The 57,671-nt window shown below is 31.2% G+C and carries 49 protein-coding genes and 1 pseudogene (1 of these 50 only partly in view); 28 read left to right on the top strand and 22 right to left on the bottom strand.

Going from position 1 to position 57,671, the window contains the following annotated elements:
- Positions 1-227 precede the first annotated feature (227 nt).
- From BUA99_RS13900 to BUA99_RS13880, 5 genes are all read right to left on the bottom strand, one after another.
- Positions 228-1,181: a phosphoribosylaminoimidazolesuccinocarboxamide synthase gene (locus BUA99_RS13900; protein WP_072993643.1), complete on the bottom strand. Its 954-nt coding sequence runs from the start codon at positions 1,179-1,181 to the stop codon at positions 228-230.
- A gap of 257 nt (positions 1,182-1,438) precedes the next feature.
- Entirely contained in the window at positions 1,439-3,787 is a 2,349-nt protein-coding gene (locus tag BUA99_RS13895; RefSeq protein ID WP_072993640.1) for a S9 family peptidase, read from the bottom strand.
- A gap of 2 nt (positions 3,788-3,789) precedes the next feature.
- Positions 3,790-4,635 (bottom strand): Cof-type HAD-IIB family hydrolase, encoded by an 846-nt coding sequence (locus BUA99_RS13890; protein ID WP_072993637.1) that lies wholly within the window; start codon positions 4,633-4,635, stop codon positions 3,790-3,792.
- A 129-nt stretch (positions 4,636-4,764) separates the two neighbouring features.
- Positions 4,765-5,715 carry a PhoH family protein gene (locus tag BUA99_RS13885; RefSeq protein WP_072993634.1) on the bottom strand — a complete coding sequence of 317 codons (951 nt, stop codon included), beginning with the start codon at positions 5,713-5,715 and terminating at the stop codon, positions 4,765-4,767.
- A 21-nt stretch (positions 5,716-5,736) separates the two neighbouring features.
- Positions 5,737-6,054, bottom strand: coding sequence for a hypothetical protein (locus tag BUA99_RS13880; RefSeq protein ID WP_072993631.1), 318 nt, complete (start codon positions 6,052-6,054; stop codon positions 5,737-5,739).
- A gap of 330 nt (positions 6,055-6,384) precedes the next feature.
- Here BUA99_RS13880 and BUA99_RS13875 point away from each other — a divergent pair, with 330 nt between their 5' ends.
- The 5 genes from BUA99_RS13875 (at position 6,385) to dnaN (ending at position 11,256) form a co-directional block, all read left to right on the top strand.
- Positions 6,385-7,215, top strand: a complete 831-nt coding sequence (locus tag BUA99_RS13875; protein WP_072993628.1) for an SAM hydrolase/SAM-dependent halogenase family protein — start codon at positions 6,385-6,387, stop codon at positions 7,213-7,215.
- Between the two features lie 69 nt (positions 7,216-7,284).
- Complete coding sequence (locus tag BUA99_RS13870) at positions 7,285-7,581, top strand: putative quinol monooxygenase (protein ID WP_072993625.1); 297 nt, start codon at positions 7,285-7,287, stop codon at positions 7,579-7,581.
- A gap of 42 nt (positions 7,582-7,623) precedes the next feature.
- Positions 7,624-8,349, top strand: a complete 726-nt coding sequence (gene gldF / locus BUA99_RS13865; protein ID WP_072993623.1) for a gliding motility-associated ABC transporter permease subunit GldF — start codon at positions 7,624-7,626, stop codon at positions 8,347-8,349.
- Entirely contained in the window at positions 8,349-10,034 is a 1,686-nt protein-coding gene (gene gldG / locus BUA99_RS13860) for a gliding motility-associated ABC transporter substrate-binding protein GldG (RefSeq protein ID WP_072993620.1), read from the top strand. The genes gldF and gldG overlap by 1 nt, the downstream gene beginning before the upstream one ends.
- A gap of 103 nt (positions 10,035-10,137) precedes the next feature.
- Positions 10,138-11,256 (top strand): DNA polymerase III subunit beta, encoded by a 1,119-nt coding sequence (gene dnaN / locus BUA99_RS13855; protein WP_072993617.1) that lies wholly within the window; start codon positions 10,138-10,140, stop codon positions 11,254-11,256.
- 145 nt (positions 11,257-11,401) lie between these two features.
- Here the strand turns inward: dnaN and BUA99_RS13850 are convergent, their stop codons facing one another.
- From BUA99_RS13850 to BUA99_RS13835, 4 genes are all read right to left on the bottom strand, one after another.
- A complete protein-coding gene (locus BUA99_RS13850; protein ID WP_072993614.1) occupies positions 11,402-11,875 on the bottom strand; it encodes a GyrI-like domain-containing protein in 474 nt (157 codons plus the stop codon).
- Between the two features lie 64 nt (positions 11,876-11,939).
- Positions 11,940-13,712 (bottom strand): MutS-related protein, encoded by a 1,773-nt coding sequence (locus BUA99_RS13845; RefSeq protein WP_072993611.1) that lies wholly within the window; start codon positions 13,710-13,712, stop codon positions 11,940-11,942.
- 90 nt (positions 13,713-13,802) lie between these two features.
- Positions 13,803-14,636, bottom strand: a complete 834-nt coding sequence (locus tag BUA99_RS13840) for a universal stress protein (protein ID WP_072993605.1) — start codon at positions 14,634-14,636, stop codon at positions 13,803-13,805.
- Between the two features lie 74 nt (positions 14,637-14,710).
- The gene (locus BUA99_RS13835) at positions 14,711-15,538 is read right to left on the bottom strand and encodes a universal stress protein (protein WP_072993600.1); all 828 of its coding nucleotides are present in this window, start codon (positions 15,536-15,538) and stop codon (positions 14,711-14,713) included.
- 173 nt (positions 15,539-15,711) lie between these two features.
- Between BUA99_RS13835 and mnmE the strand changes: the two genes are divergently transcribed.
- The 23 genes and pseudogenes from mnmE (at position 15,712) to BUA99_RS13720 (ending at position 40,627) form a co-directional block, all read left to right on the top strand.
- On the top strand, positions 15,712-17,115 hold the full coding sequence (gene mnmE, locus BUA99_RS13830) for a tRNA uridine-5-carboxymethylaminomethyl(34) synthesis GTPase MnmE (RefSeq protein ID WP_072993597.1): 1,404 nt from the start codon (positions 15,712-15,714) through the stop codon (positions 17,113-17,115).
- A gap of 149 nt (positions 17,116-17,264) precedes the next feature.
- Positions 17,265-18,392, top strand: coding sequence for a site-specific integrase (locus BUA99_RS13825; protein ID WP_072993683.1), 1,128 nt, complete (start codon positions 17,265-17,267; stop codon positions 18,390-18,392).
- Between the two features lie 5 nt (positions 18,393-18,397).
- Complete coding sequence (locus tag BUA99_RS13820) at positions 18,398-19,381, top strand: hypothetical protein (RefSeq protein WP_072993594.1); 984 nt, start codon at positions 18,398-18,400, stop codon at positions 19,379-19,381.
- Positions 19,382-19,465: 84 nt separating this feature from the next.
- Positions 19,466-19,750: a helix-turn-helix transcriptional regulator gene (locus tag BUA99_RS13815; protein ID WP_072993589.1), complete on the top strand. Its 285-nt coding sequence runs from the start codon at positions 19,466-19,468 to the stop codon at positions 19,748-19,750.
- Positions 19,751-19,752: 2 nt separating this feature from the next.
- Positions 19,753-21,189 (top strand): annotated as a pseudogene (locus BUA99_RS13805) (DUF3987 domain-containing protein).
- A 224-nt stretch (positions 21,190-21,413) separates the two neighbouring features.
- On the top strand, positions 21,414-22,466 hold the full coding sequence (locus BUA99_RS13800; RefSeq protein ID WP_143151779.1) for a DUF6371 domain-containing protein: 1,053 nt from the start codon (positions 21,414-21,416) through the stop codon (positions 22,464-22,466).
- Between the two features lie 171 nt (positions 22,467-22,637).
- Complete coding sequence (locus BUA99_RS13795; RefSeq protein WP_072993577.1) at positions 22,638-23,156, top strand: BfmA/BtgA family mobilization protein; 519 nt, start codon at positions 22,638-22,640, stop codon at positions 23,154-23,156.
- Positions 23,156-24,061: a DUF5712 family protein gene (locus BUA99_RS13790; protein ID WP_072993574.1), complete on the top strand. Its 906-nt coding sequence runs from the start codon at positions 23,156-23,158 to the stop codon at positions 24,059-24,061. Before BUA99_RS13795 ends, BUA99_RS13790 begins: the two co-directional genes overlap by 1 nt.
- A gap of 3 nt (positions 24,062-24,064) precedes the next feature.
- A complete protein-coding gene (locus BUA99_RS13785) occupies positions 24,065-24,655 on the top strand; it encodes a ParA family protein (RefSeq protein ID WP_072993571.1) in 591 nt (196 codons plus the stop codon).
- Positions 24,656-24,681: 26 nt separating this feature from the next.
- The gene (locus tag BUA99_RS13780) at positions 24,682-24,909 is read left to right on the top strand and encodes a hypothetical protein (RefSeq protein WP_072993569.1); all 228 of its coding nucleotides are present in this window, start codon (positions 24,682-24,684) and stop codon (positions 24,907-24,909) included.
- A gap of 281 nt (positions 24,910-25,190) precedes the next feature.
- Positions 25,191-26,180 (top strand): hypothetical protein, encoded by a 990-nt coding sequence (locus BUA99_RS13775; RefSeq protein WP_072993566.1) that lies wholly within the window; start codon positions 25,191-25,193, stop codon positions 26,178-26,180.
- A 414-nt stretch (positions 26,181-26,594) separates the two neighbouring features.
- Entirely contained in the window at positions 26,595-29,294 is a 2,700-nt protein-coding gene (locus BUA99_RS13770; RefSeq protein ID WP_072993563.1) for a restriction endonuclease, read from the top strand.
- Positions 29,295-29,427: 133 nt separating this feature from the next.
- Complete coding sequence (locus BUA99_RS13765; RefSeq protein WP_072993560.1) at positions 29,428-31,353, top strand: site-specific DNA-methyltransferase; 1,926 nt, start codon at positions 29,428-29,430, stop codon at positions 31,351-31,353.
- Positions 31,354-31,368: 15 nt separating this feature from the next.
- Complete coding sequence (locus BUA99_RS13760; protein ID WP_072993557.1) at positions 31,369-32,655, top strand: ABC-three component system protein; 1,287 nt, start codon at positions 31,369-31,371, stop codon at positions 32,653-32,655.
- Positions 32,652-33,344, top strand: coding sequence for an ABC-three component system middle component 1 (locus BUA99_RS13755; RefSeq protein ID WP_072993554.1), 693 nt, complete (start codon positions 32,652-32,654; stop codon positions 33,342-33,344). The genes BUA99_RS13760 and BUA99_RS13755 overlap by 4 nt, the downstream gene beginning before the upstream one ends.
- Positions 33,334-35,661 carry an AAA family ATPase gene (locus BUA99_RS13750; RefSeq protein ID WP_072993551.1) on the top strand — a complete coding sequence of 776 codons (2,328 nt, stop codon included), beginning with the start codon at positions 33,334-33,336 and terminating at the stop codon, positions 35,659-35,661. Before BUA99_RS13755 ends, BUA99_RS13750 begins: the two co-directional genes overlap by 11 nt.
- 6 nt (positions 35,662-35,667) lie before the next feature.
- Positions 35,668-37,362: a DUF262 domain-containing protein gene (locus BUA99_RS13745; RefSeq protein WP_072993548.1), complete on the top strand. Its 1,695-nt coding sequence runs from the start codon at positions 35,668-35,670 to the stop codon at positions 37,360-37,362.
- A 46-nt stretch (positions 37,363-37,408) separates the two neighbouring features.
- The gene (locus BUA99_RS13740; RefSeq protein ID WP_072993546.1) at positions 37,409-38,317 is read left to right on the top strand and encodes a phospholipase D family protein; all 909 of its coding nucleotides are present in this window, start codon (positions 37,409-37,411) and stop codon (positions 38,315-38,317) included.
- A gap of 366 nt (positions 38,318-38,683) precedes the next feature.
- A complete protein-coding gene (locus BUA99_RS15495; RefSeq protein WP_262487710.1) occupies positions 38,684-38,854 on the top strand; it encodes a DUF6088 family protein in 171 nt (56 codons plus the stop codon).
- A 73-nt stretch (positions 38,855-38,927) separates the two neighbouring features.
- Positions 38,928-39,164, top strand: a complete 237-nt coding sequence (locus tag BUA99_RS15490; protein WP_317045046.1) for a DUF6088 family protein — start codon at positions 38,928-38,930, stop codon at positions 39,162-39,164.
- A 254-nt stretch (positions 39,165-39,418) separates the two neighbouring features.
- Positions 39,419-39,730, top strand: a complete 312-nt coding sequence (locus BUA99_RS13730; protein ID WP_072993544.1) for a type II toxin-antitoxin system HigB family toxin — start codon at positions 39,419-39,421, stop codon at positions 39,728-39,730.
- 17 nt (positions 39,731-39,747) lie between these two features.
- Positions 39,748-40,104, top strand: coding sequence for a helix-turn-helix domain-containing protein (locus BUA99_RS13725; RefSeq protein WP_072993543.1), 357 nt, complete (start codon positions 39,748-39,750; stop codon positions 40,102-40,104).
- A gap of 163 nt (positions 40,105-40,267) precedes the next feature.
- Entirely contained in the window at positions 40,268-40,627 is a 360-nt protein-coding gene (locus tag BUA99_RS13720; protein ID WP_072993540.1) for a hypothetical protein, read from the top strand.
- Positions 40,628-40,934: 307 nt separating this feature from the next.
- On the opposite strand, the gene BUA99_RS13715 is transcribed toward BUA99_RS13720, so the two are convergent.
- The 13 genes from BUA99_RS13715 to BUA99_RS13655 form a co-directional block, all read right to left on the bottom strand.
- Positions 40,935-41,828 carry a hypothetical protein gene (locus tag BUA99_RS13715; RefSeq protein WP_143151778.1) on the bottom strand — a complete coding sequence of 298 codons (894 nt, stop codon included), beginning with the start codon at positions 41,826-41,828 and terminating at the stop codon, positions 40,935-40,937.
- 110 nt (positions 41,829-41,938) lie between these two features.
- Complete coding sequence (locus tag BUA99_RS13710) at positions 41,939-43,183, bottom strand: McrC family protein (protein ID WP_072993532.1); 1,245 nt, start codon at positions 43,181-43,183, stop codon at positions 41,939-41,941.
- Positions 43,176-44,066, bottom strand: coding sequence for an McrB family protein (locus tag BUA99_RS13705; RefSeq protein WP_072993530.1), 891 nt, complete (start codon positions 44,064-44,066; stop codon positions 43,176-43,178). Before BUA99_RS13705 ends, BUA99_RS13710 begins: the two co-directional genes overlap by 8 nt.
- Positions 44,067-44,087: 21 nt before the next feature.
- Positions 44,088-44,666 carry a P-loop NTPase family protein gene (locus BUA99_RS13700; RefSeq protein ID WP_072993527.1) on the bottom strand — a complete coding sequence of 193 codons (579 nt, stop codon included), beginning with the start codon at positions 44,664-44,666 and terminating at the stop codon, positions 44,088-44,090.
- Positions 44,667-45,280: 614 nt separating this feature from the next.
- On the bottom strand, positions 45,281-46,108 hold the full coding sequence (locus BUA99_RS13695; protein WP_072993525.1) for a hypothetical protein: 828 nt from the start codon (positions 46,106-46,108) through the stop codon (positions 45,281-45,283).
- Between the two features lie 3 nt (positions 46,109-46,111).
- Positions 46,112-47,470 (bottom strand): restriction endonuclease subunit S, encoded by a 1,359-nt coding sequence (locus BUA99_RS13690; protein WP_072993522.1) that lies wholly within the window; start codon positions 47,468-47,470, stop codon positions 46,112-46,114.
- 41 nt (positions 47,471-47,511) lie between these two features.
- Positions 47,512-48,552, bottom strand: coding sequence for a virulence RhuM family protein (locus tag BUA99_RS13685; protein WP_072993519.1), 1,041 nt, complete (start codon positions 48,550-48,552; stop codon positions 47,512-47,514).
- 53 nt (positions 48,553-48,605) lie between these two features.
- Positions 48,606-49,619 carry a PDDEXK nuclease domain-containing protein gene (locus tag BUA99_RS13680; protein WP_072993516.1) on the bottom strand — a complete coding sequence of 338 codons (1,014 nt, stop codon included), beginning with the start codon at positions 49,617-49,619 and terminating at the stop codon, positions 48,606-48,608.
- Positions 49,612-51,234 (bottom strand): HsdM family class I SAM-dependent methyltransferase, encoded by a 1,623-nt coding sequence (locus BUA99_RS13675; protein WP_072993513.1) that lies wholly within the window; start codon positions 51,232-51,234, stop codon positions 49,612-49,614. Before BUA99_RS13675 ends, BUA99_RS13680 begins: the two co-directional genes overlap by 8 nt.
- Positions 51,234-52,082, bottom strand: coding sequence for a BRO-N domain-containing protein (locus BUA99_RS13670; protein ID WP_072993510.1), 849 nt, complete (start codon positions 52,080-52,082; stop codon positions 51,234-51,236). Before BUA99_RS13670 ends, BUA99_RS13675 begins: the two co-directional genes overlap by 1 nt.
- Positions 52,083-52,088: 6 nt before the next feature.
- Positions 52,089-55,160 carry a type I restriction endonuclease subunit R gene (locus tag BUA99_RS13665; RefSeq protein WP_072993507.1) on the bottom strand — a complete coding sequence of 1,024 codons (3,072 nt, stop codon included), beginning with the start codon at positions 55,158-55,160 and terminating at the stop codon, positions 52,089-52,091.
- A gap of 319 nt (positions 55,161-55,479) precedes the next feature.
- Positions 55,480-57,048, bottom strand: coding sequence for a GMC oxidoreductase (locus tag BUA99_RS13660; RefSeq protein WP_072993504.1), 1,569 nt, complete (start codon positions 57,046-57,048; stop codon positions 55,480-55,482).
- Between the two features lie 216 nt (positions 57,049-57,264).
- A protein-coding gene (locus BUA99_RS13655; protein WP_072993501.1) for a ketopantoate reductase family protein crosses the window boundary here: on the bottom strand, positions 57,265-57,671 show its 3' end. It continues 517 nt past the right edge of the window; only the last 407 of its 924 coding nucleotides appear in the window; the start codon falls outside the window, past its right edge — the gene reads right to left on this strand; it ends in the stop codon at positions 57,265-57,267.

Genomic DNA, 57,671 nt, shown 5'->3' with positions numbered 1-57,671 from the left:
TGAAAACAGAATATATTGAGTATTTATTAAAAAACTAATAAAAAATTAATTGTAGGTTGATAAAACGTGTCATTATTTGTTTAATGATGCCTTTTTGAATATAAAAAAAGGATTAAAACTGTGTTTAATAAAACATAGATTTTCTTATTCGGATACCAAAAAAACCGCAATTCTACTTTAGAATTGCGGTTTTTCTTTTCTGAATATTCTTTTCTCTTTTTTCTAAATTATCTCTTAGCTAAATACGCTACAACGTTCTTTTCAATCCGTTCACTGATATTAGAAATATCAGCTTTTACGAATTTCTCTCCAAGGATATTCTCGTATAATTCAATATATCTTTCTGAAACGGTTTGAATGTACTCGTCCGTCATATTAGGAATTTGTTGTCCTTCTAAACCTTGAAAACCATTTTCTATCAACCAACGACGAACAAACTCTTTTGACAATTGTTTTTGCTCTTCGCCTTTATGTTGTCTTTCTTGATAACCTTCTGCATAGAAATAACGGGAAGAATCTGGTGTATGAATTTCGTCAATCAAAACAATAACTCCGTCTTTCGTTTTTCCAAATTCATATTTGGTATCCACCAAAATCAAACCGCGACTTGCAGCAATTTCAGTTCCTCTTTGAAACAAAGCTCTAGTGTATTTTTCTAAAACTAAATAATCTTCTTCGGTAACAATTCCTTTTGATAAAATAGCTTGTCTAGAAATGTCAGCATCGTGCTCGCCATTATCCGCTTTTGTAGTAGGAGTAATAATGGGTTCTGGAAACTTGTCATTTTCTTTGAGACCTTCAATCATTTTCACTCCGCAAATTTCTCTTTTACCAAGAGCGTATTCTCGTGACGCATGACCAGATAAATAACCTCGAATAACCATTTCTACTTTAAACGGCGTACATAAATGACCTACGGCAACACTAGGATCTGGCGTAGCAATTAACCAGTTAGGAACAATATCCTGAGTCAGCTCCATGAACTTCGTAGCAATTTGGTTTAGAATTTGACCTTTGTACGGAATTCCTTTTGGTAAAACAACATCAAAAGCTGAAAGTCTATCAGTCGCAACCATTACTAAAAGATCATCATTTATATGGTAAACTTCTCTTACTTTACCTCGGTAAACTGATTTCTGATTTGGAAAATTAAAATCGGTTGTCGTTATTGTGTTATTCATTTTCAGTTGTTGTGTTGTTGTTTTTTTGCAAAAATAGGTTGTTTCGAATAGATACACAAAATTGTTGAAACTTTATTCAGAACAAACAAATTAAATGTTTTACCGCAGATTTGCTGATTTAATCTTCAACATTATAAGTATAGCTCGAGTTTATAATTACTAATCAGCAACAGATTTTATATAATAGAAAGGAATATAATTTTACTTAGATAAATCTGTGAATCTGCGATTAATCATTTTTTTTATCGAAAAAAATGCTACTTTTTCAAAAGCGTGCTATTGAACAAATCTAGGATTCGGCTGTATTCATCTACCCATGAGTACGTTTCTTTAAAACCATGCGCTTCCACAGGAAACGATGAAAGACTCCAGTTTTTCTTTCCTAATTCTATAAAACGCTGTGACATTCGAACAATATCTTTATACTCTACATTATCATCGACCATTCCATGAAGCATTAATAAATTCCCTTGCAGATTATCAGCAAAATAGATAGGTGAACTTTTTTTGTAAGCATCTGGATCTGTTTCTGGGAAATTCAAAATGTTTCCTGTGTATCCGTGATTGTAATGTGCCCAATCTGTAACTGAGCGTAATGCAGCGCCCGCAGCAAATTCTTTTGGTGTAGTTAACATTCCCATCAAGGTAATAAATCCTCCATAAGAACCGCCATAAATCCCTACTCTACTAGCATCAATTCCTAAATTTTTAACTAAATAGTTTTTTCCATCTATTTGATCCGTCAAATCTTTTCCACCCATAAAGCGGTAAATTCCTGTTCTAAAATCACGTCCATATCCATCACTGGCTCTATAATCAATATCAAGAACTGTATATCCTAAATCAGTCAATGCGTTATGAAACATGTATTCCCTATGGTAACTACTCCAATAATTATGAGCATTTTGCAAATAGCCCGCACCGTGGACAAAAATTATCGCTGCTTTATTGGCACTACTGTTTTCTGGTTTATATAATCGAGCATTTACATTTATTCCGTCTTGAGCTTTAAAACTAATTACTTCTGGCTCACGCCATCTATAGGACTTAAAAGCTTCGGTCGTAGAAGTCGTTATTTGATTAAGCGATGTGTTGTTTTTATTGGAAGCCGTAAACAATTCCCAAGGTTTGTTTTTATAAGAATAGCGAACCAGGAGTGTATTTTCATCAGGAGACAAAGTTACCTCGTGTGCTCCATCTTTTGCCAAAATTGGTTGTAAGATACCATTCGCAATTTCAACTTTATAGAAATTTCTGTTTCCAGGATGTGTTGTATTGGTGGATAAGTAAAATGATTTCTTATCTTTTGCCAAATTTACACCACGCACTTCCCAGTTTCCTGAAGTAAGTTGCACTCTCTTTTTTGACTTTAGATTGTAGGTATATAAATGAGAATATCCAGTAGCTTCTGACTGAAAATAAATAGTTTCATTATCACCTAGAAATCCTAGTGTTCCTTGTCCAAATGAGCTAGAAGGAATACCAGGCCCGCCTATCCACGCTTCGTCATGTTGATGTTCTATTTCCTGAAAAGTACTATTTTCTAAATTTAGAACAACGATCCAGCGCTCCTTGTTGTCTTGACTTCTAATTTCTGAAACAGCGTAAGAACCATTTGCATTATATATAGGTTCTTGAACAACAATTAATTTATCTTTTTTTTCTACTGTTTTTGATTTTTCATAAGATTCAAAATATTTAGGTATATCTTGAATATGGCTTAGCGTAGAAAAATTCACAAAAGAAACAGAGTCAGTAGCAATGTTGTAAATACCAAATTTAGTTGGAATTAAATTTGAGATAGAGACTTTGGATTTAGTATCTTCAATTTTATTGTAACCATCGACAGTGATAAAGCGCTCCATTTTTTCGTTTTTTCTTTCGGAATCTTCAGTCAAGCGGAAGGTTACAAATTTTCCCTTTGGATCAACTTTTAGGTTACTTAAATTATCCTTTCCATAAAAGTAAGGTTTCGGAAAATCAGATTTTGTTAATTTAGCTGCGGCTAAATTCCACTTTTTTAATGCCTCTTCATCTCTTACAAATTGAAATAATTCCTTTTGTTGTGTTTTTAGAAATGAATCTTTTTCCTTAGCAACTTCATCAGCTTTTCCTTTTCTAAAATTTGTAAGTTGAATAACTGAACCTTCATTTGTGTTAAACTCAAATGCATTGTCATTTTGTCTAAAGTGAAGTACGCCTACAGCAACACCTATTTGTAAGTTGGAAATAGGATTAGTCTGCTGATACAACTTTTTAGAAACTTGATTTTTTATTGAATAAGAAAATAATCTACCTTTATCTACATAATAAAATAAATCAGGATTTGACGTTTTTTTAAAATCTAATTTAGAAAAAGCAGCTTCAATAGGCGAGGTTAATTCTGGCTTTGACAATCCTTTTTTCCAATAATAAGTACTTGTTCCCAAATCATTATTTGGATTCCAGTCGAAATAAATTTTTTGACCATCTAAAGACCATCTTTCATTTTCTGGCTGTTCGCCGATGAAAGTATTGCCTTTCATTATTTCCTCTAATTTTAGGGATTGACCATGAATTATTACTGAAAATAAGACACATAACGATAAGAATAATTTATTACACATATTTAGTTTGTTGTTTTTTGATTAAGCTTTTTACATTTGAGAATTATATTTTCAGAAAGATATTTCGCAACTCCATCTTCATTATTTGATAAAATTATTTCGAGATGAGGCAATTGATTTTTCAAACTATGCGGAGCATTTGCCATAATCAACGACTTTCCCGTTGCTTTGAGCATCTTTTCGTCATTAAATCCATCACCGAAGGAAACAGACTGCTCAAAAGTAGTCTTTTCAATTTCTAAAATTTTAGCAATTGCATAACTTTTGTCCACTTCTTTGTCCATAAATTCTAAACAAAAAGGCAGACTAAAAGCGTGGTTGAATGTTCCAGCGTGCTTTTCTAAAATTTGATTTCTTAAAACCAATAATTTTTGGTGATCATGATGCGTAAAAAATACTTTTATTGCACTAAAATCAACCAAAGTTTTAAAATCTACTAATTCAGGATGGTAATTTACCTCAGGTTGGAACTCATTTAATTTTTCATTGTTTTTGTTAGTTTGCCAAACATTTTCTTTAAATAATACAGTTGTAATCTCATCATCAATTTCTAAAGATAAAATAGATTTAACAGTATCACTTTCCATGTCAAAAGAGAAAATAAGCTCATTTTCAGGATAATGTATACGTGCACCATTTGAAGTGACTAAATATAAAGGAACGTCCAAACCTGAAACAAGAGGTTTTGCATCTAAATGATGACGACCCGTGGCTACAATTATTATAAAATTTAAGCGGTGTAATTCTTGAAAAACAGTTTTAGTGTAGGATGAAATTTTATGATTAGAATTCAATAAAGTTCCATCGAGATCTGTAATTATTACTTTAAAATTATCTTTTAAAATCATTTATTTATGTACTTCTATTTAAAGGTGAATTTTTAGTGATGAAAAAATAATAATATTATACCATTTTTAAAAATTGAAATTTCGTAAAGTTATTTCAACAAAAAAGGCTTTTTACAAAGCCTTTTAACTTTAATCATTATTTTCGATTTGTTTGTAAGCGTCTATCACTTTTTTCACGAGTCGATGGCGCACGATATCTTTGTCATCAAGATATATAATTCCTATTCCGTCAACATCTTTTAAAACTAGTAGCGCTTCTTTGAGTCCAGAGATTGTTCTTCGTGGCAAATCAACTTGACCTGGATCGCCAGTAATCATAAATTTAGCGCTTTTTCCCATACGAGTTAGAAACATTTTCATTTGGGAATGGGTTGTATTTTGTGCCTCATCTAATATTACAAAAGCATGATCGAGTGTACGTCCTCGCATAAATGCTAGAGGAGCAATCTGTATAATTCCTTTAACAATATAATCTTCAAGTTTTTCATTGGGTAACATATCGCGCAAAGCGTCATATAACGGTTGCATATAAGGATCTAATTTTTCCTTCATATCACCTGGAAGGAAGCCAAGGTTCTCCCCTGCCTCTACTGCTGGACGAGTTAAAATAATACGCTTAACCTGTTTTTCTTTAAGTGCTTTGACAGCCATGGCGACTCCAGTATAAGTTTTACCTGTACCTGCCGGACCTACAGCAAAAACCATATCATTTTTTTCCATTGTATCAACAAGTAATTGCTGATTAGGCGTCATAGCTTTTATGATCTTACCGCCTACACCATGAACTAAAATTTTATCGTTACCCTGAAATTTCCTATCCTCTTGTGCGTCACCCATAATTACACGTTCAATCACATTACTATCAATATTATTGTAACGTGTAAAATGAAGCATTAAGCGTTGAAACCGTTTTTCGAACTCGTCTAAAACTTCTTTTTCACCAAAAGCTTTAAGCGTTGTTCCCCTAGCAACAATTTTAAGTTTAGGATAATATTTCTTTATTGATTCAAGATGAGTGTCTTGAGCACCCCAAAATTCTTTTGGCGCGATGTCTATTAGCTCGATTATTCTTTCGTTCAAATGAAGTAATTTTAAGTTATTTTAATTTAATGTCAATCGCAACCCAATTCCGCTTGAATTGGTGATAAAATCTAGTTTATTTTCGTTCGATCGATGAGATCCCGTAGCGGTCATATTGTTATAATCAGTAACCCTATTTTTTATTTTTTTAGAAAAACCAATTTTAATTGGAAAAGCAACCACAACTGCGACAACACCTAAGTACGATAAGGCCGTTGGAAAATTTCTTTCACTTTGAACAGAAAAAGGATTTTCATTTGTGGAAAATTCATTATCTCCATCAGTTGTCAATGCTACTAATAAATCTTCCGTTACTAAACCTAATCCCTCAATTAGCAATATATTACCAGCAGTTTTCTTAGATCTACCAGCGTTGTAATTTACTCGTAATTTTTCATTATTAGTTAATAATCCTCTTACTTGTTCTGGTGACTTTTTAAGCCTTTAAGAGTTTAGAATATTGCCGTTTGATTTATAAATTAGCTTTTGTGAAAATGATTGTAAAGTAGTGATTAAAAGAGAGAGTATAATTATTTATTTTACCATATAAAGTGGTTTAAATTCAATTAGAAAATTATCTATAAAAAAAACTTTAAATTCTTTAGCTTTGCACTTCTCAAATTTAATGAAATTTAAGATTACAATTATCGAATAGTTATAAACAAATTTATGTCAATAATTACGCTTACTACGGACTACGGCTTGAAAGACCACTTTGTAGGTGCGTTAAAAGGAAAAATTTTATCTGAATATTCTGAAGCGCAAATTATTGATATTTCACATTATATTGATCCATTTAACACTGTTGAAGCGAGTTACATTATCAGTGCTGCTTATTCCAGTTTTCCAAAAGGAACTGTTCATCTCATTGGAGTAGATATGGAATCCAATAAGGAGAATAAGCACGTTGTTATGCAATGGAATGACCACTATTTTATTGCTGCTGATAACGGTATTTTAACAATGCTCTCGCAGAAGATTGTTCCTCAAAAAATTGTAGCAATTAATATTCATGATCGTTTACCAAGTGGCTCTGTAGATCTTGATGTTTTTGTAAAAGTAGCGTGTCATCTTGCCAAAGGTGGATTAATGAATATTATTGGTAAAGAAATTTCATCCATTAAAGAAGTAAGTTCCTATCAACCCATTGTATCTCCTGATGGCAATTCATTAAAAGGAAATGTAATCTATATTGATCATTTTGGTAATATTGTCACAAATATTACGAAAGACCATTTTATTAACGTAGCAAAAGGTAGACCTTACGAAATTGAATTAAAATCAAAAAATATAAAAACGATATTGCCTAATTATTCAGCTATTGCAACCTCTGAAAAATATCCTATCAAATCGTATGAAGGAGAAAAATTAGCTGTATTCAATGAATCTGGTTTTCTAGAAATTGCCGTATTTAGGAGTAATCCCTCAACTGTAGGTTCAGCTTCTAGTTTGCTTGGTTTGAATTACCAATCAATTATTACAATTTTGTTTGGCACTTAACTCACTAAATTTAAAAACTATCAATCAAAGCATAATAAAAGAATCAACAATCCTAAATCCTAAATCATAATGTTTATACGCATAGTAAAAATGAGTTTTCATGAGGAAAAGATTCCTGCTTTTTTAGAAAACTTTGAATTAGTGAAAGACAAAATACGAAATGCGGCTGGAAACCGTTTTTTAGAATTATATCAAGATAAAAACAACAAAAGTATTTTCTTTACTTACAGTTATTGGGAAACCGAAAATGATTTGGAAAACTACAGAAATTCAGAACTTTTCAATGAAGTTTGGAATTTTACAAAAAAGTTGTTTAATGACAAGCCTGAAGCTTGGAGCGTGGATAAACTTGTAAGTATTAGCTAATAAAAATTCATCTCTTGCGCCTTTAAAGCAAAAAAATTATATATGAAATCAATAATATTACGAGAAATAAAGTCCTTTTTCGGTTTGCCAATAGGATATTTGGTCATCGCCATTTTTCTTATTATCAACGGCTTATTTTTATGGGTATTTGAAGGCGAATACAATATTTTGAACACGGGTTTTGCTGATCTCACTCCGTTCTTTACTCTTGCTCCTTGGATCCTTATTTTCTTGATTCCCGCCGTTACAATGCGAAGTTTTTCTGATGAAAAAAAACAAGGAACTCTCGAATTGTTATTGACAAAACCTTTAAGTATTTGGCAAATTGTTAGCGGAAAATTTCTAGGTGCTTTGCTTTTAATAATCATGGCAATTGTTCCCACATTCATTTATGTATACGTCATTTACGGTTTAGGTTTACCCGAGGGAAACATCGATATGGGAAGTACTATTGGTTCTTATTTTGGATTGTTATTTTTGATTTCGGGCTACTCCGCAATTGGCATTTTTACTTCCACACTATCCGAAAATCAAATTGTAGCTTTCATTGTTGCTGTGTTTTTATGTTTTTTACTCTATTTTGGTTTTGATGGTTTAGCAACTGTTATACCATCACTATCAACGATTATTTCGACTCTAGGAATGCAAGATCATTATAAAAGTATGAGCAGAGGAGTTTTAGATACGAGAGATATAATTTATTTTAGTAGTATTACTATAGCGTTTCTTTCGTTCACAGTTTATAACCTAAAATCATTTAAATCGTAATGAAGACAGCTAAAAAAAATAACATAAAATCAGTTATATTTATTATTGCTGTTTTATTGCTACTAAACTTAATTGGAAATTTCTTTTTTCATCGATTTGATTTGACGAAAGATAAAAGATATACTCTTTCAACAACATCGTTAAATATTATTAAACAAATTGAAAATCCTCTTTTCATAAAGGTTTACATGCAGGGAAACTTACCCGCTGAATTTAAAAGGTTACAACAAGAAACAAGGCAATTGCTGGAGGAATTTCAAGCGTACAACAAAAATATTATTTTCGAATTTGTGAATCCATTAGAAAACAAAGACGAAAGCATGGATCAAATAAAAGATTTGTATCGCAAAGGCTTAACTCCTATAAACATTACAGTTGATGATAAAGGAAAACAATCACAAGAGATGGTTTTCCCTTGGGCGATTGCAGTCTACAATAATAAAGAAGTCAATATTCCTCTGTTAAAAAACATTATGGGTGCTACTACTACTCAAAAAGTGGTTGGATCTGTGCAACATTTAGAATATTCGATTGCTGAAGGTTTAAATAAAATCACTAAAGCCAAGCAAAAGAAAATTGCAATAATCAAAGGAAATGGCGAGTTGCAAGATATTTTAATGGCAAAATTTTTATTGCAAGTTCGCGAAAGTTATTTTATTGGACCTTTTACTTTAGATTCAGTCTCTAATAATCCAATGGGTAGCTTACAAGCCTTAGCGAAATACGATCTTGCAGTTATTGCTAAGCCTACAGAAAGTTTTTCAGAGGAAGAAAAACAAGTTTTAGATCAATTTATCATCAATGGAGGAAAAACTCTCTGGTTAATTGATCAAGTTTCTGCAGAAATGGATAGTTTATACAATTCAGCTGGAAGCACTCTCGCTTACCCAAGAGATTTGAATTTGAATGATATGTTTTTTAAGTATGGTTTTAGAATTAATCCTGATATAGTAAAAGATGAACGAGGAAGTCCTATAAAATTAGCAACTGGAGAACAGGGAAGTGCAACACAATATCAACAATTTAACTGGAAATATGCGCCGCAAGTTTATCCAAATAGTAACCATCCCATTGTCAAAAATTTAGGCGGAATAAAATTCGACTTCGCAAATCCAATTGACACCTTAAAAAACGGAATAAAAAAAACAGTTTTATTACAATCTTCACCTTATTCAAAAAAAATAGGAACTCCAGCAGAAATAAATCTAAATAGTGTTTCAGAGGAAACAGATGCAAGTGAATATCAAACAAAAGGGAATTTTCCATTAGCTGTATTGCTCGAAGGATCTTTTAATTCTATGTTTGAAAACAGAGTTTTAGCATTTAAACAATCGGCTTTTAAGAGTTTTGGAAATGAAAATAAAATGATTGTTATTGCCGATGGAGATTTGATAAAAAATCAACTAGACAAGAACTTACAACCAGTAGAATTAGGTTACGATCAAAGATCAGGTAACCTTTACGACAATAAAGATTTTCTAATGAATTGTGTCAATTATTTGCTTGATGATAGCGGACTTATCAACATTAGAAGTAAAGATTTAGATTTGCCATTGCTAGACAAAGAAAAAGTTTATAAAAATTATACTCGTACTCAATTCATAACTATCGGGCTACCAATACTGATTTTATTGATTTTTGGAGCTATTTTTACATTTATTCGAAAAAGAAAATACAGCGCATAGATGTTAATAAAAAAGTTTCGAAACTAGAATAGTTTACAATATATTTGTAAAATGTATGAATTTTTGAAATAAAAAAAATACAGTAAAAAATAAAACAAAAAAAATGAAATTTATTATATCGAGTTCGTACTTGTTGAAGCAATTACAAGTTTTAGGAAACGTTATCAACAGCAGTAATACTTTGCCTATTTTAGATAACTTTTTATTTGATTTAAATCAAAATGTATTGACCGTTTCTGCTTCTGATTTAGAAACAACAATGTCGGCTACTTTAAATATTGATTCCGAATCAAAAGGTAGTGTCGCTGTTCCTGCTAAATTACTTCTGGAAATCCTTAAAACTTTTCCTGAGCAACCGCTAACTTTTACCGTTGAAGAAAATAGTACTATAGAAATTAGTTCTAATTCAGGAAAATATGCATTAGCGTACGCTCCTGGCGATGAATTTCCAAAATCAATAAATCTAGATGATCCTTCAGTAACGCTTATCCCTGCTGGTATTTTAGCAACTGCTATTAGCAAAACAATCTTTGCCGCTGGAAATGATGATTTAAGACCCGTAATGTCAGGGGTATTTTTCCAGTTTTCTCCACAAGGGCTAATTTTTGTTGCAACTGATGCTCATAAATTAGTTAAATATGCTCGAACTGATGTCACGGCCTCTCAAGTTGCTGATTTTATTATGCCAAAGAAGCCTTTGAACATCTTAAAAAATATTTTAAGCACCTCAGAAACAGAAGTAAAAATTGAATATAACGATTCAAATGCTACTTTCTCTTTTGATAATTATATATTAATGTGTCGATTAATTGATGGAAAATATCCAAATTATGAAGCTGTTATTCCTAAAGAAAATCCAAACAAATTAATGATTGAGCGATCTCAATTTTTGAGTTCTGTGCGTCGTGTTGCTATTTTCTCTAATAAAACTACACACCAAATTCGTTTGAAAATTGCTGGTGCTGAATTGAATGTTTCTGCTGAAGATATTGATTATTCAAACAAAGCAGAAGAAAGATTGACCTGCGATTATCAAGGTGATGATATGCAAATAGGATACAATTCTCGTTTCTTAACCGAAATGTTGACCAACTTACAATCAGATATGATTATGCTTGAAATGTCATTGCCTAATAGAGCTGGAATTTTAACTCCTGTAGATGGATTAGAAGAAGGTGAAACTGTGACGATGCTGGTTATGCCAGTAATGCTGAACAGCTAATTATACAATTATTGAATGCGCTATTAACCAAACCAATTTTTATATTTGAAAAAGCCGTTTCGATTTCTCGAAACGGCTTTTTTATTGCTATAAATAACCATTTGCTTAATAAATAACTTCTTTAAGAATTACTAATAGTTAGAAATTATTTTTTTAGAGGCAAATAAATTTCGATTACTGATTTGGGATTGTTCCATTGAAAACGGTAATCATATTTTTCAAAGTGCAAAAAACCAGTATTTTCATGATCTTCAATATTTAAATTCAAATCAGGAATAATCGTTTTATAAATATGATTTAGCGTTTGTTTAAGATCTTGCATCGCACCTTGATGTACGAAAATTTCATAATTGCCTTTTGAAATTTCGAAATTAATAAAATGGTCTGGAAAAATTTGTTCGTTATTAGGAATTGCGGTTAGATAAAAATACTCGTTTTCAACTTTAAAAGTAATTCCATATTTAACCCAATTTCCAGAATGCTGATTTAGGTTGTGCTTTTTTAATTCTGCATTAAAGACGATCCAATGTTTGCTAATAATTATAAAATTCTCTTTCTGAGATTTGGTTAATTGAGTTACCAATCCAGCTGTTTTTATGTTTTGCTCAATTGTCACCATTCTCAATATAGTAAATTCTAAATTCTATTAAATACTTCACTACTTTAATGCTAATCTCTCGATGCTAAATCACTCCCATTTTTTTCATTAAAAATGTAGCACTTCTATTTTTACAAATTCCATCTCTTAGTTTGTAATCAAAATGCAAATCGTTATTGATAATTTCTACTTCAAAGCACTGGTTTGTTAATTGTAAAGGATAATCATTTGTAGTTAAACAAACTTCTATGTCATGCGTTGCTATTGAACCAATCGCATTTTTAGCAATTATCTTTTTAACCACTTCAATGGTTCCATTTCGCTTATCGTCAGAATTTGTACCGCGTAATATTTCATCTAATAATACAAAAGCAGGTTTACTTTCGAGCTCGTCCATAATTTGCTTTAAGCGCTTAATTTCAGCAAAAAAATAAGATTCACTATCAGATAATGAGTCGGATAAACGCATTGATACTAAAACGGGTAACGGATGTACATTTGCTTTACTTGCGCATACAGGCGAACCCATTCCTGTCAATACCATATTTATTCCCAAACTTCGCAAAAAAGTGCTTTTACCAGACATGTTCGAACCAGTTAAAATCATAAATGATTGTGGATAGAACAGAACATCATTCCCTATTCTTGTATCTTTATTTAATAACGGATGGCTTAAATCCGAAAAATTAATTTGGAAATTCTTATTTAATGTTGGATATACAAATTCAGGATTGTTATATGCCATATTAGCTAAACTATTCAACATTTCAAATTCACCGATAACTTCCATCCAATCTTCTAATGCGGCTGCATGTTCGCTTTTCCAATTAATTAAAGACTTAAAAACATGTAAATTGAATAGAAAAGTTCCATTGAATAAAACTGCTGTGATCAAATTTCCAATGGTATCCATATTGGAGAACAGACTAGACAACTGCTTAAAATGGATACTAGCATTTTCTTTTTTGAAAGTTAATTTTTGTTGTAAATAGATTAATTTTTCAGAACCAAATTTCTCATCTTCAATCTTTTTCAACAAAAAACTATATTGAGCAATTGTTTTATCAATATTGGAAGAATTGGCAACTTCAAGCTGAATTCGCTTCATAAACCGACCTAATATGATCAAATTTAAAATAAATAAGTACGAAAGTGTTGACGCAAAAATTGTGTTAAGCGTGACGAAATACGCAATTAACAAACCCATAAAAAGAATAGGTGATGCGTAAGAAATAAAAACGGTAAACTTAGACATGGGAGAGCTATTGAAAACACTCCACTTTAATAAAGTTTCATAATTTGATTGACTATCGTTACTTATTTTGGCGAAAGCCAAAAACTCTTGACGCCACTCTATTTTTCCCGTCAACTCCTGAACCGCTTCATGATTTTTTTCAATTTCGTCATTTGGCGAAAGCCCTAACATTTTTTCAGCTAATATTTTTTTTCCAATAAATGTAGCTGTTCTATTTACGTTTTGAAATAAAGAATGTTCTCCAAAAATATCCAAATCATAAGCATAAGGATGGTTGAAATCGTTAAATTCTAGTCCATTTTCAAAGGGTATTTTATTTCGCTCCAAATAAGAAATTTCATCCGCATTGATTTGCAATAGTGCTTGGGTAAGTTGTTTTTTAAACTGTAGTGCTGAATGCAATCGCATTAAGACTATAAATAGACCAACAAAAAAAACGCATAAAGCAACGTATACAATCTCACTTGATTTGAGATAGTAATAAAAGGAAACAAAAAAAAGTACAACAGCAATAAGTCGTAAAAAACTTATACTATTGTACTTTTTATTAATTGTTTTGAATTGCTCCGAATAATTATCTTTCTTTGTTTTGTAGATTTCCATTGTTACTATTGATGAAAAACAAATGTAGGCAAATTCAGAAAATAATAGGAATGTAATTTCAAAAAGCAAGGACAATTTCAAATAAAAAAATTATTCGATAGGAATAGCAAGAATAGGAATTTCGTAATTAATTGCTATTTTTTTTGTCAAACTTGGATTAAATATTCCTTCAAAAAAACCTCTTTTGTAAGGTAACATTGTCAAGAAATCAACTTCTTTAAAAAGAACAAAATCTACAATAATAGCTTCTACGTCATCGTCTTCAACAACATAAAAATCGATTGGCTCCGCTGAGAATTCCTCTTCCCATTGTTTTACAATTTCAGTTGAAACATCTGATTTAGATGTTTTCACATACAGACATTTGACCTTTGCATTTGACTTTTTCGCAATTTTCAATACCATCTTTAAAGCTTTTTTATCTTTTGGTCTAAAACGAGTTGTGAAGCCAATGATTTCTATCTTTTTGAATTTAGCTTCTAATGGAACACATAACATAGGAACAGAAATTCCTGAGATTATCGATCCAGCATTTGTACCTATAAAGAAAGCTTCCCATCCTGATGCGCCAGAAGTGCCCATAACCACAAAATCAATAGCATCATCTTCTATTGATTTCTTAATATTAGGCAGCAAATCACCATCTAAGAGTCTGTGAGATAATTTTATGTTACCTAAATTCCGTCCTTCTGCTATTGCTCGAAGTTTAGGAATTTCGTTTTTAAACATTTCAAACTGTGACAGCTCTAGCGATTCATAAATAATAGCATAATTTTCAGGAAAAAATTGGTTGTCATAAATTGGCAAGTTGAAAGTGTGTAGTAAAACAATTTCCGCATTCACTTTCTTAGCAAATTCTAATGCATGAACAAAAGCATTTGTTGCAGTATCGGAAAAATCAGTTGGGAATAATATTTTTTTCATTTTTTTAGGGTTTTAAAATGTTTGTACTTGCAAAATTATAAGATAGTTGTTGAGTAATTCTCAAAAATAATTTATTAATGAATCGCTAAAATGGGAATATTGATATGCAACGCTAATTTTTTGGACAAACTAATATCAAATAATTTCTCAAAGAAATTTTTATGATACACATGCAGCGCAACCATATTAATTGTGTGAGCTGTGATAAAATCTAAAATAATTTTTTCTTTATCATTTCCGTTGATAGAATGAAATGTGACATTCTTATCCTCTATCATTTTCCAATTTTCCTTTTCATCATTTTTTATAAAATCTTCAGTAGAAAGTATACTTAAACAATCAAGATGTGCATTGTACGCCTGGGATAAAGACAAAATTTTTCTAAATGATTCTGTATCTTCTGTTTTATACTTAGTCATAAATAATATCTTCTGAATTGGTTCATATTGGCAATTTTCTGGAATTACTAAAACTAATCCTTTAACTTCATTCATGACTTTCGACGCCACAGTTCCAAAAAATGTTTCTTTTAAAGAGTTTCCACCTTTTGTACCCATAACAACAAGTTCATAATCCTCCTTTTCAGCTAACTTTTTAATTTCAGAAACAGTTTCTCCTGCAATTAAAACATGGCTAATTTTAACATGACTTAAATTATTTGCTTGTGCGATGGCTCTAAACTCTGGAACCTCATCTCTATAATTTTCAAAATTACTGAGTTCGGCAACATTGTAAACTTCATGTAAATATTCAGCGGCATTAACAAAATGAGCATGAGGAACTTGATACACGTGAACGGTAACAACCTCAGCACCGATATTACTAGCTAATTTCAGCGCATAAATAAAGGCATTTTTTGAAGCATCTGAAAAGTCGGTGGGGAATAATATTTTTTTTGACATATTTACAAATTATTAATAATCAATTATTTATCTAAATTTACGAAAAATTATACAAAACATCATGATAAATGTCAGATCGTAGAATTTTTTAGGTTTAAATTGTGAATCACCTTTACCATTGTGAACTTGTTGCCACAGCTATTTTAATTACTTTTGCATAAAATTAAAAATCTATGATTCCAAATGATTCCATAGTTGCACTAGCAACGCCATCAGGAGCAGGAGCGATTGCTATAATACGTATTTCAGGGCAAGAAGCCATTACTATAGGAAATTCTGTTTTTAAGTCGATTAAAAACAAGGAATTAACCAACCAAAAAACGCATACCTTACACTTGGGTCACATTATGGATGGATCCAAAACTCTTGACGAAGTGCTGGTTTCCCTTTTCAAAGGTCCAAATTCCTATACTGGTGAAAACACTATAGAAATATCATGTCATGGCTCGACCTATATCCAACAACAAATTATTCAGTTGCTTTTACGTAAAGGTTGCCGAATGGCTGATCCGGGCGAATTTACTTTGCGAGCTTTCCTAAATGGAAAATTAGATTTATCACAAGCAGAAGCGGTTGCCGATTTAATCTCCTCAGACAATGAAGCGTCCCACCAAATTGCGATGCAACAAATGCGTGGTGGTTTCTCTAACGAAATTGCTAAACTACGTGAAGAATTATTAAATTTTGCTTCGCTAATCGAACTCGAATTGGATTTCGCAGAGGAAGATGTAGAATTTGCTGATAGAACTCAATTCCATGAGCTATTAAATCGCATAGAGTTTGTATTAAAACGCTTAATCGATTCGTTTGCCGTGGGAAATGTAATCAAAAATGGAATACCAGTGGCTATTGTGGGTGAACCAAACGTAGGAAAATCAACACTTTTGAATGCTTTATTAAACGAGGAGCGCGCCATTGTATCTGAAATTGCGGGAACAACAAGAGACACCATCGAAGACGAATTAGTTATTGGCGGTATTGGTTTTCGATTTATAGATACTGCTGGAATTCGGGAAACGCAGGATGTGGTGGAAAGTATTGGGATTCGTAAAACATTTGAAAAAATTGAACAAGCGCAAGTGGTTGTTTATTTGAGCCCGCTTACGCCAAAAGGAGGAACATTAGATGCTGAAAATGTAAAACAAGTACAACTTGAAATTGAGAAAATTAAAAATCAATTTCCTCTGAAACCTTTAATCATAATCGGTAATAAAAAAGATTTATACTCAGAGGAGCAGATACAAAATCTTCAAACTCAAATCCCCAATATTTTATTAATTTCTGCCAAAGAAAATATTGGCGTAGATGAATTAAAAAATAAATTACTGTCTTTTGTTAATACCGGCGCTTTACGAAATAATGAGACAATTATAACTAATACAAGACATTACGACTCTTTACTAAAAGCATTAGATGAAATAATGAAAGTAAAATTTGGTTTAGAAACTAATCTTTCTAGCGACCTAATGGCGCTTGATATTAAAGAAGCATTGTATCAGTTTGGGACTATTACCGGGCAAGTGAGCAATGATGAGTTGCTTGGGAATATATTTGCTAATTTCTGTATTGGGAAGTAAATACACTTTCTCTAAGTATCATTAACTTTCTTTAGCTTGACTACCATTGATTTAACCGTATTTTAAGTTTCTTCTATTAAGTTTAATTCATACATTTGTTACACTCAATGTACACCTTAACTGAAAAAAGGTGTAAAAATGTACACCTTATGAATATTACTTTAAAGAAAAAGAAACTACAGAATGGTAAATTCAGTTTATATCTAGAATACTACAAAGGATCAACTATAGATGCTAACGGCAAGAGAATCCATTTAAGAGATTTTGAATATTTGAAGCTCTACCCTTTTCAAGATCCAAAAACTGTTAGTGAAAAGAAAGAAAATAAAGAGATTGAAATCCTAACAGAACAAATACTATCAATTAGAAAAGCAGAGTATTTTCAGGGTAAATTTGATATAAAAAATAGCACAAAAAGTAAAAGATTATTTTTAGACTTCTTTCTTGAAAAAACAGAAGAAAAAATTGACAGTCCAAAAAACTATGGAAATTGGACTGCTACTTTTCTACATTTAAAAAAATGTATATCTAGTAACCTTACTTTTGATGAAGTTGATGAAAACTTTACAAAAAGGATACGTCTCTATTTTGAGAAAGAAGCAAAAACAAAAAGTAATACCTCATTATCCTTAAATTCAAAGTACTCGTATTTTAATAAATTTAAAGCGGCTCTCCGTGCGGCTTTTGATGAAGGTTATATTTCTTTTAATTATGCGTCAAAAGTAAAATCTTTTGAACAGGCAGAAAGTCAAAGGGAATATTTAACATTTTCAGAATTACAAAAATTAGCACAAACTGACTGCAAATATGAAGTTTTAAAGCGTGCTTTTCTTTTTTCTTGCCTTTCAGGCTTACGATGGTCAGATATTAATACAATGATTTGGTCGGAAGTTAGGGATGAAGAAAACACAAGCAGAGTGAATTTTCGCCAAGAAAAAACTGATGGTGTCGAATATTTATACATTTCAAATCAAGCTCGTGAACTATTGGGCGAGAGAGAATCTCCTTCAGACAGAGTCTTTGTTGGACTGAAATACAGTGCAGTATATAATAACGAAATTGTACGTTGGTGCAATCGTGCCGGAATATCAAAACATATCACTTTCCACAGTGCAAGGCATACGAATGCGGTTTTATTACTTGAAAACGGAGCAGACATTTACACCGTTTCAAAAAGGTTAGGACATAAAGAAATACGAACTACAGCAATTTATGCTAAGATTGTGGATCAAAAAATGAGAGAAGCTTCAAATTTAATACCAACTATAACATTTTAATAAACATGATATATTCGTATTTCCAAATTAAAGACAAACATTATAAGGTTTTAAATGGCATTAAAAACAATTTATACAGTCAAAATAACAAATCATCTGTTAAGAAAAAAGTAAAAAAATTAAACGAATATCAGTTTTATTTTATCTTCAATGATCTCATGCAATATTATAAAATTGAACATTTCCCAATTGATGTACTTGAGTTGTTTTTTGAAAGAAGTAAAATTACAATAAATAAAAGTGAGTATTTTTCATTTAAAGAAAGTGGTAATTTAAAGGGTTTTGTTCCTGTCAATGTGGACTGGGTTGATTTCAATTGTAAGAATGATCTTGATTCGTTCATTGATTATTTTTTACATACAAAAGAATATCCAAAAGAGACTCTCTTAACTAAACTTTTGGTTTTATCTGATAAATTATTTGAGAATATATTTCACCCATTAATGAATATACAAATGCGTTTAGAAGATTATATTGAAAATTCTAATAGAAACGGAAACGCGATAAAATATGATTATTTAGAACAAATCATATTAGCACTAGATAATCAACAAAAACATATTTTGGAATTATCGTATAGCATACAAGAAAAAGTTGATAAACTAGCTAAAAATACAAAGGGTCAAAATTACCTAATTGTTACAGATGATGAAATTCTAAAAAAGCTATACCGAGAGCTAAATAAATTTGATTTCATTGATGAAAATAAAACTACTTTAGAACAATTTATTGAGGTTTTGAAATCAGATTGGAAAGCCCACAATTCTGTGATTTACTTAAATTTGGATAACATACAATTTAAATTTTTCATTGATTGCATAAGTCAATTTTTAAGTACTAAAATACCTCTATCATTCATACAACTTGCTGGAAATATTGAAAACAATAACGGTAAAATAAATGCGAAATCCGTGTGTTCTTCAACTTCTAAAAGTATAATGCCACCAAAAAAAAATGACATTATTAGATCCATTTTCGAAAAATTATAAAATAGGTTAACACATTAACCATGTTAACTTGTTATTGTTTTACTTAACTGACATTTGCCACTATAACGACAATAAAACTCACTTATGGAAAGCAATGCGATCATTCAAAAATTAACCCAATTAGAAAAACTTATAATTGGGACCAACAAACAAATCTTCACGGTAGATGATGTTGTAAACTATACCGGCTTCTCAAAATCCTATGTATATAAACTTGTACATAACAACATAATCCCGTATTCGAAACCAAATAATCGTACTCTATTTTTTACTAAAGCAGAAATAGACGAATGGTTACTTCAAAACAAATCAAAGTCGATTTCTCAAATCGAAAAAGAAGCTATTAACTATATCACCAATAAGAAATAGTTATGCTTGATTTAAAAAACAATGCCCCTTCCACTTCAGAAAGTAGAAAGGGCAAAATCTTTGATCTGCAAAACAAAGATAGTAAAAATCAAGGAGTAATCGATCTAGTTGATCTTGAATTAGACTTTTTGAAACACAAAGAAACTAAAGGAAACTTATTCCCAATAGATATTTATCCGAAAGCCATACAAGAGATCATAATTGAGATTCATAATAAGCAAGTATTCCCCATAGATTATCTAGGCTCCGGTATACTTTCAGCTGCCGCAACTTCAATTGGTAAATCATATAAAATTGAAGTGAAAAAAAATGGTTGGGAAGAAAAAGTAAACTTATTTATGGTGATAGTTGGTCAACCAGGTGATGCCAAAACCCAAGCTTTAAAATTTTGTTACAATCCTATTCAAATAAAATAAAAAAACCAACTTTTTACAGAATATGAGAATCAATTAAATGAATATGAAAAAAGTATCTCAGACAGTTCTGAAAATAAGCTCAAGGAAAAGAAACCGATACTGAAACGATATTTACTGAGTGATTTTACACCAGAAGCCTTAATTCTGCATCATTCTAATAACAAAAGATCGCTATGTGTATTTGTGGATGAACTTAATGGCTGGTTAAAAAACTTCAATCGCTACAACAGTTCTGGTGAAGCAGAGACCTATTTGAGTTTATGGAGCGGAACTCCAATTACAACAGATAGAGCTTCAGGCAAAAGCCAAAGACTTTCAGACCCTTGCTTAAGTGTTATTGGAAGTACTCAAATATCCGTTTTAAAGGACTTTGGAAAAGATGGAAGATCAACCAATGGTTTTATGGATCGTTTGCTGTTTGTTTACCCCAATGAAGAAAAAATACTACGGTGGAACATCGAATCTCTCAACAAAGTATTAGTGGATAATTACACTACATTGATCCATAATCTACTTGAATTAGGCGACGAAGATCCTAATGTATCAATCGTAATTCCTATGGAGAGAGAAGCAAAAGAGTTTCTATTCCGCTGGCAAAACCATAGACCAGACAAATTTTTCTTTGATTTTGAGCGATCAATCGAGATCAAGCTCCAGCAGTACGTTTTGCGTTTTGCAATGATTCTTGAATTGATCCATTCAACCATAGAAAATAAGTCAATAAATACAATATCGATGCATTCTGTAATGAGTGCTATTAAATTATTTGATTATTTCTATCATAATGCTGTTCAGGTTAGAACTGAAATTATGAGGACGAATTACTTCGAAACGCTCACTGAAGGTCAAAAAAATATTTTAAACGAACTGCCCAAAACGTTTACAACTGCCGAAGGAATTAAAATAGCTTGCAAGCTAATTGATGGAAAGCCTAGGATTTCTGACAGACAGTTCAAAACCTACTTAAAGGATCTAAAATTATTCAAAAGAGTAGCTCATGGAAGTTATGAGAAAACTATATAGGCTTCACTTTCTTCACTTTCTTCACTTTAATAGCTAACGCATTGGTTTATAGATATATAAAAATCACTCAAAGTGCAAAATTAGTGAAGAAAGTGCAATTTGTATTTCACTTTCAATTTGCAAAGTGAAGTCAAAATGAAGCCATAGTGAAGAACAAAACTTACTCTAAAGCCCTATCGTTACTGAAAAGTGAAGAAAGTGAAGAAAGTGCAATACAATAAATTATGTATAAATACTCATTACACAAAAAATCGACAAAACATTACTGTCCCAATTGTGAGAAAAAAGCACTTGTGCTTTATATAGATGTAGATTCAGAAGAATATATTTCGCCCCAAGTTGGTAGATGTGATAGAGAAATAAATTGTGGTTACCACTACTCCCCTAGGTCATATTTTAATGATAACAATAAGGAATATGTTTCGACTACTAAAGCTCGTCAATTATCTGTTCAACAAGTGGAAATTTCGATTCACGACGAAGAAGAATTAGTAAACACATTAATGTACTACAACGAAAACAATTTTGTTCAATTCTTAAAATCAAAATTTGATATTCAAGAGGTAGAAATAATGCTTGCTGAATATAAAGTTGGAACAGCCAATTTCTGGAATTTCGGTACGGTGTTCTGGCAAGTTGATTCGAAACATAAAATTAGAGGTGGAAAAGTAATTATTTACAATACATCCGGAAAAAGGACGAAGTACATAAACTGGATTCATTCGATAAAAATAAAATCTAACCAAATAAATGCTTTCATTCTCAGTCAATGTTTTTTTGGAGAGCATTTAATTAATAATTGCAACACTATTGTTGCCATAGTAGAATCTGAAAAAACAGCTTGTATTATGAGCATGTTATTCAAAAAATACACTTGGCTAGCAGCAGGTAGTTTGAATGGTTTAAATGACTTTAAAATGGAAGTATTGCGAAATCGAAGAATTATTCTATACCCCGATTTAGGTATAAACGGATTAAACGGAAGTCCATTTAGCATATGGAATTCAAAATGCGAGTACTTTAAAAAGATAGGTTTTGATATAGAAATTTCAGATTTATTAGAACGTAATGGAACAAATATAGAAAGAGAAAACGGCTATGATATCGCCGACTATTTTTTAAAAAACATTAAATACGTTCCAAAAGCTATTGTTTCAAACCAACAAAAAATAGTTAACAAACTATACTTGAAAAATAAAAATTTAAAAATCCTAATCAATCTTTTTGACTTAACAGATCTACAAGGAAATACCATCTCCTTGTTTCCGAAAGGATAGCGAAAGGATAGCAAGTAGGACAGGGGCGAAGGTCCCCCTGTCCTACTTGCTCTGCGAGGCTGAACCCTTTAAAAGCAAGGGTTCTTTGAATACTAAATATTATAACTTTTTATGATTTAAATATAAAAAAACAATAACTATCTGTTTATCAGTGATTAAAAACACAAAACTATGACAAAAAAAAGCATAATTATAGATCCAAAAGCTCATTCAGAATTAACAAAATTAGCAGAAAGCTTAAAAATGAATTACGGAAGTTTAGTTCAAGAAATGATTTATTATTTCAAAAAAACAGGAATTGACCCAAAAGATGCCGTTAATAAAAATCCTGCTCTGATGGTTTCTGCTTTAGACAAAAGAATAGTTTCCTTCTTAAAAGTACAAGAACGTGATATTTTGAAACCATTGCGCCAAGATGTCTTTGAATATCAAAAAATACAGAAAGACGATAATGCAAACCTGATTACTGCTATTAATAAAATACTTAATCAACATTCTGTAAGAACTGCAGAAATAAAGAAAAATCATTTAGAAAATTTCAATCTGATTAATAGCAATGATAATTCAAGAACAAAACTGATGAATTCTGAACTAGAGAAAAACAGGCAAGCAATTATTGTTCTTTGCCAATTGATTGATGACAAAAACAAGTCGGGTGCATTGGATAAAATTAAATCTATTTTTTCCTAATGCCGATTTCCAAACCCCATAGTACGCTAGGAGCAAATAATAAAGGTAGCTGTTCTAACCTAGCTTTATATCTAGAGAAAGAAAATGAAGATTTGGATAAACTTGCAGTAAAAGCCATTTCAATTAGTGAACGCCAAAATCTAGAAAGCAGAAAACAAGGTTTTTTTTCAGATTCAGATACCAATATTAGTACAATCGAAGTAATAAGTTCTATTGACAATAATAAACGAAAACTAGGTGCTAACGATGCTAAATATTTTGCACCAACAATTAGTTTTAGCGAGAATGAATTGGATCATATTGCATATTTGGCAACTGGTCAAGAAGATGTTTCAAACGTCTGGGAATTAAACGTAGATCAGCTAAATGAATTTAACAGGCTTATTCGAGAATATGCCCGAAAAATCATGGACAATTATGCACTTAATTTTAATCGTCAAGATAAGGGAATAAAATCTGGAAGTGATTTAGTATACTTCGCAAAAATTGAACATTTCAGAAAATTTAAAGGCACTGATAAGGAAGTAATTAATGGAAACAAAATCTCGGGTACTTATAAAAAAGGACTGCAATCTCACGTGCACATCATTGTATCCAGAAAAGACAAAACCCAAAAATTAAAATTAAGCCCTACTTGCAATGAAACACTAACTAAGAGAACCATAGGCGACAACAACTATCAAGTAGGATTTGATAGAGTAAAATGGATTGATCTGAATGAAAAAACATTCGATGAGCACTTTAAATACAAAAGACCTGAACTAGAAAAATTTAAGAATCAAAACATTTTGAAAAACGGCAGCCCTCAAGAAAAATTTGAACTTAATACCCGTCTTAAAAATCATGTTTTAATTAAAGAACAGGAAAACACAATAGTCAAAAAATTAAACCGTATAAAACGCTAAAAAATGGCAAAAATAATATTAATAACACACCAAAAGGGGGGAGTTGGTAAAAGTACGCTGACCTTTAATCTTGCGCAAAATATAGCTTCTAGTGCCAAAGTTGCCGTATTAGATTTTGACTTACAGGGAAGCTTGAGCCAGTTAAAGGAATTGGTTAGTGATTTTGAAATTATTCCATACCAAGGAAAATTGGAGAGTATTCCGGAGTTGGTTTACGATTTTATTTTTATCGACACTCCTCCCTACCTATCAAATCATTTGCCAAAATTGATTGCGATGGCTGATTTGATTATTGTGCCAACCAAGGCGGGAATACTAGACTTACTAGCAATAAAAAGCACCCTAAGTCTTATTGAGCAAGAACAGAGAACAGGCGATACTATAGTCGTTTTCAATATGATTAAACCAAACACGACTTTGACACTAGATATTTTAATCGGTCTTGCCGAATACGACGTAAAAATCGCTAACACACATATTAGCGATTTGGTTGCTTTTACCCGATCAGTACTCTTAAAAGGGGTTACAAATGATAAAAATGCTCAAAAACAAATTGACAACCTGACCACAGAAGTTTTAACCAAACTTCTATAAATCTATAAAAATATAAATCTATCATTATGGAAAAACAAAGCATGAATGACCTTATTAACAAGGCAAAATCTAATACGCAGCAAAAAACAATTCAAAAAATTGTTCCCATCTCAGAAAAGGAAATTGAAGAAATCCAATTTTCATTTTATCTAGAAAGAGAGTTATTAAAAAAATTAAAAATGAAAGCTGCAACAGAAGAAACGAGTATGAAGCAAATTGTCAACGATGCCATCAAAGCTTTTCTAACTACATAAAAAATGAAAAGTTGCAATAAATCAAGATTAAAGACACCAGCTTAAAAACTTTGATTAAATTTGATTCAAAAATAATTAAAAAGATAGAATCCTATAAAATAAAAATATAAAGTGTTTAGCTTTTGAATTAGTACTATAAAATCGCCAAATTATAATAGCACGCTAATATCAAAACTAAGACGCCCATGCCTAGCGTGGGCTGTTCTTATTTGGTGTGCGGGTGTTTGGCGATACCTATAGTGCTATTAAGTAACAGTTCCGCGCTTTTTTAATACCACGTCATGGAAGATCAAAACACAAAAATCGCCAATCTACAAGTCAAAATCTCTGAAAACTGCACCGAAAAGGAAAAACAGATTATAGAATTGTATTGGGAATTCAATAAAATAGAAGTAATAAACTCCCCAAAACATGTAAAAAACACTTTCAATATTCGTTTTGCAGAGCTAAACAAGATTATTGGAACATATAGTGAAGTATCTTTCTTTCTCTTCTGTGAACACTGTCAGTCTTATGAATTTCAAAAAATGAGCAGCGTTACAAAATATAAAGAGATTACAAAACTACATAGACATGGTAACTCCCATTTAAACTTTAAATGTTTTCATTGCCAAAGCATAGAAGAAAACCAGGCTATCATAGAAAAACACAAGGCTCATAAAAAATTGATGCAAAAACTGAATCAAGCTATTGAGACCAAAAACTGGAATAATTTAAATCATTTTGAAAGGGAGATACTAAGCAATTGCCTTGAAATAAATTTCACACAGCTTAAAAAAAAGTACGGTGGTCAACTTGGTAAAGAATCTTTTATCAAATTAATCAGAGCATTAGATAACATCGCTAATGAAAATCTTCTTCATCTATTACGAGGTGGATGGAATAATTATATTTACGATTACCAATATGTAACAAGACTGACTGAGTTTAAAGATGAAATCAAAGTTCCTGAAAAACCGACTCCAAATGGTGCTAAAATTGATGTGGATACTAATGAACTAAAATTCAAACTGACCATCAATGATCGTCAACATCATCCAGATAGTCCAGAACATGCGGGAACCGTTACCTTCAAGGAAAGAATCGTTATAGAACCGGGGGTTGTATACATTTTCGGTTTGTGGAATCGAGCTAATGATAACCTTTATCTAACGATGACCCCATTAGAAAATTTAGAAAAAACTCCAATAACAAAAAGAATCAATAGTCACCCCATTTCCCTGCAAGAGGGAATAGCAGATTTTTTAAATCGTTTGGGAAAAGATTTTTGAATGTTTCATTAATAGAAAACTATTTTTGTAGATTTATATGAATCTAGTTTTATAGAATCAAAATTTGATCTTAAACCGCCATAATCCAAAAGTCTAACAAAATATTTAAACACATTTAGTTCAATCTTTATCTTATCCTCGTTCTTTTCAATTAGTTCATAACTCTCCAACATATTCATTTAAGAAAAGTAAGTAGCAGCGTAATGCTTAAAAACTCTTAACTTTTAGTAATCTTTATTAGCTTTTATTAACTTTAATCCTTTCAGATTAAATTGATTTTTTGTATTATTGTAGTTAAATATTTATTTTTTTTCATTTTTCTGAACCTACTTAAATTGCAGTAAATTAGAAAAATTTAAATAAAAATTTAATCCAATAAAAGCAGATTACTCCTAAAAGATTGCCAAAATAAAAATGAAACTAAAACTAGAAAACCTTATATATCAAGACATAGCCGTTCAATCAATTGTAAAAGTTTTTGAAGGAACAGAAAAAAACACATTTGATAGTGCTTGTTTTGAAGGTATTCGATCCAATGTATCTCGATTATCTAAAGAGGAAGTTCAGGAGAGTATTAAAAATATTTGCTTTGAAAATGGAGTAAATCAAGATGTGGCAAACCTTTCCTCAGATAAAGATATTTGTGTTGAGATGGAAACTGGAACAGGAAAAACATTGGTTTACGTGAAAACCATATATGAACTTTTTAAACATTACGGCTTTACTAAGTTTATAATATTAGTTCCATCAGTAGCTATAAGACAAAACATAATCGGTACTTTCAAATCATTTGATAAACAGCTTGAGGATATATACGGCTTCACTCCAAGTGCTTTTGAATATGACAGTAAAAAACTTACAAAGGTTACACAGTTTATAGAAGACCAGCATCCGCAGGTTATGATAATGACCTTAGCTTCTTTTAATTCAGAAGACAAAATTCTAAATCAGGCGCAACGCGAAGACTTGTTCAATAATATCCCGTTCATTGAGGCAATTGGTAAAACAAATCCAATCATCATCATGGATGAACCTCAGGAAGGAATGGATACGGATAATTCCATAAAACAAATTGCAAAACTTAATCCTTTAATAAAACTTCGTTATTCAGCAACACATAAAGTGATTAAAAACCTCTTGTTTAGATTAACACCTTTTGATAGTTATAAAGACGGATTGGTAAAGAAAATTGAAGTACTTACAGTTACCGAAAAGAATGATGAAGCTTCTTTGAAAATAGAATTAACAGATATTCAAATTGGTAAAGGAGACCCAAAAGTGAAACTAAAAGCTTGGCATCTTAATAATTCAAACGGGAAGATTGATTTTAAAAATACGGCTTGGTTAAAAGAAGGAGATAATTTAGGAGACAAAACCAACAATCCTAGTTATCTAAATTATAAAATATCCAGAATAAATAAAAGCTTAAAAACACAAAAGTGGACTGTAGTTTTTACTAATGGAGCTGAAGTTTTAGAAAAACAAATAGCAGGAAGTTTAGAAAATATTTGGGCACTGCAAATAGAATGGTTACTTCACCGACATTTTGCTAAAACACAAAGACTTTTAGAAAAAAATATAAAATGTTTGTCATTGATCTTTATTGACAGAGTATCTAATTATGTAGGCGAAACACCCATTATTAAAAACATATTTGTTAAAAAATATAAAGAAATATATCCTGAATATTATGGCGGAAAGATTCCTTCAAGTGAAGAAATTCAAGCAGTACAAGGATATTATTTTGCTCAAAAAAATTCTGGAGAATATGCAGATAATGAAGGCGGTGTAAAAGAACAAAGTAAAATTTATGATTTAATATTAAAAGGAAAAGAAGAGCTTTTAACCATTTCAAATCCGGTACAATTTGTTTTTTCACATTCTGCTTTGGGTGTGGGTTGGGATAATCCGAATGTTTTTAATATTGCAACTCTAAATAATTCCTACTCCGAAATTAAAAAACGCCAAGAGATTGGGCGTGGTTTGCGTATTTGTGTAAACCAAGACGGACAAAGAGTATATGATGCTTTAAATGTAGCTGAAAGCGATAGAATCAATCAGCTAACTGTAATCCCAAATGAAACCTACGAAACATTTGTTACGCAGTATCAAGAAGAAATAAAATCGGTTTATGGTTCAACAAATGCAGGTGCTGGAATGTCACATTCTCATAAAGGAATTCCAGCTGATGAAGTAAGTTTCAAGCGTAATACTTCTAGTGAAATCGAACAAGCTTTTAGAAAATATTGGACCGCTTTAGCGCAAAAAACGGAATACACCATGTCATTTGATGAGGATAATTTGATTGCGGAATCTGCGGAGAGAATTAATAAAATTGAAATACCTGATTTTGTTATTGAAGCATCCAGTTTCTTGATCAATGAAATTACAGAAGAAGGTCAGAACGATACTTTTCAAGGTTCAGAAAAGGTAATACAAAAATCAACTTTTACGCCTTTAGATTTAATTGAGGAAATAAGTGAGAACACAGGAGTCAGTTACAATACGTTATTTAAGATTATTAGTCGTTTACATAATTTAGATCAAATGATAAAAAACCCACCTCGATTTATTCATGAAGCTTCAGTTATTATTCGTGATGTGGAACTAAATGAAATGATTAGAGGTTTAGATTACCAAATTACGGGCGAGAGTTATCCTTTTGATTTTACTGATTTTATAAAGAATATTTCTAAAGAGGGATATGTTGAAACACCACATAAAGGAGTATTTGATAAAATGCTTGTAGATAGTGATGTAGAAAGAAATTTTTCATTAGATGCTGATAAAGATGCAGAGGTAGTTTGTTTTCTTAAATTACCGAGTTGGTACAAAATAAAAACGCCAATTGGTAATTACGAACCAGATTTTGGCTTAGTAATGAAACGTAAAAGTTTAAAAAGCGGAAGTGAAAGCGAATTCTATTTTGTGATTGAAACAAAAGGGACAAACGATATTAATGATAAAAAAGCACTTAAAGAAAGTGAAATTTACAAAATACGATGCGCGATGAAACACTTCCAAAAATTAGGATTAGAAGTACAATACAAAGCTCCTGTAAAAGAATACAAATATTTTAAAACACTTGCTGATAATAGTATTAATGCAAACTAATAAAATATAATTCTTTTACTTACTGTAGTAAAACAATAAAACAATAATAGTAAATCTATTTTCCCTGTATCAGGAAAATTACAATAGCAATAAAAAATTTAAAAATTGCAATTAAATAAATAAACTCACTCAAATGGAATCCATTAACGATTATATGCCTTTAAGTAACGATTGGAATAAAGAGCGTTTACAAATTTTAAAACAACAATTTCCCGATTGGTTTACCAGTGAAGGAAATCTAAATATTGACGAGGTAAAAAAAGCAGTTAATCCTGATACGGTTAATGAAACCGAACGTTATGAATTCCGTTGGTTTGGCAAAAGCCAAGCCAAGCGCAACGCTTTTACACCAAGTAATGCTACATTAGTTTATGATGAAGCCCGTAGTGTAAATCCTGAGAATAGCGAAAACCTAATTATTGAAGGCGAAAACCTAGAAGTACTAAAACTATTAAGTGGTAGCTATCGTGAAAAAATAAAGTGCATTTACATAGACCCTCCATACAATACAGGAAAAGATTTCGTATACAGTGATAACTTTACCCAAGATAAAAAAGGATATTGGGAAGATGCAGAAGTAATAGAAAATGGAGTAAAAATTGACACCAATGCAGAAACCGATGGTCGTTATCATTCCAATTGGTTAAATATGATGTATTCTCGTTTGTTAATTGCAAGACAATTATTACGTGAAGATGGTGTGATTTTCATTTCTATAGATGACAATGAAATACATCATTTAGGAAAGCTATGTAATGAAGTTTTTGGAGAGGAAAATTTTGTAGCAAATTTTATTTGGAAATCAAGACAAAATAAAGATAATAGAACAGTAACAGGCGCATCAATTGATCATGAATATATTATATGCTATTCAAAAAATAACGAAAGCAAAGCTTTAAAAGGTAGCGAACGAAAAGTTGAACAATACACTAATCCTGATTTAGATCCCAGAGGTGACTGGGCAAGTGGAAATATGGTCGGAATTTTGCCAGAAAATCTCAGACCGAATTGTCATTATGATTTAATAAACCCTAATACTAGAATTAATTATGGGAAACCTAAAATGGGTTGGAGATATGACATGAAAACTATGAGCAGGCTTATTGATGAAGATAGAATTTTATGGCCAAATTCTATTGAAGGAAGACCTAGGAGGAAAGTGTTTCTTAATGAATTATCAGATAGTTTTACTGGGTTTTCTTCAATTATTGGAGAAAACATCTTTACAAGAGATGGTACAAAAGAAGTTGATGATCTGTTTAGTTATAAGGCATTTGATTTCCCAAAACCACCTTCTCTAATTGAAGAATTAATTAGTCAAGTAACGGGAGAAAATGATACCATTTTAGACTTTTTTGCAGGTTCAGGGTCAACTGGACAAGCAGTCTTGGAATTGAATAAGGATAATGAAAAACGTAAATTTATTTTAATTCAAATTCCTGAAGTAATAGATACTAAAAGTGAAGCATATAATGATGGATATAAAAAAATTAGTGATATTACCATTGAACGCAACAAAAGAGTAGTTACCAAAATAGAAAATGAGAAAGCCGAAAAAGCTAGAAAAAAAGAAGGCGAATTACAACTGAATGAGGTTGCTGAGCAGTTTGAAAATTATACAAATCAAAAGTCAAATCTAGGTTTCAAAGTTTTCAAACTCCAAAAATCAAATTTTCCAAGAGTGGAGTTTGCTCCTGATCCAGAATTATCAGATGCAGAAAATTTAGCATTACTAAAAAAATATATTGCCGATAAAGAAAGTCAGTTAGTCAATGCCTTCAATAAAGAAGAGCTTATGACGGAGATATTGCTTAAAAATAACTTCTCATTAAATTACAAAACGACAGTACAGACCCAATTCACAAAGAACGAGATTATTTTGGCTTTTGATGATGAAAAAGAAACCCTAATTTGTTTAGATGTTAGTATTGATTTAGATACTGTCGAATATTTTAAAACCAATACGGAGCAGAAATTCATTTGTTTAGAAAGAGCTTTAGATACTACCAAAAAATATAATTTGAAGCATTATTTAGGGGATAAATTTAATGCGTTTTAATACCAATATTTAGAAATGGCAATATTTATAGATCCAGAAAAAATTGATTCAGCTGCTGATAGTTGGAGTGGTTTTATTTATCAAGGTAAGGTAGCTTTATATCATGTGCTGAGATTACTAATTGAAGAGCCTCAATCAGTTAAATATCATTTACAATTAGATTCGTTGGAAGATTTTGCAATAGTAGATGAGGATATTAAAGCTATATCTCTTCACCAAGTTAAAGCATTAGGAACTCATTTATATAATTCTTATGTAGCCGCATTCATAAAATTAGAAGAAAGATTAGTTAGGTATTCATGCAATGGTGCATATTTCCATTTGGCAATTCAAAATGAAAAATCTAAAGCTCAAATCAAAGCAATTCACGGAACTATAGATATTTATGAATATAGAGAAGGAGATGCCTATTGTTCTCTAAACACTATAGATCAAAGAATTGAAAATTTAATTTCGAGTTATTTTGTAGCAAATAATTTAAATCAATTTAATAATCAAAACTATATCCAAATAGTTAGAAATTGTTTAGAAGACATTATTGTAAGTCAAATAATTGCTATCCATGCATGTAATCATAGAAGAAACGGTTTAAGACTTAATGAAGCAGCTTATTATTTTACAATTCCATTTGATAACTTTATAATTTTATTGAATGAAGATTTAAATAATAAAATTGCAGATGAAAAGTATTATTTAAATATTACTAAAAAACTCATTAATAAATATTACAGTGAGTTTGCTTTAGAATTAGAAGAAGAATTAAATGATGAAGGTGTTGTATTAACAGAGGCTCAAAGAATAAAACTGGATGTTCACTTACTTGAAATAAATTCTCTTGATAAAACAGAGTTAATAAGTTTTATAAAAAACTTAATGCCTCACAGAGAATTTAAATTGAATACGCTTTTTGATTTTAAAGACAATAATATTGGGCAGGATGAGTTCAAAAATGCATTTTTGAAATGTTTGTTTGAGCTAATAGAGCCTACATTTAATATCAAAAAGGGTTTAATGTGGAGTTGTATAAATTCAAAAAGATATACTGCAACTGCGATATATACACCCCAAAACGATATAAAAAAAGTGTGTAAAAAAATCTACGAAAATATCATTGATAATAATTTTGAGATAGCTTATCAATCTGATTTTTTAATAACAAAGGATTTAGAAATAGATTTAATTGAAAATGGATTGAATAGTCAAATGAAAGTATCAGACGAGGATGATAGAAAAAATAATATCACTAAATGGTCAAAAGTTGGGATGGTCAAAATTGAAACTGCAAAAAAAATATTACGATGAAAGAAATAATAAATAATCTTTTTAATTATCACAATTTTGAAAAAATTGACATCGGCAAATATAATTTATTCTTTAAAGATGTTGACAGTAATATTCGTTATTACTGGCTAATTATTGAAGTGGAAGTTTTTGACAGTGAGTTAATATTGGCTTTCCAAGATGTTTGGTTTGAAGAATGCAAAAAAAAAATTAACGATAAAGATTTTGATAAAAATACTTCATTATTAATAATTTATAAACGAGAAGATTTTGATATTGCAAAACAACATGTTTTTAAGATCGAAGAAGACCCTTTTCAATTTAAAAAATATGTTTTAACATATACGGATGATTCTTTAGGTAATCTAAAAGCCAAAATTGAAAATGATAATTCAGAAAAGCTCTTGAATTTACTTGTTGATGAAAATATTTTCAATGAATACAAAGACACTCATCAAAATCATTCATGGCATAACCTACTTTATAATATTGCTCATAAACTTCCTTTTCTAAAAATAAATGTGGCAATTAATCAAAATTTAGAAAATCTTTATGTAAAATCAAAGGATGAAATTAAGAGAAAAAATCTAACTGATTTTTTTGATTCATTTAATGAGGCTTTTATAGAGGAAGTAATAGAAAATTTAGATAAAATAAATGAAGATGAACTAATCGAGTTGTTAAATTTCAATAAGGATAATGGGAATTAGGATAAAAAAAATTGAAATACAAAACTTCAAAATCTACAAAAATCAACCTTTTGATTTTGAAGGTAATAGTTTGGTCGTTTTAGATGGTCCAAATGGTTTTGGAAAGACTTCATTATATGATGCTTTAGAATTACTCTTTACCGGTAAAATTAGGAGATATGAAAAAGCAACGGTAATTCTAAATGATAAAAGAGAAAAAAGAAAGGAAAATCCATTCTATCATTCGGATGGAGATGGTTCTCCCATTATTATAAAGGCTCTTATCGAATTTAATGGAGTTCAACATGTTTTAGCTAGAAAAAATTCAAATATAGTAGAAACAAAAATTGATTTTTCTCACTTTAAACTTCATAAATTAACAGATTTTGATGAATCAATTGAAGATTCAAATTTAGTTTCAGAAGATTATTTGAGATCTATTTTAGGAAATAATTATAAAAATGATTTTCAATTTGTAAATTACGTAGAACAAGAAGAAACATTTTATTATTTAAAATCAAGCGAAAGAGATAAAAAAGATGGAATTAGTTATCTTTTTAATACAAGCGAATTTGATAATGAAATAGAACGTATTAATAAAGTCTCTAATAAAATTAATAATTTATTAAATGGGGAAAACGGGTTAACCAAAAAGATTGAGGATTCTGTAGAAATAATATTTAGTCTTGAAGAATCTTTTAAGCCAATTGATGGGGTTAGTTATGAAAAATTATTTGAAAATAAGGATTTTATTTGGGATAAGGATGAGATTGATTTTAATAGTATATGTTACAATGAGATTTTTGGAGAAGAAGATGGGACTGTATTTAGACTTGAAAAGTTTATAAAAGATAAAAACGATTTCCTTGCAGAAGTTAATAATTCTAAAATAAGTGAAATAGTAAGTAAAGAGAGTCTTATAGTATCATTATTAAAATATGAGCATTTTAGAGATAGTGAGGAAGAAATCCTAATTCAAAAAAACATTATTAATTCTTTTAATAAATTTAAAATTAAGTTTGAATCTTTTCAAATTGATGAGATTTTGAAAGATACTTATGATTTGCCGGAATTAATACTTAGCAAACTTGACGGAAATGAAATAGTTGGTGCATATGTCAGTAAATTAAAAATTCTTAAAACGTATTTATCTAGTTCTAATCAATCTTCAAAAATTATTGCAAACTTAATAACAACGAAAAATAAGTTAAGTGAACATTTAATAGAATATCATAATAAACTTAAAGAAGACGGTATTTGTCCATTTTGTGGTTATGATTGGGAAACAAATATTGAATTAATTAAAAATATTGAAAAACAAAAAGATGATTTTGAACAATTGAATAAGGATATTGATCAAACATTAAAAGAAAACCTTGAAAGTTTTATTCAATTTACTTCAGAGACTTTATTAGAAGAAGTTGATGCTATATTATCTGGTTTTTTATATAAATCAGAATTTTTTGAAGATGATTTTTTTGATTTAGCTTCTAAAAGAAGTTTATCGCTCTTGAAATTAGATTTACATGATTTTGATTTCGATTATTCTAAATTTATTTTAAGTGAAGTTAAAAATGAATATGATGGGAATATCGAAAGTTTTATAGAGAGTTTAAAATTTAAATTGGAAGATTATGATGTAAGTGCAATTCAACCATATTATGCAGAATATTACAGCCATTATTTTGATTCCAAAAGAGTTAATTTAGATGATTTATCTCTTAAGATGATTGATAATAAAAGAAAATATATTGAATGGTCATATTCTTTATTTCAAAGTAGCTTGTTAAAATTGAAAAAAGAAGAATTAAATTTATTAAGACAAAAACAGGAAAAATTATTGATACCATTTGAAAAAATTAAAAACATTTTAGGTATCATGAATAATAGTCTTTCTTGGTATAATAGTCAGCTTATTAAAGATATTGAAGTTTTGTTTCATATTTACAGTGGTAGGATAGTCCAAGATTTTCAAGGGGGCTTAGGTTTATTTATTATTAATCGTGGAGATAGAGTGAAATTTGTAACGACACCAGAAAAAACATATGATGCTGTTTTTTCAATGAGTACAGGTCAATTATCTGCTCTTGTCTTATCATTTACACTAGCATTAAATAAAAAATATTCAAAAAGTAAATTACTACTTATTGATGATCCAGTTCAATCTATGGACGATATAAATACTGCTGGATTTGTTGAAGTTCTTAGAAATGATTTCAGTGATAGACAAATTGTGTTTTCTACCCATGAACATTCAATGTCTACATACTTGAGATATAAATTTAAGAAGTTTGATATAGATTCAACAAGAATAGATTTGAGTAATTTAAAACAATAAAATTAGATGAGTACATCACTACAAAATATATCTGTTAAATACACAGACCTTCTTAGTGAAATAGAAACGGGTCAAGTTAAAATACCACAATTTCAAAGAAAGTTTGTTTGGAACATTAAAGATTCAGCCAAATTATTAGATAGTATTATTGAAGGATATCCAATTGGAACTTTTATTTATTGGAGAACAAACGAACGATTAAGATCAGTTCGTAATCTTGGTAACATAGTTTTACCAGAACCTAAGTTCGGAGAATTTGTAAATTATGTTTTAGATGGTCAACAACGTTTGACTTCATTATATGCTGCCTTAAAAGGAGTTAAAATTGGAGAAGAGGATGGTAAAACTTCAGATTATTCAGAAATTTATGTAAACCTGTTGGCTATCGACGAACAGGATATAGTTACGACTGAAATAGATAGTTTACAACCAGAACATTTAATTAAGATTACAGACTTGATGAAGGGTGGTTTCTCCATCTTCAAAAATTATCCCGAGGAATTCCACGAAAAATTAGATCACTATAAAAATGTTCTTTCTAATTATACATTTTCAGTAATTAATCTAAAAAACGCTCAGATTGATGTAGCTACTGAAGTCTTTACAAGGTTAAATGTAGGAGGCAAATCATTATCTTTATTTGAAATTATGGTAGCAAAAACATATCATATATTTGAAAACAAAAGTGAATTAGAGTCACCAGAAAAAATATTTGATTTATCAGTAAAATATGAAGAGCTTTCTACTGAACTAAGCGCTAGTCATTATGATACTATCCCATCTGCTACAATTCTACAAGTCATTTCAATTTTATTAGAAAAGGATTGCACTAGAAAAACAATTTTAAAATTAGACAAAATAGCATTCATAAATATTTGGGATGAAGCAGTAAGTTGTATTAAAAGTAGTATTGATTTTTTTAGAAGCTACGGTATTGTTGTTGGTAGAATTTTACCATACAATGCTTTGCTTGTGCCTTTCAGTTATTTCTATTACAAGAATAAACACAACCCTACGGGAGACATGAAAAAAAGATTAGAAGACTTTTTTTGGAGAGTATCATTGGGCTTCAGATATTCGTCAGGTGTTGAAGGTAAGTTAGTTCAAGATATTTCTAAAATTGACAAAATTATTGCGAATGAATTACCAAGATATGAATGGAAAGTTCTTGTGAATAAAGAATTTGTTGAGGCAAATGGTTGGTTTAGTACAGGAAAATCTTTCAACAAAGCCATTTTGTGCTTATATGCGAAACAAAAACCAAAATCATTTGATAACAACCTTGATGTAATTATAGATAATAGCTGGCTTAAAATTGCGACCAGTAAAAACTATCATCACTTTTTCCCAAAATCATGGCTGTCAAAAAATAGAAAAGATTTAGATTACTACTACGTGAACCATATTGTCAATATTACAATTGTAGATGGTTTTTTAAATAAAAATATAATTAAGGCAAAAAGTCCTGCTAATTACATGAAGTCTTTTAATTCTACCAATGATGAATTAGAAGAAACCATGAAAACACATTTTATTGACATCAATAAAGATGGTATCTGGGATAATGATTACGATACTTTCTACAAAAATAGATTATCAAGAATTACTAAAGCATTAAATAAGTTAATTATTCCTCAAGAAATATCAACTGTAGAACTTGAAGTTTATGAAGATACAGAAGAACTTTTTGACGAAGCGTAATAGATTAGTAATCCAACAGTACAACATATAAAAATTATATTTTATAATGGCAGAATTTTTTACAGGCACAGCGTTAGACGAAAAACTAACTGATATCATATGGGAAGCAAAAAAAGAACTAATAATTCTCTCCCCTTTTATAAGACTTGATGATTATTGTAAAAGCATCTTCAAGAAATTAAAAAACAATCCCGAACTGGAAATTATAATCGTTTTTGGTAAAAATGAGGGAGAAACGCAAAGAAGTTTAACACCCTCTGACTTAGAGCTATTTAAAGAGTTTAGCAACATAACCATCATCTATTGCAGCAATCTACATGCAAAATATTATGCTAATGAAAGCGAAGCTTTATTGACTTCATTAAACCTTTTAGGCAAATCGATGACAGGCAATGTGGAGTATGGCATTTCCTTTCAAAATTCTAAAATCATCAATTTAGACAAACTATATGTCGATTCACTTAGCTATACAAATGGCGTTATTTTAGACAATCCAGTTGTATTTATGAGGCGACCAATTTTTAAAAAGACTAATCTTGGTTTATCGAAAAAGTACGTAGAATCAAAAGTTCTATATGATATGACCGATGCGTTATATCGAAACAGCCATTTCGAAAAAAAATACTATCAAGATTTTGATCTTGAATTGTTGGAATCTGACGACAAACCATCAAGAGCAGAATTTATTCCCGAGGATAAAATTGTAGAAAAGAAACAATATTCCTACTATACAAACAAAAGCAAAAGCAACCCCAATTATAGGAATGAGCAAGTAGACTTAGGATTCTGCATAAGAACTGGACAACAAATTCCATTTGACGTTAAAAAACCATACTGTTTTGAGGCATATCGTTCTTGGGCTAATTTTGAGAATTGGAATTATAAAGAGAATTATTGCCATAAAACAGGACGAGAATCAAATGGTAAAACGTCTATGTATAATCCTATACTTTAATAAAACTAACTAGTAACGATTGTCAAATTTACTAAAAAATGATAGAATGTGTTAAAAAATAGTATTGTATTTTTATTGATCGTAATGGTAATGATAACAAATAGAAAATAGCATCTATTAAATGTGGTGAAAAAACAGTTAAATCACCGAATATTTGCGGTAATTACTAAAACCTCCCCACCCTACTTTCCAACAAATCCAAATACTTATCTTTTATCTCCTCTGAAAGAAAAGAAATGGAAAGCAATTCCTTCCATAGAGGAGTTTCTTTTTAAACTTTCTATAGTACCTATTACATCTAATTACCAAAACCTTATTTGTCACAAATTTTTACTGTTTTTGTGACAAAATAAATACTTCCATCAAATGCAAAGTATTGAATTAAGAATAGAAAACGACATTGAATCTCAAGTAAAGGGTACTTTGTTTTTCGGGGATAGTTTTACTAATTTCGGTTCATCTGAAGCAATACGTAAAGCATTGCAACGTTTGGAAGAAAAAGGGCTTATTACACGTATAGCACAAGGTATTATGTAAGACCAATAATAAGTGACTATATTGGAGAAGTATTACTTTCAGCCGAAGAAATAGCTACGTGCATTGCTAATATATATATATATATATATATATATATATATATATATATATAGCTAAAATCGTTCCTACTGGTGTTTATGCATTAAATGCTTTAGGCTTAAGTACTCAAGTTCCTTTGAATTTGGTGTATCTTACTAATGGCGCACCGAGAGTAATTAAAATAGGAAAACGAACTATTAAATTCAAGAGAACTACACCTAAAAACTTACTAGCTAAAGGAAAGATTAGCAGTTTAGCCATCCAAGATTAAGAGAAATTGGCAGCGACCAAATTACTGATGATGAAGAAAGTAAAATAATTGAACTTTTAAAAAAAGAAGATCGATCTAACTTACTACATGATATACAATTAGCCCCGGTTTGGATAAAAAAAATAATATAAAAATCATTAAAATAAACAGTTTCGATTGGTAATATATTGCTACTTAATAACTACTTGAATAAAAAAAAATTAATGGATCTTAAAATAGTTTGCGAATTGCAAACTTATTAATATCTTTGACAAATGAATATAATCAGTAGAAACACCATAATTTACTATACTCAAAAATACCCGATTGCAAAAAATCAATTGTTAATGTGGTATAATGACGTTTCTAAAAGAGATTTTGACAATTTTAATGAACTCAAGGAAGTATACGGAAATGCAAGTTTGGTAAACAATCAAAGAGTCGTTTTTAATATAAAAGGAAATGATTTTAGATTAGTTGTTTCGTTCAATTTTAGACGGAAAACTTGTTATTCTATTTGGTTTGGAACACACAAAGAATATGATAAAATTGATGTTGAGACCATTGAATTTGACGAAAAACTATAATACTTAAAACTTGAAAAATGAACTGGAAAGTAATAAAAACTGAAGCCGAACATAAAATAGCCGTAAAGCGTGCAATGGAAATATTTCACGCAGAACCCGATACTCCCGAAGACGATGAACTAGGTGTTTTACTTATTTTGATAAAAGATTTTGAAGATAAAAATTATCCTATGCCTGAACTGGATGCCTTAGAAGTTATCAAAATAAAAATGGAAGAAATGGGTATTAAAAACAAAGATTTAGAACCTATCATTGGAAGTAAAGGGCACGTATCAGCAATATTATCTGGCAAGCGTGAAATTACCTTAAAGATGGCTCAAAAGCTTAAAAACTTTTTTGGAATTCCAGCAGAAGTCTTTTTACATAGTGCGTAAAAACAGCTTAACTGTAATTTAAATGTAAGTTATAAAAATAACTATACGTTATTTTTATTAACATTAACTACTCCCGTTTTACTAAAACGGTACTCCTTTTGTACACCTCATAGCTTCTAATCCCTCTGTAGTAAAGAGAAATTACATATTGTATTGGGAAGTAATGACAGTGCACGAAATCATAGGCAATTATAGCATTTCAGGTAGCAATCAGCAGCAAGGGAACGATTTTACTTATAGCGGTATTTTAAAACTTTCACTTGATAAGAACCATAGAATCATAGCACACTGGTTTATTAACAACGAGCAGGTACAAAGCGGTGCAGGCTTTTTTAAGGACAATATTTTAGTGATTAACTTTCAATATCAAGGTGAATTAAATACGGTTTTTAAAGGCGTTGCAGTATATCGCTGCCTAAATAAAAATGTCTTAGATGGATTTTGGTCTGAAAAACACGGTAATCCACTTTACTTAGGTACTGAAAGAGCGTTGCGAATTATTAGTAAAGATCTACTCAATTAGTATCTTGCCATTACTACTTTTAGGGCTGCCAATTCCCGCTATTCACTACAAGTCCGCAGTCATTGCCCTAAAAACATAAACCCAAAACGAGCTTCTTGCAGTCGCTGTTTTGGGTTTTGTTTTTTACGGGCATTTCCTTTGCGGGCTTTTCGTTGCTATCGGGGACAGGGAGAAGTTGAAAACTCAATCCTACAACTCAATCACCAAATCACTTACTCCATAAGAAAACCATTCGTTAAACACTTCGAGGGTTCTTTTCTACTGTCACTAAATTGCATTCACCTATTGGCGAATAGTTAATCCTTTATTATTTTTCTTCAATTATCTTTTTTACTAAATCTTTGATTGCTAAAGTTGTCCATCCTGCAGCCCCACTAAGTTGATTACAAAGGATAACTTTTTGACTATTTGATGTAAGTATTGATATCGACTTACTTTTTTTACCTACCCTGTTTTCTTCAAGGTTTATTTTTGTAAATGTAGAATCACAATCAAATATTTCAATAAGTGCTTCTTCACCAATGATAGCATTTGCACCTACAATCACATATCTAAAACTTTTAAAAAAGGGATTCTTTAAAAACTCTCTTCTATTATTATTTAATCCGTGGCCTTCACTATAATTTGATGGTTTAAAATTCAATTCGGTCATAAAGCAGTCATTAAAGAAATTATTATCATAATCCTTACTGACAATATGCTTTTGTAATAGTTTAATTTGACTAACAATTTCTCTGTACATTCCCCATGTAGATCTTCCTGTAATCTTCCCACTATGGTAAAGCTGTGGTGCTTTTGGATTAAAAATTAATGCATTATCGTCCTTTTCAACATGCATTAGGCTATCAGTTGATTTGCTTTCATTTTTGGATATTACTTTCCACTGAAGTATATTATTGATACTTTCATGAAACAACAATTCTGGACTGTGCATTATGTCAAATGCTTTTTCTTTTCCGATGAAAAGAATATCCGAATCAGGATTTCCGAAGCCAATGTAATATGGATTTGCTAACTGTTTTATTTGTTTAATATCAACCAATTTTATTTTTAACTCACTCCAAAGTTGAAATCTTTTTGATAAATCTTTAACAGTTAATAAATCAATGAAATAAGCTTTTAGCTCGTCGTTAATTAAATCATTTTCTAAGATATATTCAATATATTTTTCCTCTAAGTGGCCTTCTAAAAGTTTTTTCAAAGCTTTATTTTTTATGATAACTATATAATCCAATTATAAGATAACTTATTAATGAAATAAGTTATCATTCCTTTTTTTTACCTGTGAAATGTTAATAAGAAGTAAAATATTTAAAACCAGCCCAATATCTTCTCCCCTATTTTATCATCTAGAATTTGCTGGTCATCTTCTATTTTAAAAATTGATATTTTACCCAAAGCACATTTATGATGATTTTCATTTCCTGCTGTTGGATCAAAACCTATGAAATTTTTATCCTCGAATGAAGTGATGCTCGATGGATACAACAACATAGCCTTATTAGCACCCCAATACTCATTATAGACATACATTTGGCGTAGATCATTGGTTGATGGTTTACTGTGTTCTATGTTTTTCCACTTGGTATCTATTATGAACTTATCTAAACCTTTTTCAATTACGATATCTGGACGAATTATTATTCCGTTCCAGAGTACTTTTGACTGCTGACCATAAATATTTACGTTTTCTGCTGCCTTTTGCAATCGGACAAGTACATATTCTTCCCAGAGGGAGTTCATATCAAACAACAATGCTAACATGCGTTCTGAACCACTTGAAACACTTGGTGCGTAATTCAAAATAATCAATCTTGCAATTGCCAAAGCTGTTTCATAAGGAGCAGTTTTTCTCGATTTTGGTATTTTAGTAAATGTAGCCGTATTGGCTTTAATCACCTTTACTTCTGGAAAATCTAACTGAACGGTTTTGCATTTACTGTATAAAAAACTCCCGTTGGAACATTGCTCTACAATGTGTAAGGCTTGAGCCAAAATTTGATGAACTAAATGGTCTTTTTCATACACTTGATGCGAGGTGTAAAACCGCTCTTTGTGCACAAGGTTTTTACTGATATGTCCTGCAAACTCTAACTTCCCTTTTAAAGCTTTTACATTATTAGTTTTCTTATAATATTGTTTAATTAATCCTTGACGAAGTAGTGACTGCACCTCATTCAAAAACCATTCAAAGTAAATATCAAGCAAATGAATATTTTGCTTATGAATGTTGGCTTCCCCTATTTTTTGTACCTTAAGCTTCTTGGTTACACGCAGCATTTCTATCAATGCGCTTTGCCAAACATTTACATCTTCATTATTTTTATCAATTTTTGGTAGAATTTCAATAGTCAAACCATTCACTTGAATAACACCTACAAATTGTTTGAATTTCAAACCTTTATGTATGACAGTGAAATATTTATTATCGTGTAACTCGTTAAGTTTCACTAAGGCGTTAAAATGCATTTCCTTAAAAGCAACGTTTTCACCATCTCTGCCATAATGTAGAGATGCATGTTCGAAAACTTGTATAATATTTCTGCCGCTAATCATTTTTATTCAAGAGTAATTTTACAGCTAGTTCTATATCTTCAATCTCTTTTATCAACTCAAATTGAGTACCAATTTCTGGTTTCCCCAACCCATTGAATGAAGCAAATTTGATGGATTTGTTTTCTTTTACCTTTACAAATCCTTGTCCTAAAATCAATGCTATTTTTTCGTAATCGTGATAAAAATATTCTTGTAGTAAAGGAATAATACAATTTTGAAAAACTGCCTGCAATTCGGCAGTATCGTTACTATTCACTTTCATAAAATAAGAATGACCTATGGTGTGATCACGATCTAATAAGATTTCAATTCTTTCATTTATGGTTTCCAAAAGTTCTTGTAAATTGAAACCACTGAATAAAATTTCATTTAGTAATTCAGGCTTAGGCATAATTTCAGTAAATGAAAAGCGACGTCTTAAAGCCGTGTCTAAAGCTTCTACACTTCTATCGGCAGTATTCATTGTGCCAATAATGTATAGATTGGACGGAACACCAAAATCTGTTTTTGAATAAGGTAATTTTATTCTCAATTCATTCTCTGCTCCAAGTCGCTTATCACTTTCTATAAGAGTAATTAATTCCCCAAAAATAGCTGAAACATTACCCCTATTTATCTCGTCAATAAAAATAGCAAAATTGCTAGTTGGTTCAGCTTCAGCTCTCAAGCATAGTTTCTTGAATACACCATCTTTAATTTCATAACTCAAATCGCTCTCTCCATCTTCTAGTTTAGGTTTAATTCCCTCAATAAAATCTTCATAAGTGAAAGACTGATGAAAAGTCACAAATTCAAAGTTCTTAATTTCTGAGTCATTTTTAGGATTATAATTTTTACTTATCTCTAGCAATTCAATTGCTTCTGGATAATATTGAGCTAGCAATTCATTATCAATTGTCCATTCTTAATTTTCATTTTTATTAAAAAATAATGGTTCAGAACGGTTGCTGACATTGACATATTGACAATCCATAATAGTGTGACTTTGCAATTGTCCCCAAATAGTAGGTCGAACCGTTTTAGAGGATGATAGTTTTTCCTTTAGACGAATAAACTCATGGTTGAATATGTCATTTACTTTCGCCTTGCCAATATCTAAAACAGCAATCGATATAACTTGCCACCACGTTAAATCAGCAACTTTAGTTTCTAAAAATTGCTCTCGTGTTAAAGATGTTTCCTTAATAGTAAATTTGTCGAAATACTCTTTTTGAAGTCTAAAAGTTTTTCCAGTTCCAGGAGGGCCGTATAAAATTTGATTGAGAGGAACATTTAATAAATCAAAATTTCTTTCTGCTTGTTCACTTTTATCTTTAGTTTCACTCATATAGGTGCCATATATCCTTTGATTAAACAAGGCATCATGGTAAGAAAAAAATGTTTTAAACTTATAATTTTTTTCTAATTTTAATTTAAGTTGAATGTCTTTTAATCTTTTAATATTATTTGAATTAGAGTCTTTTCCCTTATACTCTTCTGTCATTTTTAATAACTGTTTTAAAGATTTTCCCTTAGAATTTAAAAATTTATTGAAAGGAGCAAATTTTAATTTTCGTGATGAAAATATTTGAATATTAACAATATATCCTTTTTCTAAAATTAAAATTCTATCATTAATTTTTAATTCAATTTCTCTATTTTCGTAATCATGTAACGAATTGAAAATGTAGAAGCTTACAAAATTATTTTTATTAGCATCCTCGATTAAATTAGGAATATTTATTTCCTTTTCATGTATGAAAGGATGAAAGTTTGCTTTAACTCTAGAAATAAATTCTGGATAAATTTCGTTTAACTGTAATAGCTCATCGTTTTTAATATTTAATTCAACGATGTCTTTAACGTATATAATTGTAGTTGCATTTATTTTATAGATTTGTCCAATATAAACAATGTCCTTACTAATGAAAAGAGCATTGTCGCCTATACTTAATTCACTGTAAACACTCTCCCATCTATTTGGAGTTTTGTCTTCCCAAACAACAAGTCACTTTGCCTTATTATATTGTTTTAAATCGCTTAATCTTGTTACTAAAGTGTTTTTCATAAAAAATATTTTAGAGCATTATATTGTTAAAAATTAAATGATCTATTTTGCTACTTGTATTTTTGTTTGAATTCTGACAAGTATTCGTAAGCTTCAAAAAATGCCTTCGCATGCAAAACAAATTTTTGAAGATTTTTAAAATTATATATTAAATCGCCATTTTCATTTTCAATTATTGAAGTCAAATCTTTATTATGAGCAATACTATTTCTAAGTGCACAGATTGAATCAATATTTATAAATTCACGATGTATTACGTCGTTATCAAAGCAAAACTCTAAAAGTTCTTTTAAAAAAAAAGTTTGAAATGGGTTTACTTCTAATCTTTGAATTTTTACTCTTTCTAAATCATCAATTTTAAAAGGCATAAGTGCATTATATCTTTTTTTCCAATGCTCTTGATTCTTTAAATTATTTTCATTTTCACTCTTCAATCTAACCCAATTTATAAAGTCTTCATTTGTTAATTTATTTTTAATTAAAAGAGTTCTAATGTTATTCTCAAATTTGTAGAAAGCACGATAAAATTCCACTTGTAAAAATTCATTATTATAATCTACAATATGAACAACTCCTTTAATTTTTTCTCCTTCTGTAATAAATCGTATTTCGTTATGATCTACTTTTTCAAATTTTTTTAACGTTACCGCATCAAATAAGCGATCAAAAGGATTTAAACATAATTCTCTTTCAAGTCTACAGTTTTCAAAATTCCCTTTCACTAATTTATAGATACTTCTCCTATCACTTGAGGGTAAACAACTAATTAAATTGTCTTTACAAAATTGAATAAGCTCTTTTTCCTTTTCTACATTGTAAAAAATTAAATTAGAAATACCTATATCAGAAATTGTTGCGTATTTTAGTTTATTGATCATACGTTATCCCTTTTTATATTCAACTCTCCCCTCAGCAACCTCTCGATAGCTATCGGGACTAACTGCTTCCTCAAACTCTCCAACCCTAACCTGACCATTCATTAGCATGGGTAATAACCAATCACGTAGTGAGGTGAGTTGTTGGTTTTCTTTTAGATTTTTTTGTTTTTTTGACTGGATAGTCTTCATATAATCATAAAACTTTTGAGCAATCTCTCTAGGAGGCTTTGGAGTATTATATGAACTAACAAAAGATTCAAATAATAAATTTTTGATTCCGCTAGTTTTACCTTCGTATCCAAATAAAACTCCATGATCATAAGCCTTGTCCCATTCGAAAGCGAAATTATATAAATAAGTTTCATCTTCTAAAGTAACAGCTTTACAGAAATTTGAACAAATTAATGGTGCATCAAAACGTTCCAAAGTTTCTATAGTGATATACGCCATCCTTCCTGTTGATTGAGTCGGACTACCGCCTGATATTTCAACAATTAAATCATGCTCATCTAAAATTTTATGCCTATTCTTTTCAAGAATATATCTAGTTGGTGCTTTTACCGCACCTTTGCCATTTAAACCGTTTAAATCTGCACCACGAATACAATGAACCTTTTCAGTATAATTACCTTCAAGGTTTTCTTTACCCCAGTCACCGCTTTTATCTTTACCTATCCAACTTGCTAATACATCTGTAGTCCAACCCTCAGGAATCTCCCTCTTCAACTCTTGATTATAAACCATTTTACCACCAGAAGTTTTATAAGGCACTTCGACTTCGCTCAGTGAGACAGCGTCAATATCACTACTTGTCAGCCTGAGCGAAGTCGAAGGCAGCTTCGCGGGAAAATCAAACTGCACAAACCAGTAATCATAAAGCGTTTTTGCCATCGCTTCTAGCTCGGAATTGATTTTATTGTTGAGTTCGATTTTAGCATCTAAATCTGAAAGAACTTTGGCGATTTTTTGTTGGTCCGCAATATCTAAAAAGGCAGAAACTTTGATTGGATGTAAATGATTTCTGTTCATTGTAGGGACACCAGATCCACTTCCGTATTCATTCAATCGTAAAGTTTTAATCAAATAATAAATGTATTTTGGATTATTACCTTTGAAATCTTTTATAAAAAGGGAAGTATTATGTGGAAAGAAATCCTCATTAATATAATGAGGTAGTCCAACTGTTCCACTTCTTCCAATTGTTATTCCGGGAGCTTTAACTTTCGCAATATTGTGATAACCTAAAATTCCATTTGAAGATATAACAGGAATTTCCCCAGCTTGAAATTCAGATTTAGGTAAATCATAACCTCTTTGAAATTCAATTAAATCTCCTAAGATTGTTTTTGAAATTTTACTCATACTTCAATCCTTTCAAATTATTCTGAATTTCTTTTTCTGCACTATTTCTCATTGTTTGGAGTATTCAGTTGTTTTTTTATTTCTTTATCGAAATCGCTTTCAAAAAGGCGGTCTTGAAATATTCTGTATTTTTCAAATTCGCTTTCGGCAAATTGTTTGGCTATTTCTGCACTTACATTTCCTGTATGCGCTAGAATTTCGCGCTCGTCAAACTCTAAAAACAAATCCAATCGTTTGGCCCAATCGTTCATAGTCATTGGGATTTTTCGTTTTGCACGTTCTTCTGCCAGTTCTAAATAAGCATTTACTATGCGTCCTAAAGAATCCAGTTCTTCTTTGTTGAGGTAGTTCTTGGCAATTATTACGTCTGCTTTTATTATTTTTCCATTCGGACTATTTTCCCAAGAAGTAAGTCCCATATTATCTTTTTCACTATCGGCTCTGTCTGCAATAAGTTCGGCAGCGGTTTTGCCGTGTATTGCAAAATGAAGTTTGTCTTGCACTTTGGCAAAAAAAGTTTTTGTGGTTAGCGCTTCTTTGGTATAATCACTACTTGTGGCATAAATATCGGTAATTTTTTGATAGAAACGTCTTTCGCTTAAACGGATTTCTCTTATTTCTTGCAGTAAACGTTCAAAATAATCTTCATTAAGAAAACTGCCATTCTCCATTCGTTTTCTATCTAAAACATATCCTTTAATGGCAAATTCTCTCAATACGTTCGTTGCCCATTGTCTAAACTGCGTTGCTTTTATAGAATTAACACGATAACCTACAGAAATAATGGCATCAAGGCTGTAAAAATCTATTTCTCTCTTTACAGTTCGATTTCCTTCTTGTTGAACTACTCGAAATTTTCGAGTAGTTGAATTTATATCAATTTCATTACTTTTATAAATCTCTTTCAAGTGATACGTAATGGTGTTTTCTTCCACATCAAAGAGTGCTGACATTAATTTTTGTGAAAGCCAAATAGTATCATCCTCATAACGGGCTTCTATAGAATTTTCACCACTTTGCGCGGTGAATATTAAAAATTCTGCTGTACTGTTACGAATCATTTTTTTGTTTTTATCGCTCATACTTCAATCCTTTCAAATTATTCTGAATTTCTATTTTTAAAATATATTTCATACTAATCAATTCTATTTCGTTCTATTCGTTCTTTGGCTTCAATGAGTAGTTGGTGGATTTTGTTTTCTAGTTCTTTTTTTAGTAAAAAGTCAGTCCAATATTCGGCTACCATAATGCCGTCTTTGTGCAGTTCTAACAATTCTACTTGTTCTTTATTGGTTTCGGCACACAATATTAAACCAATAGGTTCGTTTTCGCCTTCTTGTTTTTCGTATTTGTTGAGCCATTTTAAATACAATTCCATTTGCCCTTTGTTGGCTGCTTCAAATTTTCCTAGTTTTAATTCTACAGCTACCAATCGTTTTAACTTTCGGTTGTAAAATAAAAGGTCAAGATAAAAATCGTCGCCATCAATAATCATTCGTTTTTGGCGTTCCATAAAAGCAAAACCTTTGCCTAATTCTAAAATAAAACTTTCTAATTCTTGCAAAATAGCCCGTTCTAAATCGTTTTCTAAATAGGTGTTTTTTAGATTCAGAAAATCTAACAAATACGGGTCTTTAAAGGTGTTTTGTAAATCTGACGGAAAATTAGACAGTCGTAGGTTGGCAATTTCTTTTCTTTCAAAGGCTTTGCGTGAAATTTGATTGCGTAACTCTCGTTTTCCCCATACTTCTTCTATTGCTTTTTGGGCATAATACAATTTAGATTCTATTGATTTTAAGGGTATTAGAATCAAAAAATGTGACCAAGTTAATTGTCGTGCCAGTGGAACGACAATTTCAAAATCTGAAAATTGTTCTGAAAACTGCATCATTCGTCGCACATTCTTTTCATTGAAATTGCGTCCGTATTTATGTTCTAATTGTTGTGAAACTGTTGCCACAATTTGTTTTCCATATTCTGCCCTTTCATTATTCAAAATGGTGTCATTAATACGTTTTCCTACTTGCCAAAACAATAATGTAATTTCACTATTGGCAACAACTGCAACACGTTGTTTGCTTTGTTCTATTAAAGTAGAAAGCTCCTTTAACAAACTTTCGTTAGCGGTATTTTCTAAATCATTATTCATATTTTAGACTTTTCAAATTAGCCTGAATTTCTACTTCCAATGTTTTACCTTCAGCAAACAAACCTTCTAAATTACTTTCAAAAGCATTCATTTTACTTGTAAACTCATCAGCTGTAATATCCGTATATTCAATTTTTACTTCAAAATATTGTCCTGCACTCAAAGAGTAATTTTTGGTTTTGATGTCATCATACGAAACTACTACCGAGAAATCAGCAATGGCAATTTTAGTATTAAAAGTATCTATGATTTTATCTTCTTCTTCAAAACTTAAAAGTGTTTTCTGATTTTTACCCTCTTTTACCGTTGTTCCCAAGTTAGAAGCGTCAATCAACACTACATCGCCTTTGTTTTGTTTGTCTAAAAATAAAATTGAAACGTTGGTTCCTGTTGTGGCAAAAATGTTACTTGGCATACTGACCACACCTGCACGCATTTTGCTTTCTACCATGCGTTCTCTAATTTTTTTGTCAATACCACTTTGAGCCGTGATAAATCCTGTGGGAACAACTATTGCCGCCTTGCCTTTTTCAGTCAAAGAGTACATAATATGTTGCAAAAACAGTAAGTATATAGCCATTCCTTCTTTCTTGGCTTTTGGAACATTCGGAATTCCCGCAAAAAAGCGTTCGTGGTTTTCTTTGGTATCTAAATCAGCACTGAAATCAGAAAAATCGAGTTTAAATGGAGGATTTGAAACAATATAATCAAATCGCATCAAGCGACCGTTTTTTTCTCTTTGGTACGGATCTAAAATAGTATTTCCTTTTACCACATTCGGTATGGAATGCACTAAATTGTTCAAAATTAGATTCAGTCGCAATAAGTTAGAGGATTTTTGCGAAATGTCTTGGGAGTAAATGGTGCATTTATCTTCGCCTATTTGGTGTGCTAAATTCATTAGCAAAGTTCCTGAACCTGCACTGGGATCATTACAAGTAACATTGCTCACTTCGCCTTGCACAAGGCAGCGCGCCATGATTTTAGCAACGGCATGAGGCGTGAAATATTCGGCATATTTCCCACCACTATTACTGTTGTAATCAGAGATTAAATATTCGAAAATAGTAGCGTAGAAATCAAACTTTTCGTGGAAGATATTTTCGAAACTAAAGTTCACCAGTTTGTTGATAATCGCTTTGCAAAAATCGTCTCGCTTGTCGGTCACATATTTACTAATGTTTTCAAATAAAACTATTTTTTCGCCACCTTCGGTAATTACCGAGAAGATATCGCTGTTGTTTTTAGCTATATCAATTAAGGTATTGTCGAGAATATCGGCAAATTTAGGTTCGTTTTGTCTGTCAAACAAAGACGAAATCAATTGATCAGGATGAATGGTTGCGGTGCTTTCGCTCATTTGTAAGGTTAGCATTTCGCGATCATCGTCGCTTAGCGCTCTAAACGCTTTTTCCCAGTCGTCTGCTGCTGCAATACTGGCATCTATTTGTTTCACTTCGTGAACAAACTTATCATTCAGGAATTTATACAAAAATACTTGAGTGATAATCTTAAACTCGTTTCCGTCATTTCCCAAACCGTAATTAGCGCAAACGCTTTTTAAATCGTCGATGAGGTTCTTAGTTTGCGTTTCAAACTGTGATGTTGTATTCATTATTTGTCTTTCTTTTTTTCTTCTCTTTGATTTTGGGTCACCCCTTGTTTGGCATTCAAGGCAGCAACTACTTTTTTACCCGTCTTGGACTCTAATTCTTTGAGGGCTACTTTTGCAACATTACCACCTTGTTGTGCTACTTCTACATTTTCATCAAAAGTTTCAGGATTTGTTGCTTGCGAAATATCTTTGGTAGAGGCCTCAGCCAACATGTTCAAGATTAACTCGGTATTAGTCATGTTATCCCTGAGATTTTCCTTTTTCAGCCCTTTTAATATTTTATATTCTTTAGTCGTATTGCCAGACCAAGCTTTCGAAATAATATCAGTCAGTGTGGCAAACTGTACACCTTCTTTCAAACCTCTACTTTTCCATTCATCCGTTAACGCCTTACGAATTTCAATACTTTTTAAACGTTGATTAATCCAACTTTCGGAATATCCCAATTGCGTATATTGCTCTAAAGCTCTATCAATGGTAAGTTCTGGATCTTGAATTTCGTCTAATCGTTCCGCTGCAATTTGCGCTAGCCATAGTTTAAATGGCTCCGCTTTTGGTGAAGGAATCGATTGTATGAGGCGAAATAATTGTTCGGTATCGGCTATATCCGTCAAACGCATTTTACCATCAGGAGCTTGCATTTTCAACTGTCCGATTTTATCGGACAGTTCGCTTCCCTCTTTCTTTAGTTTAACTTTTAAATCGCTCCAATATTTTCTTGGCCTATCAGAGTTGGTTAACGCTTCGATAGCATCAATAATCGAAAAATACCACTTTTCGACAGTTGGATCCCAGATGGTTCTTACTTTTTTATCTTCAAATAATTGAATGGCATCTTGCTTTTTCATATTTAATTAGGCTATTCGTCCATAAAATTCATTCATGTATTCCTTAACTATAATGCCGTTAATACGCTTAGCGGCAATAGAATCCAACGGAATGTTTTGTTTGTTTTTAAATTGATCAATAACCAATCGCATCATCATTTTATCCACAAAACTTTCGTTTTCGAGCATTTTAGAATTCTGTAAAATTTGAAGATCTACTTCCTTTTTCAACCCTTTTAAGGCTTCAAAAAGTTTAGTTTCGCTGTCCGTTAAAGGGTCTTTTTCCATCAAGCGTTTGTGCATACGAGTGTACTTTTCGTCATTGTCATACTTAGCACGCAATAATAAATTTTTGCGCTCTAATTCTTTGGCTTGCGTATAAATTTGTTCCAAAGCTTTAATGTTGGCTTCCATTTCTTCTTTGGACACTTCACTCAAATTTTTCTTTTTAAATAGGCGTTCTAGTTCCTCTTTTAACGAAATAAACGTGGGGTCTTTTTGGTCAAAATTTCCTCCAAGCATTTCTCTAGTTTTTTGCAAGGTAGTTTTGAGCTGATCTGCCAAGACCATTTCTTCTTCCTTAATTTTCACAAAAGCAAACAAGACATCCTCTAAGGCAATATTCAATAAATTAGACGTATCTACATTACTTTCTAAAGCTTCTTTTGTATTGATCAAAGCCAAATGATTATTAGCTTCTCTCAAAAGAACGGTAAGTTTGTGAAAATCTAGTTCGGCTAACATCTCATAATTGCCAGACAAACGGATAAGGTTGTACAAATTCTTTGCATTATTTAAGGCTTTAGTAATTTGTAACATAACCCCTCGATCCTGAATTTGAGTGATTGGTTGTGAAAAGAGTTCTGAGTTCTTAATGTCAAATGGAAACAAAACCTCTTTGATTACTTGAATTTCTGCATTGATCTCCTCCTTTGATTTGAATAAGTCAGAGTAATGCTCCATCTCATCCCCTAACTCAGACTGCAATTCGTTGAAATAATCTTGATTGGTTTTATCAAATTCTTTCTGAATGTCAGCAAAATCAACCACATAACCGTATTTAAAATCTTTATACGTACGATTCACACGGGTTAAGGTTTGTAATAAATTGTGTGACTTAATGACACGACCGATATACAGTTTTTTCAATCGTGGTGCATCAAAACCAGTCAAAAGCATGTTGTAAACAAAAAGTAAATCAATGTTTCCATCTTTGAACTGTTCTACCTGATCTTTGCGATCTGTTTTTGTCCCTATATCGTGCAAAATAACTGCCGCAGTGTTGACCTTGCTTTCTAATTTCTTTTTGGCTCCATATCCAGTTGAAGGTTCGGCAGCCAATAAAAGATCTGGCGCAAAAGTGTTTACAGCGTATTTCTCTTGGAAAATTTCATAGAGCATTTTGGCTTGTTCAGATGAATCACATACAACCATGCCGCCAATCGAGTTGTCGTTCATGGTGATTCTAGCCTTCTCAAAATCTTGCACAATATAGTCCAGCATGGGCTCTACAAACTTTGGGTGTGCATAGACCAATTTTTTATCGCCGTTCCCTTTTAGAATATCAATTTCTTCTAAGGCTTCTTTTAACGTTAATCGATAATTAGTCTCTATTTCTTCTCTAATTAAACGCAACGTATAACCATCGGCAATAGAGGAGTTGTAATAATACTTGTGAATATAATCACCAAAGAGTGATTTAGAATTATAATCGGTTCCTAATAACGGTGTTCCTGTTAACCCGATTTTAATCGCATTAGCATCAGACTCGTTTAAGTTGGCCAAGAAGCTCCCCTTAGGATTATAACTGCGGTGCACTTCATCCAAGAAATATATTCTTTGAATGTTTAGATTATAGTCGGTGTTGCGCACCACATCAGGATCATCCTGAAATTTTTGGATGTTCACAACGGTGATCTCCGCCTTTCCCGAATGATTATGAATGACGCTAGTAGCCTTAATGTCTTTTGCGAAAGCATCCCTACTACTAATTTCATGAACGGTAAGTCCACGACTTTTAAACTCTTTTGCTGATTGAATCAACAAATCGATTCGATCCACGATAAAATAGAATTTGGGAACTATATTTTTTTTTCGGTAATAATCCGTCAAGTATTTTACATTATAAAATGCCAGAGCTGTTTTACCGCTTCCTTGTGTGTGCCAAATGATTCCTTTTTTTACCCCTTGTTCCAACTTGGATTCAATTGCTTTGGTTGCAAAAAGTTGTGGATAACGCATAATGTGCTTTTGTAAACCTTTAGATCCTTTGACATAAGCAATACCATATTGCAGCATAAATCGCAGACGCTCCTTTTGAAGTAAAGAAGTACAAATGCGATTGGTGGGTGTGTCAGGATTTTTATTGACAATAAATTCAGGAGCATTTTTGATACCTACCAAATTATTGTCTTCCAAAACCAAAGTCTCCGTTTCATCGTCCAGATCAGCAAGAATTTTAGTTAAATCGAATTCTGCTTCTTCCCTAAAAAAATTAAAGCTTGGCTTAGAATAAGATGCAGTTGCATAAAATGCACCTTGCAACATCAAAGTCGATTCTTTATCGTACTCCATATTATTGGAAAAAAGCATCAACTGCGTCATGTTGACGAAATGACGGAATTTTTTATTCTTGAAACGGCTTTCTATGCGGTTGTGCTCCGCTTGTATTCCGTCAAGGTTATTTGGCTTTTTCACTTCGATAAATACTAGGGGTAATCCATTGATTAATATCGTAATGTCTGGACGAAATTCTTCATCATCTTTTTTATAGGTAAGCTCAGTAACTACATGAAAAGTATTGTTTTCGAAATTTTCAAAATCGATGAAACGAATGCCTGATTGGTCTATTATTTTTTCATAAAAAGCTTTTCCTAGATCTTCATTTTCAAGAGATAGTGCTAGTTCAAGGTATATTCTAGAGACATCCACATCTCTCAAAGTCGAATTGAGCCTCAAAACGCTTTCTCTAAAAATAGCTGTAAAAATATTGGTGCTTTCATCCCGTTCTACATTAGCCAATGATAAATAGTCATAGCCTAAGCGCATTAGATGTAATATGGCGGGAATTTTAACTCTTGAATCTTCGTTGAAAGCCATTAACAATCGTTGTTTAATGATAATTCTATACTATTGTAACCTAAAGCTCAAACTTAGGCATTTAAAAGCAAAAACTAAAGTAAGTAAATACTTGATTTTATTTAAACAAATATAGACGTTTAAAATATATCACATTTACGGTTTTCCTCAAAAGCAAAACACTTATTTATAATGCAGCATTCATTAAAAAAGTTATGAAGTGAATAAATAAAAACCTGAGCCGTTTAAAAAGTCTAATCGGCTCAGGTTTTATTTAAATAGCACTCTTTAAAGTCGCTAAAATAGTAAGAAATTAAATTCCTGTATGTAAATACCATCCTCAAAATGACTTATCCTCTATTTGCGCCATTGCATGTTCTGCAATTGCTGTAATGGAAAGTGAGGGATTTACTCCAGGATTAGCTGATATCATTGCTCCATCTATTACATACATATTTTCATATCCAAAAACTATATTGTTTTTATTGATAACTCCTTGAGAACTGTCCGCTCCCATTACAGCGCCACCTAAAATGTGCGCGGTGGATGGTATGCCCGCAATTGACTCTAAAACAAATGAAGTGGGAACGCCATTGATAATTTCGCTATATTTTTTCGTTAACGCGATTGATTCCGGAATATAGGCACTTGGTTTCGCTCCTTTTCCAACAGAAGTTGACATTCCGCCAAAAAAGTTATTTTTAAATTTAAGAGTGCTATCTATGGATTGCATGAACAATAAAACGGTAGTGCTTTTTGACCAACTATTGACAAAATAGATTTTAAAATACTTTATAGGATAACTTAATACTTGCTTTGCCATATTGAATAAGCGCGTAAATGTATTTTTACCATTAGATAAAGGCAAATGCAAAAGTTTCCAAAAACCAGAACCTTCTGCGTACCTTACAATTTCAAGATGACTATTATCATCTGTGTGAAGCAAACTGCCTATTGCAACTCCCTTAGATACATTTTTAGTATCGTCTAAAGTAGAGACGCTAATCAAAGTTTCATTATTTGTTCGAATATCTTGTCCCAATTTATCAGAAATTAATGGAAGTGATTTATGTTTTAGTTTTAATAGCAATTTTACCGTACCTAATACACCGCCGGAAAAAACAACTCCTTTTGCAGTCAATTCTTTCCTATTCTTAAAATAATTAGTACTTGATTTCAACATTATCTTGTATCCAGTCGATCCATTTTTACCATCTTGAGGAACAACATCATAAACTTCTTGTTCAGCAAGGATTTTAGCGCCCAAATTTTGAGCTAGATAAAGGTAATTTTTATCCAAAGTGTTTTTGGCATTAAAGCGGCATCCAGTCATGCAACCACCGCAAAAATTACAACCTGCTCGATCAGGGCCTTTACCCTCAAAATAAGGATCTTTTACCTTTACTCCCGCTTTACCAAAGAAAACAGCGACTTCCGGGTTTTCAAATTGATCTTCTTTTCCTATATTTTTTGCTAATTCCTTTAACGCTAAATCACCATCAAATAACTTAGGATTTCTTGTAGCACCCAGCATATTTAATGCAGTTTTATAAAATGGCTTGAGTTCATTTTCCCAGTCCGCTAGCGCGCTCCAACTTCCTGATTTGTAGAATGATGTTTTCGGGATTGGCAACGTATTTCCATACACTAATGACCCACCACCTACTCCAGTGCCTGAAATTATTACAATATGTCTAAAAATACTCATTTTCATGATGCCAAAAAACTTTAATGAAGGCATCCATAACCATTTGGGAAGATTCCAATTAGTTTTAGCAAAGTCATTCGATTTATACCATTTTCCCTTTTCAATAACCAATACTTTATATCCTTTTTCAGAAAGTCGTAAAGCACTAACTGATCCGCCAAATCCACTTCCTATTATTATGTAGTCAAAATCGTGTTGCATTATTTTTGATTTATAGATCGAATATAAGAAATTCTCTTGAATATTATGCACGCATACTATCAAGAATAGAGTATAAAAAAAATATTGACTTAAAAAAATAGTGCACAAATAAATAATAGGAAAACAGTCCGCTACTTTATAGTAATCTAATAAAAATGTTTACAAAAAAAAATCTGATTTCGCCGTTTAAAAAAGTGTTTCTTATCTCAAAACGAATTATAAAAGCATCAATTTATCCAATACCTTCAGGTACGTTGGCATTTCTAATTCGTACTTTTCTCCTTCATTTACCACAAACGCAGTTAATGATTCTATCTCTATTTTTCTTCCCGCTAATAAATCTCTATGCATAGAAGAAGTTGCATCATGTGGCGATTTTTCCAGTTTTTGAATGCTTTGAAATACAATATCTTGCGGTAAATTCAATCCTTTTACTGCGGCAAGCATTGTAATTTCATTTAATAAATCGAAATAAAATAATCTGTTTTCTTTCTTACTTAAAATTTCACCAATATTTTGATCTAAATAGCAAGTGGCTGAAGCCAAAGCCGATATAAAAACAAATTTCTCCCAAACGGTTTCTTCTATATTTTCAACTAAATAACTCTCGATTCCTGCAGTTT

Source organism: Flavobacterium segetis (genome assembly GCF_900129575.1).
GTDB classification, from domain to species: domain Bacteria; phylum Bacteroidota; class Bacteroidia; order Flavobacteriales; family Flavobacteriaceae; genus Flavobacterium; species Flavobacterium segetis.
Note: the sequence above shows the minus strand (reverse complement) of the source record. Positions and strands in the feature narration are given on the sequence as shown.

Bases quoted from the DNA above. Each gene is read 5' to 3' on its own strand.
- BUA99_RS13680 (WP_072993516.1), bottom strand. From the start codon at position 49,619: ATGAATAATGATTTAGAAAATACCGCTAACGAAAGTTTGTTAAAGGAG.
- BUA99_RS13730 (WP_072993544.1), top strand. From the start codon at position 39,419: ATGAATATAATCAGTAGAAACACCATAATTTACTATACTCAAAAATAC.
- BUA99_RS15495 (WP_262487710.1), top strand. From the start codon at position 38,684: ATGCAAAGTATTGAATTAAGAATAGAAAACGACATTGAATCTCAAGTA.
- BUA99_RS13695 (WP_072993525.1), bottom strand. From the start codon at position 46,108: ATGATCAATAAACTAAAATACGCAACAATTTCTGATATAGGTATTTCT.
- BUA99_RS13775 (WP_072993566.1), top strand. From the start codon at position 25,191: ATGGAAGATCAAAACACAAAAATCGCCAATCTACAAGTCAAAATCTCT.
- BUA99_RS13820 (WP_072993594.1), top strand. From the start codon at position 18,398: ATGATATATTCGTATTTCCAAATTAAAGACAAACATTATAAGGTTTTA.
- BUA99_RS13890 (WP_072993637.1), bottom strand. From the start codon at position 4,635: ATGATTTTAAAAGATAATTTTAAAGTAATAATTACAGATCTCGATGGA.
- BUA99_RS13780 (WP_072993569.1), top strand. From the start codon at position 24,682: ATGGAAAAACAAAGCATGAATGACCTTATTAACAAGGCAAAATCTAAT.
- BUA99_RS13765 (WP_072993560.1), top strand. From the start codon at position 29,428: ATGGAATCCATTAACGATTATATGCCTTTAAGTAACGATTGGAATAAA.
- mnmE (WP_072993597.1), top strand. From the start codon at position 15,712: ATGATTCCAAATGATTCCATAGTTGCACTAGCAACGCCATCAGGAGCA.
- BUA99_RS13740 (WP_072993546.1), top strand. From the start codon at position 37,409: ATGGCAGAATTTTTTACAGGCACAGCGTTAGACGAAAAACTAACTGAT.
- BUA99_RS13845 (WP_072993611.1), bottom strand. From the start codon at position 13,712: ATGGAAATCTACAAAACAAAGAAAGATAATTATTCGGAGCAATTCAAA.
- BUA99_RS13660 (WP_072993504.1), bottom strand. From the start codon at position 57,048: ATGCAACACGATTTTGACTACATAATAATAGGAAGTGGATTTGGCGGA.
- BUA99_RS13760 (WP_072993557.1), top strand. From the start codon at position 31,369: ATGGCAATATTTATAGATCCAGAAAAAATTGATTCAGCTGCTGATAGT.
- BUA99_RS13675 (WP_072993513.1), bottom strand. From the start codon at position 51,234: ATGAATACAACATCACAGTTTGAAACGCAAACTAAGAACCTCATCGAC.
- dnaN (WP_072993617.1), top strand. From the start codon at position 10,138: ATGAAATTTATTATATCGAGTTCGTACTTGTTGAAGCAATTACAAGTT.
- BUA99_RS13895 (WP_072993640.1), bottom strand. From the start codon at position 3,787: ATGTGTAATAAATTATTCTTATCGTTATGTGTCTTATTTTCAGTAATA.
- gldG (WP_072993620.1), top strand. From the start codon at position 8,349: ATGAAGACAGCTAAAAAAAATAACATAAAATCAGTTATATTTATTATT.
- BUA99_RS13800 (WP_143151779.1), top strand. From the start codon at position 21,414: ATGTATAAATACTCATTACACAAAAAATCGACAAAACATTACTGTCCC.
- BUA99_RS13690 (WP_072993522.1), bottom strand. From the start codon at position 47,470: ATGAGTAAAATTTCAAAAACAATCTTAGGAGATTTAATTGAATTTCAA.
- BUA99_RS13875 (WP_072993628.1), top strand. From the start codon at position 6,385: ATGTCAATAATTACGCTTACTACGGACTACGGCTTGAAAGACCACTTT.
- BUA99_RS13795 (WP_072993577.1), top strand. From the start codon at position 22,638: ATGACAAAAAAAAGCATAATTATAGATCCAAAAGCTCATTCAGAATTA.
- BUA99_RS13840 (WP_072993605.1), bottom strand. From the start codon at position 14,636: ATGAAAAAAATATTATTCCCAACTGATTTTTCCGATACTGCAACAAAT.
- BUA99_RS13700 (WP_072993527.1), bottom strand. From the start codon at position 44,666: ATGACAGAAGAGTATAAGGGAAAAGACTCTAATTCAAATAATATTAAA.
- BUA99_RS13815 (WP_072993589.1), top strand. From the start codon at position 19,466: ATGGAAAGCAATGCGATCATTCAAAAATTAACCCAATTAGAAAAACTT.
- BUA99_RS13745 (WP_072993548.1), top strand. From the start codon at position 35,668: ATGAGTACATCACTACAAAATATATCTGTTAAATACACAGACCTTCTT.
- BUA99_RS13770 (WP_072993563.1), top strand. From the start codon at position 26,595: ATGAAACTAAAACTAGAAAACCTTATATATCAAGACATAGCCGTTCAA.
- BUA99_RS13750 (WP_072993551.1), top strand. From the start codon at position 33,334: ATGGGAATTAGGATAAAAAAAATTGAAATACAAAACTTCAAAATCTAC.
- BUA99_RS13825 (WP_072993683.1), top strand. From the start codon at position 17,265: ATGAATATTACTTTAAAGAAAAAGAAACTACAGAATGGTAAATTCAGT.
- BUA99_RS13850 (WP_072993614.1), bottom strand. From the start codon at position 11,875: ATGGTGACAATTGAGCAAAACATAAAAACAGCTGGATTGGTAACTCAA.
- BUA99_RS13710 (WP_072993532.1), bottom strand. From the start codon at position 43,183: ATGATTAGCGGCAGAAATATTATACAAGTTTTCGAACATGCATCTCTA.
- gldF (WP_072993623.1), top strand. From the start codon at position 7,624: ATGAAATCAATAATATTACGAGAAATAAAGTCCTTTTTCGGTTTGCCA.
- BUA99_RS13685 (WP_072993519.1), bottom strand. From the start codon at position 48,552: ATGAGCGATAAAAACAAAAAAATGATTCGTAACAGTACAGCAGAATTT.
- BUA99_RS13785 (WP_072993571.1), top strand. From the start codon at position 24,065: ATGGCAAAAATAATATTAATAACACACCAAAAGGGGGGAGTTGGTAAA.
- BUA99_RS13670 (WP_072993510.1), bottom strand. From the start codon at position 52,082: ATGAAAAAGCAAGATGCCATTCAATTATTTGAAGATAAAAAAGTAAGA.
- BUA99_RS13755 (WP_072993554.1), top strand. From the start codon at position 32,652: ATGAAAGAAATAATAAATAATCTTTTTAATTATCACAATTTTGAAAAA.
- BUA99_RS13790 (WP_072993574.1), top strand. From the start codon at position 23,156: ATGCCGATTTCCAAACCCCATAGTACGCTAGGAGCAAATAATAAAGGT.
- BUA99_RS13665 (WP_072993507.1), bottom strand. From the start codon at position 55,160: ATGGCTTTCAACGAAGATTCAAGAGTTAAAATTCCCGCCATATTACAT.
- BUA99_RS13900 (WP_072993643.1), bottom strand. From the start codon at position 1,181: ATGAATAACACAATAACGACAACCGATTTTAATTTTCCAAATCAGAAA.
- BUA99_RS13870 (WP_072993625.1), top strand. From the start codon at position 7,285: ATGTTTATACGCATAGTAAAAATGAGTTTTCATGAGGAAAAGATTCCT.
- BUA99_RS13720 (WP_072993540.1), top strand. From the start codon at position 40,268: ATGACAGTGCACGAAATCATAGGCAATTATAGCATTTCAGGTAGCAAT.
- BUA99_RS13835 (WP_072993600.1), bottom strand. From the start codon at position 15,538: ATGTCAAAAAAAATATTATTCCCCACCGACTTTTCAGATGCTTCAAAA.
- BUA99_RS13725 (WP_072993543.1), top strand. From the start codon at position 39,748: ATGAACTGGAAAGTAATAAAAACTGAAGCCGAACATAAAATAGCCGTA.